Origin of the sequence: Planctobacterium marinum (assembly GCF_020687805.1) — a bacterium.
GTDB lineage: Bacteria > Pseudomonadota > Gammaproteobacteria > Enterobacterales > Alteromonadaceae > Planctobacterium > Planctobacterium marinum.
Genome location: NZ_JAJEWQ010000003.1, coordinates 82,262 through 139,932 on the forward strand (window position 1 = coordinate 82,262; position 57,671 = coordinate 139,932).

Here is a 57,671-nt window from a genome sequence, read left to right on the forward strand (position 1 = left end):
CTTATTGTCAGAGTTCACCAACGACAAAGTGTCTTGATGCATCATGACATCAATAAACTGTTCTCTAAAATAACCTAATCTCTCTGCAATATTTAAGAGAACAGAAGTGTCAGAAATATTTAAATTGTGCTTCAAGTGTGCAGTTTGAACAGCATCAAAATAGTCCCAGTGACCAATATGTCCACCAAAGATTTCCGCAGTTTTCGCCGCTAAAGCAGCATTAAGCCCACTTGGATAATTGAAGTTTGCATTTCGCATCCCTTCAATGTCAATTCTATTTGGATCTTCTGCGTTGAGCTGGCAATGTCGCCAGTGATTTAGTATTTCTTGTTTTGCCTGCGCCATTGAACCAAAACGCACAATCATTTCATCTTCACTTTTTTGTAATACAAAAGCACGATGAATCACTTTAACGTTGTACTTTTCACTTAGTTGTCGCAGTCTGGGCGAAAGTAGATAGCACCAGCCACATACGGCATCATGAAAAAACTCAATTGTTGTCACTTATTTTTCCTTTACAGCTTAAACCTCCCAGAAGTTTAATAACACGCAAAGCTCATTAATAATGACTAATTTAGAGTTGGAGCAATCAAGAAATTCATGGATTTTAGTCCGAATATGAAAGGTATTCTGAAAATTAAGATGGGGAGCTAGACAGCGCTCCCCAACACAGAAGTTTTAAACGCGGGTTACACCACTTTCCAGAGTTGAACACTTACTTTGCTCTGAATGCAAATATCGTTTGGTTAATAGATAAATGGATGGAGTTACAAACAAGCTAACTAATGACCCAATCGCCATTCCGGCGACTAAAACTATACCTATACTGTTTCTGGCCTCCGCACCAGCCCCGGTTACGAAAACCAATGGCAAATGACCAAAAACAGTCGCTACAGACGTCATTAATATTGGTCTGAAGCGCTCGCTTGCGGCAATAAGAGTTGTTTCCACTAAATTACTTTTATTCTGCCACGCCGCCTCGGCATACTCAGCCACCAAGATTCCATTTTTTGTAATTAAACCCGCCAATGTAAGCAATCCAATTTGAGAGTAAATATTGATAGAAGTAAAGTCGAACGCGGTAAAAAGCAAAGCGGCAAAAATTGACAAAGGTACTGTGCTTGCCAGTATTGCTGCTGGTATAGAAAACCCATTAAATTGCACACTTAAAACCAAGAAGACCAGGAACAAAGCCAAAGTGATTGTATAAAAAATAGATGTTTCACTTTGCTCAATTTGACGAGATTCACCTTTAAAATCAATTTGACTATTTAACGGAAGCACTTCATTCAATGCTCCAATAGCCTTTCTCAACGAAGATTCTTTGGTTTCTGTGGGTACTTTTAAGCCAAACAAGTGAATTGCATTTTTTTGTTGAAATCGACTAACTTCTCTATGACTTGTACGCATTTCAAAAGTAGCAAACTCTGACAATGGGATCCTTTTGCCTCGGACAGACTTAACATTTATTCCCATTAACCTATCCATGGTCATTGCATCACTTGTGCTAATACTGGGTATAACCTCATAACTCCGCCCCTGCATTGGAAACCGTGCAACACGGTACTCGGTGAAAAGTACAGATAACTCTGAATTTAGCAAATCTGCAGTTACCCCCAGTCGATTGGCTTCATCCCAATTAACGTTCAGATAAATTGAAGGCTTATCTTCTTTGATATTTGTGTCTACAAAAAAGAATGCCCCAGTCGCATTCATTGCGCCAACGGCTTTTTGAGCTATCGCATTAAGATCCTCAACATCTTCATTTAACTTAACCACCAGCTCAACATCAAAGTTTCCGGCCCCTGGCAATGGCGGATATAAAAACGGATAAGCAATAATTTGCTCATTGCCCAATAATGATTTACTAGCCTGTTCATATATTTCGAAAGCATTTAACTCTCTGTCGGACCAATCCAGCAGCTCCAACCCGCCAAACCCAGTAGTATTGGAAATAAGAGCCCAAACGTAGTCAACTCCATCTATTGAGAGCGGCCCCTCTACACTCGCCTTACTTTGCTTTAAGGTAAACTCAAGACTTGAATCGGGATATGATTCAAAAACAAGGCCAATGCCCCCCTGATCTTCTGTAGGTGCCAACTCTTGTTTGGCCATATTATATAGGGGATATATAAAAAACAGCGCCAAAATCACTACCAAGAGCGGAACAAGGGGCACATTTAGCACTCTGCGGAGTACTTTAATATATGTCCGGGTTAATCTCTCTTCAATTCGACCGGTAAAAAGTTGAAGTTTATTTGGTGTAGATTGAGCAACAAACCGGGTGCTCAAATAAGGGGTTAAAAACAGACACACAATACCTGAAGACAATAATAAAACAGACATTGTTATTGCAAACTCAAAAAACAATGCTCCAGAAATGCCGTCTATCAGAGAAATAGGGAAAAACACCACGGCCATAGTTAATGTCATGGACACGATCGGCTTCGTCAGCGTTTGAATACTGAGTTTAGCGGCCTCAAAAGGGGAAGTTCCTGAACGAACTTTTCGGTCGATAAATTCGACCATTACTATCGCATCATCAACAACTAATCCAATAGAAAGCACTATTGCCAATACCGTTAACAAATTGATGGAGAATCCACACAGACTGATGACAATCAGGGTAAGAGCGATTGAAAGTGGAATGGTTAAAACGGGAATGCTGACCGTTCTAAACTTTCCCAGAAAGACTAGTATGACTAAGGCCACAATAAAAACAGTTTCCAATAAAGTTTTCCCTACTTCAGATAGTGCTTCCCTCATATATCGAGTGGCATCATAGTTTAGAACCATTTTTGTCTGTTCAGGGAGCAACGTTCTGATATCTTCAATTTTCTCTTCTAAGCTATCTCCCAACTCAATTTCATTCACCCCAGGCGCAGGCCAAACACCAAGATAAAATGCATCATCTTTAGAAAAAAAGCCTTTTTGCATCGGTTTTTCTTGTCCAAAATCCAATGAAGCAAGTAAATTTAACGGCACAGATGTTCCATTATTCAAGTCAATTCGCATTTTGGAGAAATCTTCCAACGTGCGATTCAATGAATTGGAAGTGATGAAAATGTCCTTAATCGTGGTTTTAAAGTGGCCAATAGAAGCAATACTGTGATTCTTACTCAATTGAGAAACAACCTCTGAAGGTGTTATCCCAAAGTCATTAAGGGAATCAATATCAAAATATATCCGAATTGCAGGATATGAGGGAGCCTCCATAGATACTCGTTGCACACCAGGTATAGAAGCAAGTAGCGGCCTGACATTTTTATCCACTTCATCTGTTAAGTAACTGATCGAGTGAACATCTGAAGCGAAACTCACATAAAAAGTAGCCCAAGGGCGATCAGTTCTCTTTACCTGTACATTCGGAAATTCCGTATTTTTAGGCAAAACAGAACGAGCTGAGGTAAGTTTTGCATTTACATCGCCAATGACATCCTGCGCGGACACATTTAAATTTAGCCACAGGGTGATTTTACTCAAGTTATCCGAACTACGAGCATCGATATAGTCTACACCGTCTACTGAACTTAACTGTTGCTCCAAAGGTTTGGTAACAAAAGTATTAACGTCATCTGCATGAGCCCCACTTAAATAGGTCTCTATCTCAATAGAAACACTATTAATCAAAGGATATTGCTGTACTGGCAACGACTGAAACGCCATTACCGCGCCAGCAAGAATCAAAAGTATTACACTCAACACAAGGGTTCTGTGGGTTATGAAGGAAGTCATGAAATTCAGCATAGAGGAGCCCCCCAAAGTGCTTTAATGGCACCATCGTTGACTATCATTTGCCCCTGTTCGATACCTGCATAAACCATTACTGATTCGTCGTCATGATAGTTAAACTCAATCCGGCTAACTTCAAGGCACTCCTGGTTTTTGACAAAAACATAGGGCCCATTAGCATCGAAGAGTATTGCGTTTGCAGAAAGTTTAGCCGCCTGAATTTTTTTAATAGCAAGTGAAATTGTCGACTGCATACCCGGTACAAATAACTCCCTTTTCTCAGCTAAAAAGCGTACCGACTGCAAGCGATTTTCGCTGTCCACACCGGGAGATATATGAACGACTTCCAGGTTGATCGAATCATCATGATAGGTCGCTGTTAACAACTGGCCTACTTGTAAAAAGTTTGCATATCGTACCGGGATAAAAACATCCAAATACACAAACTCACTTCCATCATACAAAGTCAGCAGAGGTTCTCCGGCATTTACTACATCACCAACCTGCAGTTCATGTTTCGTAATAAAACCATCAAAAGGAGCGACAATTTCTGTCTTAGCCAATTCCTGTACAACAACCAATCTTTCGGAAAGTGCTATATCCAGGTCACTTTTTAATTTGTTAAGCTGAGAATCAGATACTCCACCTGCGTCCACTGACTTCTGAGCTCTATTCAGTTCTTTTTTTAAGAAAGCAATTTCATGCTCAACTTTATCCAATAAAGGTTTTACTTTATTGCGATTAATCTGAAACAAAACCTGCCCTTTTGAGACTTTCTCTCCAAAATGAAAACCTATCAGCTCAATTCTTCCACTTACTTCGCTTGAAACATCGACTTTTCTAACCGACTCAACTTGAAAATTAAAACTTGTCAATTGCTCAACACTGTTCATTTCAGCTATGACAGTATTGCCATAAGCCGTTTTAAGCTGTAAAAATCCGAAAACAATAAATAGCAATATTTTCTTAGTCACCACGGGCCTCCATATTGATACCTCTGAAATTCAGAGTTTTGTATTGTGTTGTATAAATCTTCGCAGTGGCGGATTCTATGGGCAGTTGTCACAAATGACATTTACATATGTAAATCTGAACGAAAATTTAAGTTGTTTTGAGAATAACTAAACAAAAAGTTGTAAGATGACGTACTTCAAAAAAAAGTAATGCACCTGGACAGGGAATTTTAGGAGTAACCTTAAATGCAGGTTGAATCTGCCCTTGAACTTTTGAAAACGTCTTTCGACAGTTACTCTCCAATCACCGAATCGACTTGGCGGCAACTAAAGACCGGGTGTCAACTCAGACACTTCAAGAAAAACGAAATGGTCTATCAAGCGGGAGTCATTCCCAACTCATTTGCTTTTGTCGCTTCTGGGCTAGTTAGATGCTACGTAACAAATGAAAAAGGTCAGGAATACAACAAAAACTTTTTTGATGAAGGAATGTATCCAGGTTCAATGGCAGCCCTGTTAACAAATACTCCATCCTATCTAACGTTTGAAACAATTGAAGACAGCTCGCTAATAGAGATAAATTTTAAAACGTTTAGGGAGTTACTTAATAAAAATCCAGATCTCATGTTATTCCAAATTGCATACCTGGAAAAAAACTGGCTATTAGCTAAAGATGCCCGTGAGATTGAAATAGTTCAGGAGCTGGCATCTGAGAGATATTTAAAATTCCAACACAACTTTCCCGGATTGGTAGATAGATTGCCTCAATACCACATTGCTTCCCATTTGGGTATTACACCCACCCAACTTAGCAGAATAAGAAAATCCCAAAATGCTGATAACCGGGAAAAGGGTTAGATAATAACATCGCCAATTCAAGCACTAAGCTTTATATTAGTTTAATAATCATTAAAACAAATGGAATACTCAAATGAGTTAGCCTTTCAGTTTATATTTGCAACGAGTTTCATTCACCAAGCGAAAACGAGAACTGCTTAACCGTTCGTGGGGTGCAAATAACGAACTAGATTTATCCAAAAGGTTAACAGCCAAGGTAAGTTTACATTCAGAATATGATTACTTTGGATAAAGGAAATCCCAAACCTTAAAACACAATAGCTTTTCTCCAAAAGTAATGGTTATTCAATATGGATATTCCCAATACCAAGCCTACTGAACGATCCACGTTGAAATAGTTTCCAGGAAGCCTCCAACAAACCTTTTTTCCAAAGTCCCATATTCAGAGCGCTCGCCCGTTTCAGCTTTCTGAAAATAATGATTGGCATCGTGAAAGGTTTTAAATTTATATTTGATGCCTGATTTTAAGAGCGCTCTTTCTAAAACATCCTTATTCTGTTCGATAGTAACCTGCAAGTCTTTTCCGCCAAACAAAGCTAGCACCGGGACTTCAAGTCTTTCGTAATCCCTGGCAGTATCATGATACAAAAATGATGTCAGCGAAGGTAAAGCATATACAATTTCAATCTCTTCTGTCTTTCTCTTTGCCATCGCCTTTATTTGTTCAATATCGCTCTCTTGGTGATTAGCTCCCAGCTTAAGAATACGTTCTGCACTATGATAAAATTTATCAAGCGCGTCCTCTAATTTCTGCCCTTGGGAAAGAGACCACATAAGATTATTATGGGCTGACACGTCTTCTTCCATGATAGCCCTGTCCAGAGAACGGCCTTTATACTCTTGTCGCACTTGATAAAGTACGATATCCACTAAAGGAACTGAAGGTGGCCCCATAAGAACAAGCTTGACCACCTCTTTGTTGTTAATCGCTACATTAGCGCCAACTATTGCACCTTGACTGTGACCAAGAAGAATAAACGTATCATAACCATACTTATCATGGTCTTTGAAAAACGCCATAATCCCCTCAACATCTTTCCGGTGATCATTCAGGGTACTGTTTACAAAATCACCGGTGCTTTTACCTTCCCCCCTATCATCAAATCTGAATGAAGGAATGCCGTTTTTCGCCAGATGCTCAGCAACAACTCCGAGTACTTTAAAATCATCTAAAGTTTCATCCCGATCTTGCGGTCCACTTCCAGACAACATAATAACTAAGTGGTTGGTTGCGCTTTTTTTAGGCTTTAATAAAGTTCCCCCGACCTGAATATCGTTCACTTCCAATACCAAATCAAACTCATCAAAGGTAGCCTGCTTTTCTGCCGCCACAAATGTCGCAAAAAGCACTCCGCTCGCAAAAATTAATATACTCAACGATTTTTTAAACATCACATACCTACCGTTTATAAAATTAATAACCTTGCGAGCTAGCCACAACTGGATAGTTCTCGAATTAGTTATAAAGCGTTGTAAATTAAACAGAGTAAACCTGCTGTTTAGCTAAAATACGACTCCAGAAGTATGTATAAACAGCTAAGCCAGCCACCAACTACTAAATTAATTTTTTGTATTTGATACTACCGTTCAAAATAATCAGGTCTCCATCGTTTGATAAATCAAATTTCAGGCTACGTCTTATCGGTCCAAGGGCTGCAACATACTTGCTTCCGGACAACTCAGTTTTGATTAGTGGGCCAGACAAATCCCCCCATCTAGCCCAAATCCCCCCTTTACCGTGATAAAGCTGCATTTCCGGCCAGCCTCCTTTGTCACCGGTTACGTAGGTGCCTAACCATTTGGAATCAAACTTTTTTGCTCGAACGAGACTTTTATTGCTTAGTAACGTTTTTTCTTCGCGAAGCACTATTTTGTCAAATTGTACGAGTTCTTCTGCTAGAACTTGTTGGGCCGAGGCTTTATTAAAATTGAGGTTGTACCAATAGTTTGCAGCAAGGTGTGGCAGAGCGAATCCCGTAGATTCATTAAAAAAGGCGACTATCCCCATACTTTTGTCAGGGATAAAGGAAGCATGAAAACTCATACCGCCATAGCCACCAAAACGAGTTAAGATTTTCCAATCTTGATATTCAGCGATATCCCATGCATAGCTGTATCCTTTCCTTAAATACGTGAAATATTGTTTGTTTTGCTCAACAGTTGCATTGTGTAGCTTTTCGAAAAACAAAGGACTATCTGAGAGTGTGTCACCTTGTGAAATATTGAACTCTATCCACTTTGCCATATCTTTGAGAGTAGAGATGACGCCACCAGAAGCGTGTAGAGTTCTATCAGACTTAAAAACGCCCTGCCTGAACAACTCCCCTTCAGAAGAGACCTCTATCATTGGAAGGATTGATTTGTTATTGAACCGTCTAGTTGAAAACGATGTATTCTCCATCTGAAGAGGCACAAAAATCCTTTGAATCATAAGGCTTTGCCAGCTGTTTTTGGTGGCACCTTCTATCGCTTGCGCAGCCAAAATTGGTCCAGTGTTGGAATATCTAAATTTTCCGGGACTCGCAACTAAAACAGTTTCATTTAAGGATTCCGACAAATCTTGCTGGCTTTCATAGCCTAAAAATGCAGTTTTAAATGTGTGTGCCACACTCGTGAAGCCGGCAGTATGATTGAGTAACTGCTTAACTGTTAATGCATCTTTTGAAATCTTTGGATTATATAACTGAGCATCTAAATACTTAGATAGAGGGGCATTTAAATCAATTTCTTTTGATTCTGATAGTATTTGCCCCAATGTCCCTGTAAACGCTTTAGTATGAGAAGAAATTAAAAAAGGTGTGTTGATATCCAGCCCGTTATCAACGTCACCATGGCGATTAAGAGTTGTGTAGTATTGCAGTCCTTGGTCTGTAACTACAGCGAAAAGAAAGTCACCTCTAAACTCATATTTTTTATAAACCTTTTGGATTTCAAGTGAAAATTTATTACTAATGCCCGTTGAATCCATTTGAGGCAGGTTTGCATGAACAGAACTGCACGTAATTATGATCCCCAGCCAAATCAAACTTCGTAACATCTCCCCCTCCTCCAATCCTATTTTTACACTTAAAATCTGATGCGTGTTAGAACAAACCATCTAGTTTGGAGAAAGACTAAAGTGAAGATAGTGAAAAAATAGTGAAAAAAACGCAGTTTTCAGGTCATGTTTTGGTTAGCACTTAATAAAGCTCAATGAATTTCACATATTATTCACGCTCTCCTATATAACCTTTGTTGTTATCAAGTGAACTCAGCTAATTTGAGCCCGAAGTAGCAATGAAGTACATCAAACTCCGTGATTTGCAGCGGCATGAAGAATAAACAAATGCTTTTGGCATTAATTTTCTTAGTAAAAGTGGCTTGCGCTGAGAGCTATTTGCAAATGAGCTTCGACAGTAACCTCAACACAAAGTCCGCCCCCAGAATCGAAATGCAATGGCATGGAATTCAGAATTTCGCAAAGAAATCTCATGAGCAAAATTTTGCAGTGAACTTCAACGCCTATCCAGACATTTACATTATTAGTATGAGTAAAAACCCCTTACCTTTTGAAGGTAAATTTGTCAGCATCGAGTTTGAAGCAAAAATCACAGGCTCGTTAACCAAATGGGCCAGACCAATCTGGTTACACGGTGCATTTGGAGTGCAAATTGCTAGGGATGGAATTACGTTTTTAATCTTTACTGACGAGCAAAGTGCAAATTGGAACTACTTCGCTCCGAGTAATGTACCGCTTGATAGCCAGTGGCATACTGTTAATTTGGAGTACGACGCAATACAAGGCACAACACAAATCAGAATTGACAATAAAATAGTTTTCGAAGAAAAAAATAATAATAAGTTTATATCTAAAGCACGGACTTCAAGATTACTTATTGGTTCAGATGGCTGGGGCAAAACTTTCCCTGGCCAAATTGACAACCTGAAAATTTTTACACGTTAAATTTTGCTCGATAGGTAGATACCCGCTTTCCGAAGTGTTCAGGCAGACAGCCGATATCAAGCAATTGTAAATAGGTGATATATGCAAATCAACAGAACAACCACTTCGCCAGAGTTATCAAGTACTTCAATTCAAAAAACTATTGACAATAATCACTCTAAGGCTGACTACGCAACAAAATCACTCCCCTCCTCTAATACTGTGGTTGATACTAAAGTAGAATTTAATATTGATATGCACAATATAACTCCAAACGAATATGACGCTCTTACTAAAGCAGGAATAACCGACTTGGCAACCCCTATAATTTTTCCGGGGGGAAGAATTCATCTGGATGGAAAGCAGGCAGAACTGGGAGATGTAAAAGCTGACTATATTGGCCAAATTAACAATTCAATAGAAGCGGCAAATTTTAGAGGTGACACAAGTAGCGTGAAATTTCTCCAAGAACGATTGGAAGTTGTAAAAGAGCTGCATGGGCAAACGGTTTTACTACCAAGCAAACCTTTTAAAAATATCGTCGCTTAATTGAGCATTCCGCCATCATTTATCACCTCGGCTGTTGCTACATGCAATAAGGAAATCTGTTAGTCATAGCAACACTCATTTTCACACCAATGTTCATTGCATTCATCACAAATCCCCCAATCAAGCACTCAGATAATGTACATTTTAATTACAGGCGTAGTGAACCTGTACACACTCACTGTGTGTCTCCCTGAAAGGTGGGTAACCACCTTTCACTTAAATCCCCATTTGCACACAGCCAGTTTTAAAGCCCCTCCAGAATCACTACAACAATAAAATGTCAAAAAAATTACAAAAAAAAGAATTATTATAACAATCCTGACTATAATACGCAGAGAAACGAACCAGCCATATTCGAGTATTGCTGAAAAGCGTAGTTTAAAATTTCAAATTCAAAAAAACATTATCAAACTGGAATAAAGTTAATAAAATTTAGGCTTTACCATATGTTACTTATGAAATTTCGCTTAATCGTTGTAACGCCATATAAATCCCTTTTTGTATTTTAATCTCATCACTACCAAATGAACTTGATAACATGTAGTCCAACTTTTCTTTATTTTCCTTAAGGTAGTTATGCTTCCTCCCAAAATCTATATCAACACCTAACCGTTCTCGTGCCTTTTCTCGAGGAAAACTCATTACTGCATGTTCATCCGCAGTAATTAACCCAGCGTCCTTTAGATCTTGCGCGAGGCTTATCATATGCTCCTCGGTCATAGCCTCCATATTATACTTTTGCGCAATGTCCCACTCTGATTTCGAAGCCATTTCAACGTTTTCGCTAAACTGAACTGTGTCAGTATTGGCTACTGCTATGTCATTATTTTTATCATAGCTGTTGATTTTTCTATTTGATTCTGAATCCAAGCTTAGAACACTTTCCACTTTAATATATGTTTTAATTTCCATTAAATATTACCAATAAAACAAACTGCGAATTTAAAGCAAAAAACATTCCACAACCCCTCTAAACTTTTAAAGAAACATTTCATTAAGTTTTCAGCACTGATTTAGGGCGAAGCAAAATTAAAATAGTCATTAAATGAATTTTAAGCGGCAACTAATTGCCGATCCGTTTTAACATCTTGAAAATCGTAGGGAAACATCCATGTTTCAGTCACATCTATAGATCAAGTGCTTTAGAAATGGAGTTTGCTAAGTGCCAGGGAGATACACTTTCTTTATGGGAAGAAACAAATATCATTAGCCCACTCTCAGGAAACCTCCAATACTCGGCTTTCCCAAAAAAACTCATACCATTGTGCCAAATTAAAGGTTCTTTATTGTCTCTAGGAACAACTGACCAACCATAGCCATAATAGAACCCTTCCTCATCTTCATTGACATAAGGCGTATACATTAATGACTGAGATTTATCTGAGAGCACCGAGTTGTTCATTAATGCCAAATGCCATAGAGTCATATCTCCGACGGTACTTAAAATCCCACCACCGCCAATTAAATTCCAAAATTCTCCATCGGTACTTTCCAGCATGGTCAATGGTGACGAGAAACCAGCATAAAGTCTTTTGACTTCTGGGATAGTTTTTCGAGACCAGTCAGGCTTCAAATATCCTGTAGAAAACATGCCTGCTGGCTTCAATAAGTTGTTATATAGATATTCCTCAAATGGCTGACCTGAAACTATCTCTACGACAAATGCCAACAATTGATACCCGATATTTGAGTAATGGTATCTGTCGCCGACGGGGTATGTAAGAGGCATGGTTAATACGTTTTTTATGAACGTGTCACGGTTTAGTTTTTCTTCATCTCTTCCAGAGTGACGCTTAAGTCCTGCGGTATGAGTTAACAAATGATGCAGTGTAATATCTGCTTTGTCTTCAGGTACGTTGGAAATATAGGTTGATATAGGCAAGGAAATATTCAACTTATTTTGTTCAGCTAATTTGACTATGGCTGCTGCTGTGAATTGTTTGGAGACTGACGCAATGTCTACAACAGTAGAAAGTGTATATTTTGCATGATTATCAATAGCGTAGCCTGCTCCCTTGCTATAAATAATCCCTTCATCGCTGGCAATTGCCACAACCCCCTCAAACCCTTCATCAATATGTGACTCAACCACTTCAGAAATGACTCTTTTATCAAAAAATGAATTTACAATTTTTTTCTTGTGTTGATATTTACTTGCATCAGCCACCACATATTGCGAGGACAGTGAAACAAACAGTAAAAGATAAATTCTCATTAGTTTTTTCATAATTTTTCCAATAGCTAAAAAATTGATAAAAATTTATGTTTTAAACACATAAAATACCTGAAGAAAAACATTGAGAAATGTGAAGAATGGTAGAGAAACACGTTAAATCAGGCCTGAGTGATCGATTTACAATTGGGGATGTTCAAATAGACAGTGTCAACAATACCCTCACTGTAAATGCCAATAAATGTAATGTAGAACCGCGCTTGATTCGAATTATTGTCAAGCTTGCACAGTGCAGTGGTAATATCGTTAAACGTTCAGAATTACTTGAAGAGATATCGCAGCAAGGTGTTGTAAGTGATGAATCATTAACTCAGGCGATATCTAAATTAAGGCAATTGTTAGGAGACAGCACCAAAACCCCCAGATTCATAAAAACGATTCCTCGCAATGGCTATATGCTACTTGTGCCGGCATTTCCCGTTAAACCTATGTTCCAAACACAATACGCCAATAAAGCTTCAGTTGGCGAATATAAACCTAAAATTCCCCCAATAAGTACCAATCAGTTTTTTTTCGCATTACTATTTATCATTGTCATAATCGTGATTTCTGTCTCTCTATGGCCAGAACAAACCACTTTTATTGAAAAAGGTGAAACAGAATTTATTGAAAAAGAGGATTGACAACTCGTAGATATTTTCAAAGTCGGTAAAATCACTCCATGCTTTACTGTATTAAACACCAGATACACTGTTTATTAGTCTTACAAATGGCAGAAAAAAGACGCTCACTTACCAGACACTGCAATAGCGTTAGCTCATTGAATCGGTAATATTTGCGGGAAAGAACTATGAGAAATTGCTGTCAAGGAGCACAACGATTGTCAATGAGATTTGTGGGACAACGGGTTAGGGTTTCCAATTTAATTAGATGTGTTCTATACATCTACGGATACCGATTTAAAATTAAAGGTAAACAGGTATCCGCAGATTAAATTCTAAAATAATAATTGTTTGCGCGAGTTGTCTTGAGTCTTGAGTCTTGAGTCTTGAGTCTTGAGTCTTGAGTCTTGAGTAGCAGATTTTATTTGCTCGTGTACTTCTTGATAATCTCATCGTAACGTCCAGAATTTCTTAAATCTGCGAGACCTTGGTTGAACTTATCCCTCATATCCCTATCATTAAAAACGACTTTCATATTATTTTTGGGGAAGATTTCGAAGATTTGTACTTCCTTGTCCGTATTGACCATCGTAACTTTATTTTTCATGGCGTTGAATATATTGATATCCATCACTATGGTATCAACGCGACCTGAAAACAGCATAGCAACGGGCACTGTTTGGTCGGTTTTTTCAGAGTACTTTTTATGGGATGACACCACTTTGTTGTACTCATTACCAAGATAACGAGCAGCATTTTGAAACGAGACAAGTGAATAATTTGACAATTTTGAGATATCGGTTATGTCATAATTTCGATCTTTCAATGCAATTGCTACATTTTGATAGGTTATATGGCTATCAGAAAAGAATAAGTTTGAATTTACCTCAGATTCAACAGCGGTCATTCCAGCATCGAGCTTTTTTTCCGCCACCGATTCATAAATTCTGGACGAAGGCAAAAATGAAACTTTGATGGTATGCCCCTGTAGCATCAAAGCTTCATTTACGATATCTACTTCCATTCCTGAGATAGGTTCAGATATTATATATGGTGGAATTGAAAATACCGCACCAATATCAAGCTCTTTACCAACTACGCGTCCATAAAATAGAACAATTCCAAAAATTAAAATTAGCACCTTCTTATGCATTGCAGCAACACTCCGTTCTAATTGAAAAACTTAAATGTATGATTAATTCAGCTACTTTTTTTTTGCCCGCAATAAAGAAGAAAAACAATTCCACTAAGAATAAACAAAGCACTAGGTATAAGAGAAGGCATAAAGGTTTCTCCCAACAATGCTGTAGCTATGGGTACTGCAAAGGCTGCGCTTACAGCGCCGATCAAGCTCAAAAAAACAGGTCCACCAACTTTTTGAAGAACAAATAATAGTGTCGATTGCCCTGCAAAAATCATGGACTGAATAATGATTAACCCGAATGTATGTGACGTTAACTCTACTTTTAAAGTTAATCCTGGAATTATTTGAGCTGAACAAAATAACAGAATAGCTGACGCCAATAACATACCGGGCGCTAAGTCTTCTGGAGCAGCTCCCTTTGGCCAGTCAAGACTTCTGTATATGTTTCCTGCAGCTAACAGAACCGGACCCAGAAGCGTAATTATAATCCAGACCTGTGCCGTATTGCCTTCCTGCCATTTTCCAACTACGAGTACCAAGGCCCCAACTAAAGCCAATCCAACGCCTGCTGCTCTCCCAATATTGAACTTTTCCATTTTAAAAGTTAGGGCCGCAACATAGGTTAGCAATGGAGGCATAGCCAACAACAAAGAAACAACGCTGACCCCGATATGAGGTATTGCTTTAAAAAAAATCAAATTTGCAGCCGCAATTGAGAAGAATCCAGAAACAAAAAAATATCTAATAGCAGGGATCCCTAAAGGAATTGTTTTCCCACTCAGGACAGACTTAATAACTAATAAAATGGCCGCTCCTGCTATAGACCAGGTTAAGAATGCAACTGTATCGATTCCCCCTTGCGCCGCATACTTTGCCAGATTTGTTGATAAAGCAAGCAGCCCTCCACAACCTAACAAAGATAGCAATGCTAAAAATGTAGAGCTAATTCTAAACCTCTTCCCTAAACTGGATGTTGCTTCCATAACTAAAATCCCGATAAATATGTACTAGCACCATTCTATTGGCGTGATAGTGATGAATAAAGATGCTATATTGAAACGCATTGTTTCCAATTTAGACCCAATCAATGAATTACTTAGGTATCAACGATATTGCTGTGTTTATTGCTGTTGTAGAAAACGGTTCGTTTACCGCTGCAGCCAGATATTTAAATACAACTAAGTCGCTGACCAGTAAATATGTAACTCGTCTTGAAGATCACCTTGGTGCAAAGCTTTTTTTAAGAACCACAAGAAAAATGAAGCTCACGGAAGCTGGCAAGCTATATTATGAGAATGTCAGGAAAGGCTTCAATGAGTTAGCACAAGCTGAAGAAGCCGTATCATTTTTACACGATAAACCAAGGGGGAAGCTAAGGGTAAATTGCCCACTTTCGTTTGGAGTCACTCATATTGCGCCACTAATGGGGGCGTTTCTTGAACGATACCCGGAAGTATTACTAGACCTAACGTTCGATGACAAAAAACTGGATATTGTGGATGAAGGATACGATGTAACAATTAGAGTATCCAAAACCCTTGACGGACGTTTTGTGGCACGAGCCATCGCTCCCTGTAACCATGCAATAGTGGCTAGTTCGGGTTATCTAAAAGCATTTGGTACACCAAAAGAACCAAGCGACCTATTAAACCACCGTTGCATTGCATATCAATACCAAGAGGATTTTGCAGAATGGTTTTTTAAACATAATGGCTCAATTAACGAAAAGATAAAAATTGACGCCTATATGACTTCAAATAATAGTATGGCAATAAGAGAAGCTGCGCTGAATGGGGTAGGAATAGCAAAAATACCTACCTTTTTGATCGGAGATGATATTAGATGCGAAAAGCTGATTCATTTATTTTCCGATTACAGATTTGCCCCATATACGATAAATATACTTTACAGTGACAGAAAACACCTTGCTCCGAAAGTAAGAGCCTTTACCGAATTTCTATTAGAGAGGATTGGCTCCCCCCCCCCTGGGATAAGGGCCTCTTCTGTTAGTTTACTGGCAAACAATTGTAGAACCTCTTTAAGGTCCTGTTATACATCTAAGAAGCCTGAGCTTGCCCTCACACTTATTGGATTACCATCTGGATCAATACACCTGACGATATTCCCCCAGTCATTGTTAATTAATGTTGCTTCATTATCGTATGTAAGGATTTTCCTGTAAGTGCCTTCTAAATTTTTTACGTTGAAGCGCAAAATGGTTGGGTTTTGAGCAACCGATTTTTCTGAATCAGAAGCCATACCTTGATTTTCCAACATCAGATATGCGCCTCCAAACTCCAAACATGTTAATTTGAAGTTGCCCTCAGTTTTAGAAAACATTTCTTTTAGACCGAATAGAGACTTGTAAAAGTGGACGCATTCATCAAAATTGCAAACGTTTAGTATGATGCCACACCTATCTATGTTCATATAGTTTCCGAGCTAAACCTTTATATTAGCGAATTACTATTCTTTCATTATTGATTTTCTGAACGCCATAGGGTTTGGGCAAGTTTACAGTTAAAACTTGCTTTAACCTTTCACTGTAGTCCTTAAGATTATTTTCACCCAAGGTGGCAGCAATATTCATAGCAGCACGCACTAATCTATACAATTGCTCTGTATCAATTTCAAAGTGCACCGCAAAGTATTCAGAATCAGCTACCTGATTCTCGACCTTATTACTTATTAAAGCCAAGTATCGTTCCAAAGTATGATCTCGTCTGGTCAAAAAGAACAGAAAATATGGCCATACTTTAGACAAAGAAATGAATAAAGATTTTAAATCACTACTCATCGTTAACTCATCAACGGTAATATCGCAGTCGAAGACATCAAATGAAATATTTTCTTGGTATTTTCTACTGCGATTTCGACAGTCAGTCAAAACAGATAACTCATCGAAGAGCTGAGATTCCAAGCGCTTGACGTTCTTCAGGCTTCCAACAAAGAACCGCTTAGCGTCAGAATCTCGTGCTTCTTTCTCGCGATTAACAGACATATTAAGAATCAGACCGTAAATTGATTAATCATTTTTTTCAACGTTTTAGAGCTATCATCCAGCATTTCAGACTTACTCAACATTTCCTCTAATTTCTCAATACTGTGAGTTCCTGTCATTAGTATTTTATTCACGTTGTCACTCAACGATTCTGACACTTCACTTTGCTCTGACACCGCTGACTCTATTTGTGCAGCCATATTATTAATCTTATTAGAAGAGACCTGAATGTTAGAAATACTTACCCCAGATGAAGCTGCGTATTCCACGGAGGCTTTACATTTCTCCTGGCAAACTTCAATAGATTGCACTGTTTCCCTTGTCCCACTTTGTAGAGATTCAATTGTTTTTTGAATTTCTGAAGTACTGCTCTTCGTCCGACTAGCCAAAGCCCTTACTTCATCTGCAACTACTGCAAACCCTCGCCCCTGCTCTCCAGCTCTTGCAGCTTCAATTGCAGCGTTCAATGCAAGAAGATTTGTTTGCTCGGCTATGCCAACAATAACGTCTAAAACGGAATGAATGTTTTCTACTTCTTTTTCCAGCATCGAGATTGAGCTTGCAGCGGTATCCAGCTGTTCCGTTAACGAATTGATGGAATCAATCGACCTGTTAACAACATTCGTTACTTCCTTTGTATCAGAGTTAACAACATCTGTAGCTTCTACTGTTTCCTTAACGTGCAATACTATTTCCCTAGCAGATTGAGACATCTCTGTAATTGCTGCCGCCACCATATCTATTTCTGAAACTTGGCTTGTTAAATAATCATTACTTGATGTAGCGTCATCTTTAAACTGCCCAGCAATTATCGCACTCTCTTCCACAGCTCGGTTTAACTCTTGTACCAGACACTGAATAGTCTCAACAAAAACATTAAACTCCTGGGAAAGCTCACCGATTTCATCATTTGAAACAACATCCAACCTTCGGGTGAGATCACCTTCTCCGCTAGAGATATTTTTAAATGCCAAGACCGTCTTATTAAGTGGTTTACTTACAAACTTTGTAAAAATGATTTGAAAAACAATTATTAAAACAGCCAATAACAAAATATCCTTAATCAACTCAGAGTAAAATAAACTCTGCAACTCTGTATTGATATCGCTTTCGTCCGTAAAAATAATGGCTTTCCCAACCGGCTCCTTCTGAGTGTCTTGGCCGAAAGAAAGCTCAACCTCTAATGAGTTATCGGTTTCAACACCCTCAGATTTTGCCAATATGCTCCCATCATTTCCATAAATTATGATTTTTGAAACTGAGTCTAACTTTTCTTCAGCTGCCAAGACCAAATCAATTTGGCTATTTTCATAATTCCAAATCAAACCGGGCAAATTTATATTCAATCTATCTGAAAGCTGCTCCAGTTCATCATCATGATTTTGAAATAACTGTGCTTTTTCAGTTGAATAACTCCAAACACCTTGTCCTGCTATCAATAATGTAAGAACCGCACCGATAGATATTACACACTTTAAATAAATAGAATTGATAAAATTCAAAGGTAACTCCATCTCTTACACATCAATTAACGTATTTATTTAAAATTGACTGATACTCTCCACTTTCACGAATAATTTTAAGACCGTTGTTAAAATCATTCATTATAGTTTCATCATTAAAGGCAACGGTCATATTTACTTTTGGAAACAGCTCATGAATAACGTATTTTTGATTAGTATTGACCCGACTCTCCGACTTTATTAAGCTCCTGAATATATTAATATCCAAAACAATCACATCCGTTTTACCCGAAAACAACATTGCAATCTGGACATCTTGGTTCGCTTTTTCACTATAACTTTTAGCTTTTTTGATAACAGAAGAATAATCATCGCCCAGATATTTTGTTGCATTTTGAAATGCGATAATCGAGTAATTTTCTAAATCATCTACCCCCTGAATTGGAAAGCTATTACGTTCAAGAGATACAGCAACATTTTGGTATGCAACATGAGAATTTGAGAAATACAAGTCGGAATGTTCGCTTGAAGGAACAACAGTCATTGCAGCATCAACTTTTCCTGCCTTAACTGCATCATACACTCGCTTCAAAGGATATAACTCGATATTAGTGTTGTGTCCTGATTTTTCTAATGCATTTTTAACAATCTCAACTTCCATTCCCGATGCCCCACCATCAGATATATATGGAGGGATAGCTAAACTAGCAGCCAGATTAATTTCTTTAGAGAAGGCCGAAGCACACAAAAAACTGATTGAAACAAAAAATAAAATAGTCTTCATATTAAAACATCCAAATTAACAAGATTTACATACGCCAAACAGCAAGAAATTGAGCTTCTCGTTCGCTCTTGTTCCCGCCTAACTTGTTTTTCCAATATTGGAACTCAAACCCAATAAAAAACTGATCAGGCTTATTGTATAGCGCGTGACCAACGTCCCATCGAAGCTGTGGTTGAATTAGCAGCCAGTCATGAGCTCTGACCTTGGAATCTCCGTCTACAAGTACGTCCCTTCCAGTGATATATTCAATATGCCCTTCTAAGCTGAACTTCTGATTCCCTAAGGTAAACGGGTACCCCCAACTAACGTCAAAATACGCACTATTTTCCTCCTTTGGTGCTCCACCTTTTAAAGATCCCGCGCTGTGATCTATATAACCACCGGCATCTGTATTTAAAAAACTAAATCCAGGCACATCCCATGAAAGTCTTATACCAGGTAAGAACTTTTTAACCTTTGCTCTACCTGCAATATTAACGCCTAGAAACATTCCAACATCTGAAAGAGGTCCGTTTCCATAATCTATATCGAAGATTTTATTACTACTGAAATTGAAGTAAGATTCATGATAGAAGTCATCATCATTGAAACCATCATTATTATCATCATCGATATAATCTACCATGATAAAACTGTCACCATACTCCCAGCCACTTACATGCTGATAGGTAATAATAGTTGTAGATGATGAAGCAAATGAGTCTGAAAAAGGATTATTTAACTCCCCATGAGTAATATGTATTTCGTTGACACTCCATTCTGACGCATGAATATTTATTGAAGAAATCAACCCCAAATAAAAACAGGCTATAAAAAACCGTTTAAACATTTCCACCTCTATTACAAAAATTAAAATAATATTTCACAAATGAGGCTACAATTAAAAACGTGAATTTTATGTGAACAAATATAACTTTATTTATTTTAAGACTTTATAACTACCGAACCAAATTTACCAAAATTATCTATATACTTATGTGCAGCAATTAAATCCTCATAAGGGAAAATGGAATCAACTTGAGGATCATAAGTACCACTACAGATATATTCAGCAATACATTCCAAGTCTTCTTTGTAATAACCAGCCACCCTAGATATGATTTTTTTATCAGAGAAAATTTCCGTTATGTACTTAAAAATCATTGTTGAAAAACCGAAAGAAGTAGTCACCAAATACCCTTTTGACTTCAATGCTTTAATAAGCCCAAAGTTAATCCGTCTCCCACCACAATCAATAATCACATCTAAGGTATCACTACCTAAGTTTCTTAGGTCATTTTCGGGCATAGATAACACATTAGGAAATTGACTTTTAAACGAGCTTTCATGGCCAGTTCGAATGCCGGCAATGACATCATGTTCCATTGCATTGAGTATTTGAAATACCGCATTTCCAACGCTTCCCTGTGCGTTTGTAACAAGGATTTTTGAGCGATTTTCTAGTTTTGGTAATAAATTAATGAAAAAGAGAGCGTTTATTCCCCCAAAACTTCCGGCACAGGCTGTTTCAGGTGAAACTCCTATTGGTATTTTTGCCATTAAGCAATTTGCATCCACGTATAGATACTGTGAATTAGTACTAAAGTCGTTATCGCGAAGACCAAATACCCAATCTCCTTGATTGTACTTTTTTACCTTATGACCCACGGAAATAATTCGTCCAGAAAAGTCTACACCCGTCCTGGTAATTTTTTTTGGATAGAAAAGGCCATTAAACAAACGAACAATTAACTTTTTGCCTTTTCTTAGTGCAATGTCAGCTGAATTTACCCCACTGTATTCGATTTTAATCAGTATTTCTGTATCTTTTAGTGGATGATGCTGATAGGTGTTTAACGCCAGTCTCTGGGCTCTACCATACTTTTTAAGCGTCCAGCCAGTATATTGATTGTTCATTATTGTTCCTTGTCCCTTTATATTTACTGTCGCTACACAAATCCCACAAAGACATCGGTTTGCTGTATAAATAGCCTTGACCACTTGTGAAACCGAGGTCAATTAGTTTTCTGGATTGCTCAAAAGTCTCAACACCTTCAACAATCACATCTATTTTCAAAGAAACACAAATCAATGCAATCAAGCTAAAAATGTTTAACGATTTATTCGATGTTAAAATCTTCGAAGTTAACATCCTGTCAACTTTGATTTGATCAATTGGTAAATGAGACAAGGCGGATAAACATGAGTATCCCTGAGTGAAATCATCCAATGAAATTTTGAATCCATGACTTCTTAATCGGTTGAGATTGTTAATTAATGTAGCATCAACACGGATTGGTTCTAACTCACTTATTTCTATTATTATTTTATCTGTAGGGACATTGTATTTATGACAGCTATCAATCAATCGATTTATCAAAACGCCAGACATAAGAGACTCAGACATGAAGTTCATACTGACTTCAATAGGACCAAACTTTAAGACCAGGGATGCATACTCACTTAAAACACTATCAATCAGATAATTGTCGAACTTTTCTTTAAAAGGAGAGTTTTGCACCAAAGGAATAAATGACATTGGGCTATACGAGGTCTCACCATCATTCCAACGGGCAAGGGCTTCAACAGATAATACTTTTTGGCTATGTAGATCAACTATTGGTTGGTAGTGAAATGTTATATGCCGCATGAAAATCGCTTTGGGAATTGAGTTCATTATATGCAACTCAGCTTCAAGATTTTCTAAATCGTCAATATTGGTAAACTCAACCCGTTCGCTCGTCAACAAGTGAACAAGACTACGTTGACAGGCTGCTATAGCCTGAAAAGCGTATATTTCCTCCTTACTTTTTGTCTGATATACAGAAAAAAGCACTGATGTACCTTCAAGATTTTGCTCTACAAGTAACCTAAGTTCTTTGATAGAAGAATTAAGTTTTGACTTAGCATATTCATTTTGCGGCAAAATCAAGACCAGGTCGCCCTGGTGGAGCTGAAATAATTGAACATAATTAAATAAGGTAGATATAAACTTTTTAAGTTCCTCAAGTGGCGCAAATTTGCCCGGACTGACGATTAGATACTCATATCTCAATAGCCCATCTAACCGCAAATACAAACAAATTTGATCAGCCTTGATCGAAAAATTGGGACCAGGGTTTATGTCCAGGTAATTGTTTAAAACTGTCATTATTAGAAGCCTTGAACGCTTATTCGCATAAATGCAGTTTTAAACTAAATTATGTGAAGGCTTAGTGAAAATTAGTCAAAAAAAACACAAATAGTTGTTCCTCGTCCTTCTTCACCAAAAGAAATTCTCATTCTAAAATGGTAGGTCTCACACAACTTCTTAACAATTGACAAACCGACTCCAAAGCCTTTGCTTCTGGAGCCTTTGATAAAAGGTTCGGATACGGAATCACGCATATCTTCAGGAATACCAACACCAGTATCTCGAACTATAAACATATTGTTCTTGAATAGAATTTCAACTTTTCCTTTATGAGTGTATTGAAAGGCGTTACTGATTAAGTTTGAAATTAAAATGCTGAAAGCGCCCGACTGTATGGCGACACGCGCAGTTGGCGGAGCATCAACTTCGACATCTACCGATTTTCCGTCAAGTAAATGAGCATGCTGAATCACACATTCTTCAATCACTGCAACGACATTTAAGACTTGCTTTTCCGAAGGCGAATAATCCTCTCTGGCCAACAACAATAGTGTTTTTATTGTATTTTCCGTTTCGAAATTCGCGTTCCCAATCCTTTCAACTTTACTTAGTACAGCGGGCGTAAGGTCATAATTTTCCTGAAGGTCCGAAACAAGGTTTTTGATAATTGCGATTGAAGTTCTTAGTTCATGACTGACATCTCGTGTAAACTGTTGCTCTCTCTCTATTAACTGCTTAATTTTTAAGACTTTCCTCTCAAATATTCGGGCTAAAACGCCAATCTCATCATTGGGATATTCTTTAGAAAAGCCATCAGGAATGTTTTTTATATCATGATTGCCGAGTGTTTTTGATAATCGATTAATTGGGCTCAATGTATAAACCAAGAGTACCAAGCAAGCAAGGGATAACAAAACAACAATACTTACCGCTAGGTAAACTATTCTGGATATGCTGGCTTGCTGACCATTAACCTCTTGTCCCGGTAGAGACAATACGTCAATGACCAGAACTTTACCGTCTCCTGTCGTGTGGCCCCAAAAATGATGCTGATCGGCAAGGTATTTAAACCATTTACCATCATTGTATGGACTCTGATGCATGCGCACATCAGGGAGTTTATCCATCTCTGTTAAAAAAATTCCATTGCCAAACACTGCTGATTCAGTCTTATAATTCTGAAGTGCAAGGTGAGCAACCAAAAGCCATTTTTCTGTTATCATCTGCTCTTCATAGCGGATTATCAATAGACTCAGAGCAGTTGCTAAAGTCAGAATTACGGCGAAGCAAAGCAACAGTATTTTTTTGATTCTGTTACCTATAATTAATTTCTTCATTTAGTCAATATTTTGAAAGGTAACCCCTACCCCATGCACCGTCTTTAATAGTGGAGTAGTAAAAGGCTTATCAAGTGCAAGTCTTAGTTGATACAGGTGGGACCGGAGAACATCAGATTCAGTTAAACTGTCCCCCCAGAGCTTTTGGATTAATTCACTTTTCGACACAACCCTTGGGTATTCTTCCACGATTATCCTCATTATTTGAAACCCCATTTTGGAAAGCTTAATTTCAACTCCATCCCTGAATACCTGATGAGTTCTCCTGTCAAAAGTGATCGGGCCAATAGTAATCTTTACATCTCTTTTCAATCCATTTCTTCTGGCCAGGGCTGCAACTCTAACCTCAAGTTCAGGAAGAACAAATGGCTTGGTGAGATAATCGTCTGCACCACAATTAAAACCATATACAATGTCATCGACTGAATCCAATGCCGTTAACATTAAAATTGGTAACGTTACGTCGTGCTCACGCCGAATTACCTGGCATAACTCAAGTCCGCTCATGCCAGGCAACATAAGGTCTAATATAACAATGTCATATTTATTTTGATTTAGTAAATTGAGTGCCAACTTAGCTGTCGGGGCATAGTCGACCAGTGCTCCTTTTTTCTCAAAGAAATCAACAACTGTTGTCGCAAGCTCAGTATTATCCTCGACCAAAAGAATGAGATTTTTCAAAGATTCCCTCGCAAACATTGATTTCATAACTACCAATTATATGAAAGGATGTGAAAAAAACGTGAAAAAGCAAGTTATTTAGGGCATGTCAGACTGCGCTCTCTCTATTTTAGCTTAAGCGGACTAACCAAAAGTTGGTAAATGGGGGGTATTGTTAAAACAAGTGTAATTAAAAAAACTGCAAGAAAGCTCACCATCAAAGAAAAAAGCACGTTATAAAAATCAAAACCTCGACTATACCTGTCACAAAGTTCTATGACCGCTATCACGCTGGGGACCAGAGCAACGACAGCACCAATTAGGAGCGGACTAGCCAACCTGCCGAACAATTTCGCAAATAGCGTTAGGTTTTCAGCACCATTTATCCTGCTTACCATTACTTGGTTTTTCTGTTCATTAGAGCTGGATATAGAAACCGTAAGTAGGCTGGAAGCAGCAACGAATAAAACTATCAAACCGACTAACAATAATGTCCAAGTCAATTTTCTTGCTTCCGATAGACTTCGCTCCACCAAATTGCCAACACTACTGTAACTTAGGCTCAAGTTTTTATTGTTTGAAAGTAAAAAAGCAGCCCGCTCCAATACTTTTTTATCACCTTTAATTATTTTAATCGGAAGTAGTTGATTACTCTTAAACTCGATCACCAATGGTTTTCGATGAGACATTAAATTGTGATAAACAAAGTCAGGGACTACGCCTACTATTTGATGGCGCTCAGTTGCCCCCATTTCATCGCTAGAAAGAAGAATCTGTCCTATGGCTTCGTCAGCGTTTCTAAATCCTAACAATTTGCGAGCACTGCTATTTAGGACAACAGCATCTTTGTCCTTACGACAATCAAAGCCTTTGACATTGATGCTCAAAATAAACTCACAGTTTACTTCCAAATAATTGATCACCTGCTTGGATTGATTCGAGATAATACTGATCTTGTCTAAAAGACTGTAAATCCGCGAGTGTTCCCAATCCTCTAGCGGACCAGATGAAGCAGCAAGTATCTTTGCGGTCCCTGCCCCCTCCGCATTGTTAATATCCTCAGGCAAATCAACACCAGAGGTGTAAACGACAATATCCTCATCAGATAAAAAGTCTAAATCGCTGCCTAAGATCATATCGGAATACATGTAAGTGGATACGTAAAGCAAAGAAAAGCAAAAGGTGTATTGCAACATTGCCAACGTTCTGGGCCACGCATGCCAAATCTTTCTAAAACCGGAAGTATCAGCAGTAATGCTTAGCATTTCACTATTTTTCATCACTAGCCACCAAACCATTGACGACATTAATGCTGGAATCACTAATATAAACAACAGCAAGAGTAAGAATGCTTCAAGCGTATACACAGACAAAATGTTATTGAGATTGTTTTGCGCATCAAAAAACGAATCATCAGTCGCAAACATGATCAGAGAAAAGGCCAATACTATCGACGGCACAATTTGCACTATAAAATGCATATAAACTTCTTTAAAGCCACAACCCAAAGTGGCCCCAAGAGTTTTTCTAAGAAGAAACTCAGTATGAATTTTTGGAAGTTCCGAGACAAATAAAAGAACGTTATTTAGGCTAGCTAACAGGATGATCGCTAAAGCGCCACCAAGGAGTATCCAAAACTCAACAGTGTCACCCATCTCTTTTAAATCACCAATTGTTCCGGCTTGTTGTCTCGCTTTAAGATAGATATCCTGAACATCCATTAAAGAAAATTCAACAACACCAATCAATTCTTGTGAAGTCACTGACAGTCTTTGCTCTAAGGTTTTTAAAACAGGGTTTCCCGAATTTGTAAGCCAACTATTAATTTCATTTTCGAGCTTATTGGGTGAAGCTTCATTTACCAACTTAAAATATGTGAAAAGGTTTACGTTTATCCAAGAGTTAAGGGTCTGATCATTCGGATGAAAATCAGAGTATTTAAGTCTAACAATGAGACTCCTATCCAAATGGCTACCAAATAGTTCTGGTTTCAAAACACCTGTAACTTTATACGAACGATTTTCGTTGGCTAAACAGCATATTTTAATGTGTTTTCCAATTATGTTGGTGGTATTGAAGTACTTTTTTGCAAACTCGTAACTTACAATAACACTGTCAAAATCCGCCAATGGTTCATCTTCACTTTGTGCCAAAAATACCAGCTCAAATACATCAGTAAAAGTATCATCTACAACTAAAGCTTTAGATTTCACCTCAGTCATAGCCCCTTTATCCAGAACTACATCAAATTGAAAAAAGCGAGTTGCTGCTTTTATAGAATCAGGAAAGTTATGTTTAAGTTCATGAGCAAGGTTTCCAGCAGTACGCACCGTATTTATGGGCTTCTGCCCCGGGAATACGTAAGTTGTATGAAGTCTATATATGTCTTCAACGTTTTGAAACTTATCGACCAAAAACCAATTAAGGGCTTGGAATAGCAGTATCAGACTTAAGAATATTGAAGCGCAATAACCAATCACACTTACAAATGATGAAAGCTTAAGTTCATTTATCCTTTTAAAAGTTCGAAGCATAAATCACATATTTACTCAAACAACGAAACCTTGATTAATTTGGTCAGACACGATACGTCCATCTATTAATGTTATTGCCCTACAAGCACTTTCCGCCATTTTAGTATTGTGTGTAGAAAAGAGGATTGTCATGCCTAAAGCATTTAACTCTTTAAAGCACAACATTAACTCTTGACCGTGTAAAGAATCCAAATGCTCACCGGGATTGTCAGCCAATAGTACATCCGGTCCAGAGACGATAGCTTGGGCCAGAGAGACCCTTTGACATTCATACAGGGATAAGTTTTCTGGATATTCATTTGCCTTATGTGACAGGTCAAGAAGTTGTAGTGCATTCAAAACTGCTTCTTCAATGTTTTCCAATTCATTATTCCTATATTCAACTCCAAGCTTTACATTTTCCCGCACATTAAAATACTCCACGAGCTTGAGTTGAGGATATAAATATCCGAATGTTTTGCATCTAACTTTTCGGGCCTCTGCTTTTCCAAGCAAATTTGTTTCAAGCCCTGAGATATGTAGCTTTCCACTATCGGGTTTTTCCAGCATCCCTATTATATTCATCAAAGAAGACTTCCCCGATCCGGGAGGACCAATCAAAGCAACAAAATCACCTCGAAATAAACTGAGAGTTATGTCTCTTAAAGCATCTACTTGATTAAATGAACTACCGTAGCGTTTTTCTATTTTCTCTAAAGATACTAGCTTTTTGTTATTCATAGAGCCTCGCCATTTTTTGATTGAAGAACACTTACTTTGAGCATTGTCTAAATCAATTTTTTACTCAAACTTGCCACCCGAGTCCCTAAATATCTAGCTGTATTGTGATCAACTGGATTAATACAATTTGAATTAATTTGAGCTGCAACCCCTAACTGGCATCCAAGCCTATTTAACATTTTCCCCTCTTTCCCAATAGGAGTATCTAAACCGACCCACAACATTCCATGCTGACTAGATAAAGTTACCAAATACTGAAGTGTGCTTGTTTGATCTCCATTCGGCGCAATTCCAGAAGTAAAACCAGCTGCGAGCTTCCCTGCCCAGATTTGGTCATACCAAAAATCGCTGGTAGCATCGGCAAATGCTTTAAATTGAGCTGCAACATTCCCCATGTAAGTCGGTGTTCCAAATATAATAGCCTGACATCCATACAAAGTATTGAATAAGACTTGATCTGAAAATCGACCACCAACAATACTTTCCGCGTTTATTCTGTAGTTGAAGACTTCGGTCCCATCAACAGATAAAGCCCCCTTTGAAATTGAGGCAGCAATTTCGCATGTATTGCCGCTACCACTAAAGTAAACTACTGCTATCTTTACCACTAAATATATTCTCCATATAAAGTATTATCACCTGAACAAACGGGCTCACTTTGCGTAAAAGCTCTTTTGTAATCATTGTTAATGCGTCATATTGCTAACTCTCAGCTTCAAATACACAAGCCATTACTGTGCTCACCATTTGCAATTTACCCATCGCATTGTGAATAAAAGGTGAAATAACAACCCGCTTTCAAATTTTTACTCATGAAATAAATCGAATTTAAACCATCATTTAATTCATTTTAATTACTAGAACACATTCTCTAACCTCAACATAAACCAGTGAGGGCTAGCATGAATACTGTAGAGTTTTTCCAAGACGCAACTTGTGGTTGGTGCTATTTATTGTCGCCACGAATTCGAAGAGTCAGCAAAAAATTTAATGTAAAAGTAATCCACAGTTCACATGTGTCGATGGAATATTGCGGAAGATTCCAGAGCACTCCTGAAACCATACAAGAAGAGAAACAGGTTAACTTGCAAAGATGGGAGTACTTTCAATGGCAAGCGGAAGACCCTTCTAGATTTAACATTGAAGGAATGCGCAAGACTCAATTTAAATACCCTTCAGGTTACAACGCGAGTCTAGCTGCAATAGCTGTCGAGTTTTTGTGCGGTAGCACTATTCGTTGGAGGTATTTCGATGAAGTTCAAATAGCTCACTTTCAGAATAACCAAAACATTTCCAGTTTCACTGTATTAACGGCTATCGCTGAACAGTTTGGGATCAATAAAACACAATTCCAAACATGTATTAATTCAACCAGGGTTCGAGAACAAATATTTTACGAATCCAATAGAAAAATCAAACCTAAAGTGAGCTCGTTACCAGCAATTCTAATAAATGAAGAATTGCTGTTAACGAAAGCACTTTCTCAGCTTCAGCTAACCAAACTATTTCAAAATATAAATAGTGAAAATAGAGAAGAGAAAAATGCATATGTTTAAAAACCTGATAATTTCAAAATTTATTGCGGCAAGCATTGTTGCAAGTGCATCAACTATTGCGGCTCCATTCCCTGAACAAAAAATAGGTGAAAGTCCATGGGGCGCTGATGATGAGTTAGGCCGTTTAAACTACATGAATCCAGAATATCAAACGTCATTAATGATTAGAGCTGACTGGTCAAAAATTTACGATCTGTCTGTCGAATACTTTATTGGTATGCCAAGTTGGCAAGCTGTTGGGGATCCTCAATACCAAATATGGATGACACACACTCCTAAAGGCTCTGTTGTTGATAATGTGTTGAACGTCGGAGAAAAAGTAAACTCGCATGTTAGCTACACTGGTAGTGCTATTTCTATGTACACACATACAGGTACTCATATAGATGCGCTGAATCACTTTGGACTGGATGGAAAAATATATAACAACTTTTCCGCAGAAAAGCATTTAGGTGACAAGGGATGGCACAAAACAGGGGCTGAGACTATCCCTCCTATTGTTGCACGAGGAGTACTCATTGATATCCCGAAAGCGAAGAATCTGGAAATGTTGGAGGATAACTATCGGGTTACCAAAGAAGATATTCAATCAGCCTTGCAAAAACAAGGTGTAAAGCTTGCTCAAGGAGATGTGGTACTTATTAGAACTGGACGAATGAAAATATACGAAGATTCGCAAAAGTACATGAACAACTCTCCTGGCCTTGGGATGGAAGCAAGTATCTACTTAGCAAATCAAGGCGCAATGATTGTTGGTTCAGACAACCTAAGTTTTGAATCATTTCCGTCAGAGGTAGATGGGAATTATGTGCCAGTTCATACCTTCTTACTCGCCCAAAATGGCATTCCAATAATCGAGCTAGCAAATCTAGAAACCCTCTCCACTGATGAAGTCTACGAGTTTGCGTTTATTGGAAGTTCATTGAAATTGAGAGGTGCAGACGCTGCACCACTAAGACCAATTGCAATTCCGCTGAAAAACTAAGAGGAAAACAGAATGAGTATTATTGAAGATTTAGAATGGCGTTACGCCGTAAGAGAATTTAGTGATGAAGTAATTCCACAGGAAGATATTGATGAGTTGGTTGAAGCTGTCAGGCTTACCCCATCATCTTATGGGTTACAACCGTATAAATTACTTGTAATAAAGGATCAAAGTATAAAATCAAAACTACTTGCATTCTCAATGGGACAAACCAAAGCAAGAGATTGTTCACATCTTTTCGTTTTCGCATCCCAAATGAATATCAATGATGAATATATTGATACTCATTTCCAGCTAACCGAAAAGATTAGGCAATTACAGGAAGGGACTACTAATGGATTTAAGCAGCATGTAAAAGATGCCATTTTAGGTATGAGTGAAAATGACAGAAAGCATTGGGCTGACCAACAGGCTTTCATAGCATTAGGTAACCTACTTACGGTGGCAGCTACCAAGAGAATTGACGCTTGTCCAATGGGAGGGTTTGAAGCAGAAGGGTATGACAAAATACTAAACTTGAAAGAAAAAGGGTTAAGAAGTGTGGTCATTTGTACGTTAGGGTATCGCTCTAATGCAGACACTTCAGCACTTTCTCCTAAAGTAAGAGAGCCACTTAACTCCTTTTGTATTACTAACTAAAATTGCTCTCCATACGGGGCTCTGAGATTTCATCAAAACTCATTGATAACTCAGGGCCCAGTCATATGGATGGTTCGCTTTTTTATATTCATACTCCGATTCCAGGAACGATTTCTATTTTTCTACCAGATTACTAAGCCCAGTTACTCAATAACTTTATTTCAAGTATTACTTTTCAATTACCCCTGAGGGCTGTGAGCCGTTTTTAACAACTTGGTATAAACCGGAACCATCGACATTGATAATATGGATATCATATAAACCTTCAACGTTATCAGAGACAAAAGCTATTTTCGAGCTGTCAGGAGACCATACTGGATCCCAGTCAGACAATTCATTATTGGTCAGACGTCTTTCATTTGTCCCATCAATATCCATTACATAAATTTCTCTATTGCCATCTCTGTCTGACATAAAAGCAACTTGTTTTCCATCAGGGGAAACCTCTGGATGCCAATCCTCAGCATCATTATTTGTCAGTGTTATGATATTGCTACCATCACGATTTGCTATGCTTATTTCACTTGCTCCGGTCTTAGAGTGAAAAACTATTCTCCCATCAGGCATGAAAGACGCGCCTCCCCCGCTCAGTCCCTTAATTTGTTTTTGCTCACTTCCATCGGCGTTCATAATCCAAATCTCTTCGTGAGTATTTCCATCTTGCCTAACTCTGTTTCTCGAAAACAGAATATGTTGGCCGTCTGGCGACCACGAAGGGGCTGCATCCCTTACGTTTTTATCGTTAGTAAGCCTAACAACACTACTACCATCAATATTGGCCGAATGAATAGACCAGGTTTTGTAGCCATCATACTTTCCATAGAACGCAAATTTGTCTCCATCTGGCGAAACGACTGGGTAACCATCTGCCAATGTGTAACTGGCTAATTTGGTTCTCTTTTTTCCAGCAGTATCAATAGAATAAATCTCACGACCTTTTCCTTCAAAAGAAGAGTAAATAAGGGCGTTAGAATCAGTCTCTGATGCTTGGGCCTTGGAGAAAAATAAAAACGAAAAAGCTACTAACCCCAAATAGCTACAGCCAAAGTGGTCAAATTTGAAATTATTGTTCATTTTAGTCCTTATGAAACCAGCATTAGTTTTGACTGCTAAGAAATCGCAACTGTTGCCTTTAGAATAGGCAACGAGTTTAAAATGCTCGAACACAAAAAATCTCTGCTACTTGACCTGAAAAACATGCTCTTGGTCTGAATTCGGGATACTTGCAGAAAAGTAGAGGAAATGTGCCATCAACACATTGCTAGCAGTGCGAACCTGCGTTAACCAATTGATTTCCTCAGAAAAAGAAGAAGATTTCGGAGAAAAGTCATTTTTTATCAAATAGCTCCCCCCCTAGATACCTGCTCATAAAAATTAAAGTTCAGTATGCCAACGTAATTAATGAGCTGTATCTACTGATTATCAATAGCGGACGTTAGGTTTTCAATAGCATTGCCTCCATGAGCAGATGTATCGGCTTTTTAATGTTGTGAATTTAGAAAATAATCAATGTGAATTTAAAATAATATTGGCAATATTTTTATATTCGGACTAGAGTAAAAAAAGTATCGGATAGTAAACCATGGAGTAGGTATGAAGATCGCCAATATTATCACGCTGATAAATCAAGTCGAAAAGTCAAAGTTCATCAACAGTATTGATAAGTTATGCGGTGATGCCGTAGCCGAGGACAAGGCACTTGCAAAACGTGTAGCGGCCATTGATGGCCAAATTAAAAATGCTTCTAGCAGCGAAATCACCCAGTTGTTTAATGTGGTTTCGCCTTATTTTGAGGTCAGCATTCGAGAAAATCTTGCCATGCTTGGCGCTCAGGCAACACTGTTAATCAATATATTAAGTCGAGATGGTAATTGCATCAGCCGTATTTCCTGGATTGAAAGCCTCTATGCAAAAGAGTGGAAATTAATTGATTCTCGCGCAAAAGAGTTGCTCAAGTTCATCAAGGAGAGCACCGATGAGGAAAGTTTTTCTGAAAAGAATTCTCTTGAAATTTATTTAGCTTGTCTTACTGAAGCATATCAAAACGACAATCGAATTAACCGCGAAGCAAAAATAACGGATGATGAACGTGGCATTCTCAATATATTAGCAGACAAGTTGCATATTCCTGCTGACGACCAGGCTGCATTGGAACACACAGTTGATTCTATTCCTAAAAATAACGTTTCGGATGCGCTGAATGCGCTGCGCGAGATAGGGTTAGTTTTTATCAGCCGTAAACAGCAAATGGTTTATATACCTGATGAGGTTGTCGCAATCCTCAATCGAATTCAGGGTAAAGAGTTGGCTGAAAAGCACTTATTGAGGATTTTGCGCACGTTCACAGATGCGGAGTTATCCACTATTTTGAAGAACCATAATCGCAGAATACGTGGTGTTGAACGGGCTGAAAAAATAAATTCAATAATCCATATGGGGCTTAAAGTAAGCGATATCTTACTTAGCGTTATGTTTGCCCCGGAATCTTCACTCAATGAACGCAAAGAGAGATTAAAAAACTTAATCTCTGATTTAGATCTCAATCTAGATAAGTTGGGAACCACGGCAGAAGAACGCGCACAATTAATTATTGATGCTTTGAATAGTTCCGCAGAGACAGAATTTAACGCACTGTCAGCAACTGGCTTCAAAGAGATGTTTTCGAGCCTGGAGCAGCACTTCCCAACGCTACCTAAAGTGTTGCGAGCTGAGTTTGAATTAGAGGAACAAGATCACTTAGATATCGATAAGCTTCGTTCACTTTCCATCACACCGCATGACATTTTATACATGCTGTCTAACGACGAAGTAAAAATTGTTGCAGAGAGTATGGGGACAAGTAAGCGGGGAAATGTTCGATTAAATATACTCAACAGCTTCGCAGATGCCACCGATAAACTGGTAGATAACTTCGTTTTGTTGGCTAAACGGGATTTGGCAGCCCTAAAAGAAAAGAATATTGAGATTGCCGAAGCAGACATTGGTGTTAAGTTTGAAGAAGTCACGAAGGCCATATTTGAACAACTTAAACTAGATGTAGATGAAGACTTAAGAAAGAGTATTAATACCGCAAAGGACAAGACAGATATCATCCTGTCGTTATCAGAAGACGACATTATTATTTGCGAAGCCAAAACTTGCAAAAATGGTGATTTCGCTAAGTATTCTGCCACTTCCCGACAAGTCAAAGCCTATGCAACTCGCTGCGAAAACCAAGGTAAACGAGTGGCTCAGGTACTAATCGTAGCACCTTCATTTTCAGATGACTTTGTCGAATCTGCTGAAATGGATACCGAAGTAAATATTTCTCTGCTAGAGGCAGAGGGGCTCGTCGCCATTCTCAATGCTTTTAAAGCCAGACGAAATCCCAAGTTTTCACCAAAACTGTTCACCAAAGGTGGGCTTTTGAAAGCAAACTTGATAGCGAAGAACATTTAGTAACCGTGAATTCAAGTCCGGAAGCAAAAAACTTCCATGGTATTCAATTTTAAGGTATTTACCGCTGGGCTGTGCTCAAATTTCTTTATTTAATAAAGATTATAGGTGCAAGCATTTAAAAGACTTTGGGTTGCGTAAAGAGCTAATAGGAACAGTGCAACTGCAGAGAATTAAGAGAAAAAAGCCTCCTGATATTCTTGGTTCCTCTATCGAGTATGTTGGGGGGCTCAAGTATGCGTGGAATATAGGAACAAGATAGTTGCTAGCAAGCCGCATTTGATGGGTATGCTTCCTTATGTTTTTAAAATCCAAAATTGCCGTAAACCTCCGCTTTCTTATACCTTCTGCTCGTCGGCAGCATATAGATACCGTTAACCGGACATCTGGTTTTATAAGAATTGAAATCTAGATCTTTACCGAAATGCGCGGACGATACAACTGCAATTCGATTCTTCTTCGTACCTTTTTAAGTTCAACCGATAGGCGTAACGCACTTGTTCAACTGTATTGCGGGCCTCTCAAAGGTCAAACCCCATTTTCGTCCTGTTCGCTGTGATGCCAGCTCGGCTAATAAGAAAGCGTGAATACAAAACGAGTATTACTCCCTTTGTGTATTTAACTCTTGTATGAAGACTGCGCCTGAGTTTTCACCATTAGTATCATGATGTGGAGTAGCGACAACTACTCTGTTTCCAGATAAACCTAGATTCCATCCAAATTTATCATCTGGCATCCCTCCTGATGCTACGAATTTAGATACATAGCGCCATCCAGCTTCATCATTTTCGAAAATATAAACTGCACCGGAATCAGGGCCATTCTCGTCGTTATTCATAGCGCTGATAATTGCTATATCTTCGCTCAAAGCTACTCCACGTCCAAATCTATCATCAGCTTTCCCATCAGGCGAAACTAACTTCACTTGCTCCACCCAAACACCTTTCTTTCGAGTAAAAACATATGCCGAACCCGCATCGACGCCTAGTTCCTCAGTGTCATCGCGCCTTGCGGAAATTAATGCTGTATCTTTCGATAAAGCTACCCGTACACCAAAAATATCTTCCTTGCCACCGTCGGAGGCCATTAGCTTGGCTTCTTGTTTCCATTGAGTGTTGTCGAAAGTGAAAACATAAACGGCTCCGGCATCTTCTGCTCGTTCGTCATCCAAGTCAGCACCGACAAGAATCGTATGACCATCAATAGCCACACTGATACCGAACAAATCTCCAGTTTTGCCATGACTCGCTACAAGTTTGGTTTGGTAATGCCATTCGTCATTCAAACGTTTGAACACATACGCCGCTCCGGAATCCTCACCGGAGGCATCATGTCGAGGAGCACCAATCACAAGAAACCGCTCATTTAATGCGATAGTTTGACCAAACGCATCGCCAGAAGAAGTGTCAGAGGCTGTGAGGATTTGCCTTTGTTCCCACTTATTCATTTCACGCTCAAAGGTAACAACAGCGCCAGAATCTTTGCCTTTTTCATCTCTACGCATCATGCCTAATACCGCAATATTATTATTCAACGCAACAATACCGCCAAGCGTATCTCCTTCGAAAAACGGTTCTACGACCAGCTTGGCCTGTTCAGACCAGCCTTCGTCATTCATCACGTAGACATAAGCTGCCCCGGCATCTATAACACCATCTATATCTGCTCGATGCGCACCAACAAGCAGTGTATTTCCATAAATTGCAGCAGAGTAACCAAAATTATCCATTGATTTACCATCGCCTGCTAGAACAATAGCCTGATTAGCAAGACTATCGCCAGAAACAAACAAAAATGAGAGGAGCGTTAGCAGATATCGCGTTTTTGAGTAGATCGTTTTTATTAACATGGGCTGTTCCGGTGACAAGATGTTGTAATGGCAATAGAGTTTAAGTAGATGTTCGCATTTACAGATAATTATTTAAGCTTTCCCGTTATGTCGTAATAATGCGTCACAATCATTCGGTCAGCGGTGATAAATCCCCAGCTCCATTTATCGGAAAAACCCTCCAAAGGCTCTAAAGCCAGAATTTCATCAAGAAAAAGTCCATCAGCGATTAGCTTCGCAACAATCTCATGTGTGTCAACTAACATAGAGATAGTTGCTTTTAAGTCATCAATTGTTGCTGTTGGGCCGTGGCCGGCGATCACTCGCGTGTCTTTATTGGCAACCTCAATTATGCTCTTAATTCCTGCAATGTACCCTTCTACTGATCCTCCATTATCAATATCAATAAATGGAAACCGTTGGGTATAAACGAGATCTCCAGCATGAATTACGTTTGCTTCCCTAAAAACAACAAACAAATCGCTATTAGTATGGGCATTATGGGTGTGATACAGGTCAATACTTTGTCCATTAATGTGTATCGATGTATCTTCTGTAACATCGATGGTCGGCAAGTATTGATGAGTAAAAGAAGGCGCTGTGCGACCTAGCTGTTTGATAGCTTTAGGATTTTCGATGTAACGACGAACATTAGGGTGAGCCATAATAATTGCCCCACGGCTCTTAAAATATGCGTTGCCTCGAACATGGTCTCGATGAAAGTGTGTATTTAAAACAAGGTCTACATCACGACTATCCGACAACCGCTTTTGTGCTTTATCGATGCTTTCAACCAAATTCTCCATCTGTGTATCCACCATAAAAACACCGTCTTCGCCAATCAACACTGCAACGTTACCAGCTTGGTCTGTTCGAAGTTCAAAGATCCCACTTCCAAGGTCAATGATTTTCACATCAAGGCTATGGCTTTCACCACTGATATGTCCGTTGGCGTAGCCACTCAAAACAGCAAGAGCTAAAAATATGATGATGCAACGCGTGCTAATCATGAAGTCACCTTAATTTGAAATGCCTGAAAAAATTTAAGGTAAAGATTATGAATCTATGGTGGAAAAGTATAATTCTTTAATGGCATACCATTCATTCAAAAACATGATGAATCGACTTTACTTTGGATGAGATTCATTTATTTTTGAAATTAGTAAACTTATTGACGCGGACTAATAAAAGTGCGAACGCAAGAACTGAAACTGCTGGTGATTTTCGATGCCATTATGATTGAAAAGTCGGTTACTTGCGCTGCCAGGCGACTGTCGATGACTCAACCAGCAGTCTCCAACGCGGTGGCAAGGATGCGGGTGCTATGGAAAGATGAATTATTCATTCCAGATGGTCGACGGATCCAGCCAACGACATATGCAAATACCCTCTGGGAGAACGTACGCGACTCCTTGCGTAACATTGATGAGGTAATGGCACCGAACAGATTTGAGCCACATACCGCCAATCGAACATTTAGAATAGCTTTGCCTGATATTGCAGTAGATGCGCTATGGCCAGATTTAAGGAAGCTATTTGAAAAAGAGGCTAAGGGACTAAATCTACATGCAGTTCCATATACAATTGGCTGTACAAAACCTATTTTGGATGCAGCTGAGGTGGATCTGGTTATAGGACAAAGTAATCGCTCCTTAGAAAACATTTGTACGGACCATCTTTTTGACACAAGTTATGTCTGTGTCATGCGTAAAAATCATCCCCTGACAAAAGGACGATTAACCCCTCGAGGGTTTGCGTCCGCAGAACATCTGCTCGTGTCCCTATCAGGTGACCCAAGCAGTCCGACAGACCAAGCATTAGAGCAATTGGGACTTAGGCGACGGGTAGCGTGTACAGTTACTAGCTTTTCATCTGCTGTTCCGATTATACGAGAGTCTAATCTAGTTGCTATTCTTCCCACGGATCTTATGCACGCTCATTTAGCTCATGATGAGCTAACAATTGTTTACCCACCACTAAACATCCCTCACTCGTCGATCTCGATGCTGTGGCACAAGCGTCAAAGCAACGATAAGGGATTGATCTGGCTCAGAGAGCATATCAGAAGAATAATCATCGAGCGAAGAACCCTACAGATTGAAAAAGTGAAGAAGTTTATTGACTCACAGGCAGTGACGACACAGTGTCGTCCCACTTGAGATTTGTCCAGGCTTACGTTACTTACGCAAAGCCATTCATCTGTACGTAATCCGAATCCAATTATTAGTTCATTAGACGTTAAGAGATACGATCAAAGTATCGATCTTACTGGTTCCGAGCAGCCAAATTATAAAATACTGGCACGCAAATGATCGACTACCTTAAAAATCAGGTACTTCATGTTTTGCATCTGACAGCCCATGGTTTCTGCGAAAGCCCCCCCCAACATTACATAAAAGTAATCTCACTTCTTAATTGAGCTAATCGGGCAAATCTAAATCCACCTCTGTTACTTCAAAGTGTCTCAGAAGATGCCTCAGTACCACAAAGGTAAGCCAGATTATGCCGCTAACAAATGATTTTGATATTGGTTCTGATGCTTAATTGAGGCCCGCTTTAAAGCAGGCTTTCCAATGTTAAATACTCGTTTCTTAGTGTCACAGTTGTGGATATTACAACTCTATTTTTTGATTTTAAAACAACCCCAAGAAGGCCAAAAACGCCTACAGTAAGGGAGTGTTGAAGAAATTGTGGCATAACTATGGAAAAAAGAGACTGTTGTTGGGCAATAATAAAACCCAAAAAATAGAATAAACAAGTCACTGTCAGGTTTTCTTTTAGCGTTGTTGACGGGTGGGCTTGTATTGTCTGATGCCGGTTGTTTGAAATAGATGCTTGCCGAGTGGTTAGCGTACTTACATCTTAGTTGATGCTTGTATTAAAAAGCAGAGGAAATACAGCTTAAAAGTGTGGCTATAACACCGCCATCAGTAAGGGTTTAAAATTAACCGAAAATAAAAAAGATAAATAAAAACAAAAATCTACGAATAAACACAAAAACCACAACTGTGCCACAAGAAAGCTTTGTGTGGCTGTTGAGGTACTTTTAGCAGATTGAAAATCAGTAATTTCCTGTGTGTGCTGAAAGTGTGGCATAAGTGTGGAAAAAATGGAGAACAAAAATTCGCACAAGAAATAATACCAAATCCCTATAGACCATTAAAAATATGGGTTACAGGCAAATTAAAGAAAAACATAAATGTGGCATAAGTCTGGAAAAAACGGCCTTTTTGGGGTTTGTGGGGTACAGGCCATGTGTGAATGTGAAGGACATAGTTAAGAATAATATGAATAGGCACCACAACTATGCCATTGTCTGAGTTTGGAAGAGCAGGTTTCAAAGAGATGTTCTGTCAAAATAAGACGTTCATCTAACCACAACTGGGACAATGAAAAGACGGTGAAATGGGGGTTGTAGCGTATTGAGTATTGTTTTGTGGCACAGTTGTGGTGTGTTAACTGTTGTGGAAAATCTACCTATAACGGACGTAAAACTTGGCACAGTTGTGGATATCGGATGATTTTAACAGTTGTTCCAGCAGGAGTTGTGTATTGTTCATAAAAATATTGCCAATGATAATCGGCTTCGGCCCTTTTCTATTAAGTAAAGGCAGAGGGTATATACCCCGGTTAAAAGAGCGAGATAAAACACTGATTTCCTGGTTACAGCCGATACTGGCCATGTGGCGATATGAAAGAAGTAATGGCATGACCGAAGGATTTCACAATAAAATGGAAATGTTATCCCGCAGAGCCTATGGCTTTAGAAACTTTGAAAATTACAGGCTAAGAGTAATGACTCATTGTGGATGGGATGGAATAATTAACAGAGTAAGATGATTACCGATCCCCCGTTAAGTGGGTACATCCAGATCCACGAGTTGAATGCTGATCCCCCGTTTATGGGGTAGAGCCCAAAAACGGATATGTTCCCGATTTCGGATGTGATGCACCGGTGATGTACAGATTTAAAAATTCGTACTCTACCGATTTTTTGAGAATTGAAAATTTAGTTATTTATTTGATTTTAAAGGGGAAATTTGGTCGGTGTGAGAGGATTTGAACCTCCGACCCCTGACACCCCATGACAGTGCGCTACCAAGCTGCGCCACACACCGACCGAAGGCCGCACATATTACTCAAAAATTTTTGAATTGCAAACACTAATGCCCATTGTTGCTTTCGACTGCTGAAACAATCATCAAATCAGTTGCTGGAAGTGATCTTCTGGCCTGTTCGTTCAGTAAAACGGTATAAAAGTTGAGGGGCACTGATGTTTGGTTTATTTAAATCTGATCCTGTGAAAAAGCTGCGTAAGCAATACGACGACAAGCTGGAGAGTGCCATGTTGGCGCAACGGCGTGGCGATATAAAAAGCTATTCGCTGCTGACTGCTGAGGCAGAAAGCCTGTGGCAACAAATCGAAAAACTCAAAGGCTCGCATTAAGGGCGTGCAGTTTACGGCTGTAGCGCCGTGCAAAACCTTCACTGTCAGCGGTTTCTCTGGCTTTGTTGAGGTAGCGCCTGACTGATTCCTCATCCTCTTGCTCTGCTGCTACTCTGGCTAATCCAAACCAGGCGTAGTGATTATTTTGTTGCAGCCTGAGGCTTGCGTAAAAAGCGCTTTCAGCTTGTTCGTACTCACCGTTTACCAGATAACGGTTACCCATGCGCACATGGTAATTGGGGTTTTTGTTGCGCACCCTCGTCAGGCGCTGACTTATCTGGTCAGCATCTTCGGTATTGTCTATCTTGCGGTATAAGCCTGCCAAATTTTCCCATGCGGTGTAATTGTCGGGGCGCAATTCTGTCGCCACTTTAAAGGCATACACGGCTTCAGAGTTGGCGTTCTTGCGGCTTAGCAGTAACGCCAGATTATTCCAGGCTGAGGAGTCTCGGGGATACAACAACAGTGCCTGTCGAAAGTTTGCCCAGGCTTTGTTGTAGTCTTCTTCGATGAGTGCTTTAGCTCCGAGATTGGAATAAAAATATGATTTGATAGCGGTCTGGCTGAGTTGTTTTGTTTTAACCCGCCCTTCGCGGGATTCCGGAAAAAAATCCACTGTGTAGGTCAGCTTTCTGGATGGCAGACCGGGTACCTGTGAAAACCGGGGTTTGCGGGCAATCAGTAAATTGACATGACCATTGGCTAAATCAAACTCTCCTGCCTGATTCCATGATTCGTCTTCAAACACTTCCTGAAAACTCACTTCCAACCCGGCCTCCTCGGCCATGGCGTAGGCCAAAATAGTTAAACTTAAACAGTTTGCCGTGCCATTGTCGAAGGTTTCCTGGGCCACAGTATTGGCACCATAAACATAATCCAGTGCCAGTTGTGAGGGTGAAAACAGGTCATTGATTAAAGTTAAGGCTTTGTCATCGGTAGTTTCCGCTAATGCGGCACGTTCCCGCACGTACGCTTTAGCGTCGTTATTTAGCCAGAATATCTGGGCATCAGGCACGATGTCTGTTGCCTCAAAACCGGGAAAGTAATGATCGTATCTCTGCGGCTGAAAGTTAACCTGCACCGGTTTAATGGCAGCACAGGCAGATAACAAAAGCAGTAAAACAAAGGTACAGGCAAACCGAATAGTTTGCCCAATATTCGAGTTTGGGACGCTAGGATTCACCCTTTTCATCATCGCTGATGCGGCTGGCGATAGCACCGTCCTGGCCTTTATATTTTGCGTCCAGACGGGCATTGTAAGGACGCTCGGCGTAATCGGATAATACTTCGAAACTCAATGCACCGATTTTCATTTTAGGGCGCAGCGCCAGGGGCAATTTACCGCTGTTAAAAAATTCCAGTACGATATTGCCTGACCAGCCCGGATCAATGCGATGCGCGGTAACGTGCACCATCAAACCCAGTCGCGCCAGCGATGAGCGACCATCTAACCAACCTACGATATTGGCGGGCAAGGTTACTGATTCATAGGTAACCGCCAGCGCCAGTTCTCCCGGGTGTAAAAAGAACGCTTTGCCGTCTTCCAGCTCTATTTCATCGCTCATCACCGCTTCTAGTTGTGCGGCTACTTCGGCTTTGGGGCCACTGAGATCGATATAGGGCGCCTGATGATCCTCAAACACCCGAAACTTGTTGCCCAAGCGAATGTCTACCGTCACACCACTCACCATGTTATCTGTGGGAGCCGGGGAAATTTTGATGGAACCCTCATTCAGGTGTTTGATTATGTCCTTGTCGCAAAGCCTCATTCGCTTGAGATCTCTTATTTCAGTGGATTGTTGGGGCAATGATCAAATGCCAATGGCGCTGCGTCAACTGATTTTTGTTACCGGTTTTGTTTGAGCAGAGTAACTTCGCCGGATTTACCTGAAATCAACCCATATTCTGTGATGAAATCAGCGGCTTTTTTCTGTAAACTCTCGCCCTCTTTATCCAGTAACAATTTCAGGTAATCATGACCACAGAAACTCGTAAAATTCTGGTAACCAGTGCTTTGCCCTATGCCAATGGTTCGATTCACCTTGGCCACTTGCTTGAGCACATCCAGACAGACATCTGGACGCGATTCCAAAAACTGCGTGGCCACGAGTGCTACAGCGTGTGCGCTGACGATGCCCACGGTACTCCTGTCATGTTAAAAGCGGCAGAGCTTGGTATTACCCCAGAAGAAATGGTGCGCCGCACCCAGGCCGAGCACCAACAAGACCTGGCGGACTTTTTAGTGTCCTACGACAACTACCACAACACGCACTCTGAAGAAAACAAAGAGCTGTGTGAAATGGTGTATTTACGCGCCAAAGAACGCGGCTTTATCAAGCGACGCACCATCAGTCAGTTGTTCGATCCCGAAAAACAAATGTTCCTACCGGACCGTTTTGTCAAAGGTACCTGCCCGCAATGTAACGCCGAAGACCAAAATGGCGACAGCTGCGATAGCTGTGGTGCAACCTACAGCCCTACCGAATTAAAGAATCCAAAATCTGTGGTATCCGGTGCTGAGCCAGTATTAAAAGACTCAGAGCACTACTTCTTCGACTTACCGCAGTTCCAGGACATGCTACATGACTGGCTGAAAGGCTCATCCGTGCAGGCGGAAATTGCTAACAAACTGCAGGAGTGGTTTGAGCAAGGCTTACAACAGTGGGATATCAGCCGTGATGCTCCTTACTTTGGCTTTGAAATTCCCGGTGCACCCAACAAGTTTTTCTACGTTTGGGTAGATGCGCCTGTGGGTTATATGGCCAGCTTCAAGAACTTCTGTGCCGGTAACAATCTGGATTTCGACAGTTTCTGGAATAAAGATTCCGACGCCGAGCTGTATCACTTCATCGGTAAAGATATCACCTACTTCCACTGTTTGTTCTGGCCAGCCATGTTAGAAGCAGCAGAATTGCGCAAACCTACCGGCGTTAATGTGCACGGTTTTGTGACGGTGAACGGTGCCAAAATGTCAAAATCGAAAGGTACTTTCATCAAGGCGCGCACTTATCTTGATCACCTGGAGCCGGAATATCTGCGTTATTACTTTGCCTCTAAGTTGAATGATGGTGTTACTGACATCGATCTCAACTTTGAAGACTTTGTACAAAAGAACAATGCCGATCTGGTGGGCAAAGTGGTAAACATCGCAAGTCGTTGTGCCGGTTTTATCAGCAAGAAGTTTGACGGCAAGTTGGCCGAAATATCAACTGATGATGCCCTGATTAAAGAATTCCAGGCCGCATCGGAAGGTATCGCGCAATCATTTGAGTCTCGTCAGTACAACCGTGCTATTCGCGACATCATGGCACTGGCCGATAAGGCAAACCAATACATTGATGCGCAGGCCCCCTGGGTGACCATTAAAGATCCGGAGCTTCAGGAGCAAACCCATCAGGTATGTTCGTTAGGTATTAATCTGTTCCGTATTCTGATGACCTGGCTGAAGCCGGTATTGCCAGTGTTGGCAGAAAAAACCGAGCAGTTCCTGAATACCGAACTTACATGGCAAGGTATTGAAGCACCACTGTTAGGCCATGAAATCAATAAATTTAAAGCATTGATGCAACGTATCGATGCTGAAAAGGTAGAGAAGATGGTAGAAGCATCGAAAGAAGATTTACAGGCGAAAACCACGCTGGATCCCAACAGCCCGTTAGCTAAAGATCCGATAGCTGAAACTATCGAATTTGCCGATTTCGCGAAAGTGGATTTACGCGTCGCGCGCATTGCTAAAGCCGAACACGTCGAAGGTGCTGACAAGCTGTTGCGCTTTGAACTGGACCTGGGTGGCGAAACACGCCAGGTGTTTGCCGGTATCAAGAGTGCTTACCAGCCAGAAGATCTGGTAGGTAAAATGACGGTGATGGTGGCCAACCTGGCGCCACGCAAGATGCGCTTTGGTATGTCAGAAGGTATGGTATTAGCCGCAGGACCTGGCGGCAAAGACTTGTGGATAATGGAACCTCATGAAGGCGCTCAGCCCGGCATGAAGGTAAAATAACTCAATTTTATAACGACAAAGGCCAGCAATTCGCTGGTCTTTTTGTTTTCTGAGTTTAAAAACAGTGAATAAACAAAAACCTCTAGCTTTGCGCCAGTTTAGGTAGCTTGCCGGATAGGCCCATCGCCTGACGGATAATGTCAGACTTTAATGGTGTGATTTCATTTACCAGTGACATACCCGCACCTCGCAACAGCTTTTTAACTGGCAGATCATCCGAAAACAGGCGTTTAAATGCTTCCATAGTGGCAGTCATTTTTGCCGCTTCGGCCTTACGCCAGCGCTCAGTGGGACGAAGCTGACGCACAGCGGCAAAGTCTTTATCTACCGTCACCAGCTCATTTATCCGTTCAGCTAATGCCGCTGCATCCAAAATGCCCAGATTAGCACCTTGCCCAGCCAAAGGATGAATAGTATGCGCAGCATCACCAATTACCATGGCACCATCGGTCAGCCATTGCCGGGCGTAGCGCATTTTAAGCGGAAAAGATTTACGTTCAGAGACAAGTTTTACCGGGCCCGCCTGCATATCGAAGGTCGCGGCCAACAATTTAGCAAAGGCCTGCTCTTCCATCGCCAGTAACTCTGTTGCTTTATCGCTATCCTGCGACCATACAATAGAGCACTGATTATCCTGCCACAATGGCAACAGAGCCAATGGACCACTGGGCGTAAATACCTGGCGGGCGGCATTATTATGGGGTAGTTCAGTTTCTATGGTGGCCACAATGGCGGTTTGCTCGTAGTCCCACCAGGTTTGCGCAAAGTTCGCGGCTTTGCATACCAATGAGTTGGCACCATCGGCACCCACTACCAAACGGCTGGTCAGCAATGTCCCATTTTGCAGTTGCACCACCTGGGTACTGTCGCTCAGTGATATTTTATCGATGGCACTTTCAAACAGTAGTTCAATATTTGCCACTTGTTGCGCCGCAGTAACAAGCGCAGACGTCAGGTGGCGATTCTCAATAATGTGCCCCAAGTCATCACTGTACACCTGCTGAGCCGAAAAGCCGATTTTGGCAAAGCTATCCTGCTCCCAAACCGTCATTTCGGTGTAAGGCCTGATTCGCTGAATATCAAGGTGTTGCCACACGTACAGTCGTTCAAAAATCCTTTGACTGGCTTTGCTGATGGCGCTGACCCTCAGATCCGCCTCACCTTCTGATTTGCCGGGTATTGGCGCAGCATCCACTACCGCAATATTCAGCCCGGATGAAGCCATGGCCAGTGCGCATGTCAGTCCGACAATACCCGCTCCAACAATAACGATATCTTTTTGTTTTACCATTATTCTGTTCCGCTTTGTTGTCCCATGGCTACCCGGGCAAAATTATCTTTTAAAACGCTGAAATTATTCATAAGCAATAATCCTGCATTGCGGCCAGCGGTCAGTAAAGGGTTATTATTTGAAAACAGATGCACCAGAGAGTCCGTCAACTGGATAGTTTGTTGCTGGTCCTTTTTACGCGCCTGCTTTAATGCCGATAATAACCGAAAGCTCCCTGCATCTTCGTTGTTATTCTTACATCGGCTAACATGGGCAGCCAACTGCCAGGCATCTCTCAAAGCGAGATTAAAGCCCTGCCCGGCAATGGGATGCAAAGTTTGAGAGGCGTTGCCGACACAGACAACCCGATGGCAGACAGCATCATCCGTAGTGATTAGCTTAAGCGGATAGGCCTGGCGTTTTCCGGTTTTCACCAGTTTACCTAATCGACAGCCAAACTGAGTTTGCAAAGCGCTGAGAAAATCGTCATCTGACATTGCCATAACCCGTTCAACATCTGCAGAATCAACCGACCAGACAACGCCACTGCGCTGTTCTGTCATGGGCAAAAAAGCCAGAGGGCCAGCCGCGGTGAAGCGCTCAAAGGCGGTATTATCAGGGGAATTTTCGGTAACGACATTGGTAATAATGGCATGTTGCTGATACTCGTTAACATGGGTGTCCATGTTAAACCATTGCCTGCTTTGTGAGGTACTGCCTTCGGCCAGCACCAATAATTTGGTTTCCAGCGAGTGTCCGCCGTCGGTTTCGATTTGCACCTGGTTGCGATGGGTGTCAGCTTTAATAATTCTGTCGGGTTGCAGGCGCAGAAAATCAATATAGGGTGATTGCGCCAGTTGTGATTCGGCCGCATTGAGTAAAATGGCCCCTAACTGCTGGGCTTCCATTACGATCCCCAGTTCCTGCTCCTGATAAGACTGATGATCCAGCACCACCTGACCCGCTGCGCCGCGATCGCTCACATGAATACGATGAATCGCTGTGCCGCTTTTCTTTATCACATCGGCAATGTTCATTTGCTGAAAATAGCGCAGTGACTGTTGCGATAGCGCCAGGGCGCGGGCATCAAAACCCGGATGTGGGTTTATCTTGTTGCTATCAAAGCTATCAATCAGGGCCACTTTGAGTTTGTCCCCCTGGGGGGCAACAGGTAATTGCGCCAGAAGCGCTAAGACAACACTCCAGCCGGTAGCACCACCGCCAGAAATAATAAGGTCAAACTGTTGCTTTGCCACCTGAGAATCTCTCTGTATTTCGGTGCGCTTTAGCGCGACATAAACTGCTCAATTTCATCCACAGTACGGGGTAATCCATAAGTTAACAGCTCATAACCCGTCTCAGTGAGCAGCACGTTGTCTTCAATGCGAACGCCAATACCTCGCCAACGCGCTTCCACATTGGCATCCGGCGCTACATATATGCCCGGCTCTACCGTTAAAACCATACCCGGCACAAAAGCACGCTCGGCACCATTTACCTTGTAGTTGCCCACATCGTGCACGTCCAGCCCTAACCAGTGACCTAAGCCATGCATATAAAACTGCCGGTGATTCATAGCAGCAATGTTCTCAGCGACATCGCCGGTCAACAAACCAAAACGAATTAATCCTTGCGTAATCACTTCGATAACCGCATCAGACGCAGCTTTCAAGGTGTTGCCCGGTTTAATGCTATCCAACGCCACTTGTTGCGCATTCAGTACCAGATTGTACAGTTGCTCCTGTTCGTAACTGAAACGGCCACCGACCGGAAAAGTGCGGGTAATATCTGCGGCATAACCACAAAATTCAGCACCGGCATCAATCAGCACTAACTCGCCTTCTTCCAGCACATCGGCATTTTCGGTGTAATGCAAAATACAGGCGTTATCACCGGCCCCCACTATGGTGTTATAGGCGGGTTGTCTTGCGCCCTGCATGGCAAACTCGTGATGAATTTCTGCTTCCAGTTGATACTCCATTGCACCCGGCACACAAAAGCGCATCGCGCGTTTATGAGCAGCCACGGAAATTTTGGCTGCCTGACGCATAATGGTGAGTTCCGCCGGAGATTTAAACAGGCGCATTTCATCCATCAATGGTTTGGGCTCTACCACTGACATCGGCGCCTGTTTTGATTGTTTCGGCGCTTTGCGCAGTGCCTCCACAGCGCCTAACACCATATTCTCCAGCTCGGCGTCATCACCCAGGGAAAAATACAATTGTTCACTACCATCCAGCACATCTAACAAGGCTTCGGGTAAATCGGCGATATCATAACTCTCAGCAATACCCAGCTTTTCCGCAGCGGCACCCACGCCCACTCTGCGCCCTTGCCAAATCTCCGCCTGCTTATCAGTGGGGCGACAAAAGATTAAATCCTGATACTCACCACCCAGATTACTCAAAATCAAACAGGCATCCGGCTCGGTGAATCCAGTGAAATAGTAAAAATAACTGTTTTGTCGAAACAGAAATTCGGTATCGTTGCTGCGGGTAACTTCAGTGGCAGAAGGCAATACAAACACCGAGTTGTCGGGCAATTGCGCCACCAGCTTTTGTCGGCGGGCCTGATATTCGCGGATACTGATCATATTAAAATTTAATGGATGGTTCTGAAGGAAGACAAATCGGTTTCGCCGGTTTTACCCAACTCACCAAAACACAGCATGGCGGATATACGTACATATTCTTCCACTTCAAACAGAGCCTGTTCTGAATCTTCCGATTCCGGCATGTCGCTGTCCATACGGACGATTTCAGCAAAATCCGTCAGCGCTTCCTTCACTTCTGCCGACAAGCTGTGCTGACCGTCCTGCTGCACGCCAAAGCCCAGCAGAAACCCCTGTACCCAGGATATCAGGCTTTGCGCTCGCTCGATAATGGGAGCAACATCTTCCGGAAGCAGTAACTGAAAGGAAAATTCCCCATCCAGCAGTTGCTCACAGGAAGTTTCGAAAACCTGATAAATCAGGGTTTCAACCTCGGAGGGAAACTTCTCACCGGTATTAATAAAATCTGACAGGCTGTTGATCCAGTCCTGATTGTCCAGGCTCATGCCACCGGACAACATACCGCATAAAATGCCGTGCAATTCTGACGGATCGCTGGCCACTTTATTGGCCAATAAATCATTGGCTATTTGTTCAAAACTTAACTCTTTGTCTTGCAAAACAATTCCACCTTGTTATTTGCGCATATCCTACCATATAAGAAAGAGTTGTAACTATCCGGGCTGACAAACTCGTATACAAAATCACGGCTTGCAAAGATAAAGGGCTTAATCCACAATCAGGATCTTATCCAGCAAGAAAAACGTGGTTTGTTTTTAAGATAAAACGCAATGGCAGTAGCGAAAACTCAGTTTATTACATTATTTGGCCGACAATACAAAGTGCGTTGCCCGTCGGGCGAAGAGAGCGTGCTCAAACAAACTGAGGATATGTTGAATCAGCAATTGTTGAACACCAAAAAAGGGTCTGGCCTCACCAACCGTGAAGACATCATTATGATGACCGCGCTGAACCTTTGCCGCACCATTATCGAACAACAGAGCAACGACAAAGTAGCTAACGAACAACTGGCCCAAAGCCAGGCTTCGGCCATGGTTAATGCTAAAGACGCTTCCGTGAAAGCAAACCGGGCACCGGGTTCAGCCATTGCCGATGCTGCCAGCAAAGCAGCGCAATTAATGAAAGAAAAACGCACCTAGTTACAATTGCTTGCGTGAAAACTGCGCAAACGAACCCTTACCCCTTTGTAAAACTGTTCATTTCCTTTTAAACTAAAAGCTCCTGAGATGTTTGTTAGTTCAGTTATGTCCCGAGCCGATGCTAACATCCAAGGAAGTTGGTTGCGTTGCTATTGAGCAAGCCTGGCTAGTACCATGAAGCCTACGGTGACGATAAGACTTCCGCCCTGAACTGAACGGTTCTGGGTACCCCTGAACGACGACATTTTTGGGAATGAAAAAGAGCGGATTTATCCGCTCTTTTGCTTTTTCAGGGCCCGGTTAAACCTCGAACAACAAAAATTCCACATTATCAGTTTTTGCCCTGGCAACAAGTTCAGTTTCGGCACTGATTTTCAAACCATCACCCGCTTGCAACGCCTGACTCTGATTAATACTCACCTCGCCTTTCACCATATGAATATAAGCTTCAGGTGTTTTAACTAATGGATAAGACAAATCCTCCCCTTCGGACAACCTGACTCTGTGCAACCAGGCATTCTGTTTGATATTCAGGCTGCCATCTGCACCGTCCGGGGAAAATATTAGCTGCGCCTTCTCGGTTTGAACAAAGGCTTTTTGCTGGTAACCGGGTTCTGTCTCAGTGACATTTGGCATTATCCAAATTTGCAGAAAGTTTAATGCCTGGGTTTTAGAAGGATTAAACTCACTATGGGTAATGCCTTTTCCAGCGGACATTAGCTGAAAATCCCCCGCCGGCACCTGATATTCATTGCCCTCTGAATCTTTGTGGGCAATTGCGCCGTCGATCACATAACTCAGTATTTCCATATTGCGATGCGGATGCGTACCAAAGCCTTGTCCGGGCTGCACGTAATCTTCATTAATCACCCGCAAGCTGCCGTGATTAGTATGGTTAGGATCGTGATAACTGCCAAAAGAAAAACTGTGATAGCTTTCCAGCCAACCGAAATTAGCCCCGCCTCGTTCGTGTGAAGGTCGATATTGCATCATAATAAAGTTCCTGATTCGTGATTTGATGGGAACATTATCAATTCCATTAAAATGAAAATAAATCACATTAATTTGACCTAACCGTTCCAATAATTAGAATGTTAGAATTAAACACTCACAACACTTGACCAACTGGTCAGGATTTATGCTAAATTCGGCAAATTGTCATAGTTGAACGTCTCGAAATGTTCTACAGTAAGTACTTAAACTTAGGAAAATAATTAAATTGTATGGCGATTATTAATTTTGGCTCCATCAACATCGATCACGTGTATCAGGTGGAGCATTTTGTGCAACCCGGTGAAACACTCGCCTCCAGAAGTTATCAAAAATTGTTAGGCGGTAAAGGAGCAAATCAGTCTATCGCTTTAGCTAAGGCGGGGGCTGACGTTAAACACGTGGGTCTGATTGAAGAAAGTGATTTTGCCATGAAGCAAACACTGATCAAGGCCGGGGTAGATTGCAAATACGTTCGAGGTACCGAAACACCCACCGGTCATGCCATTATTCAGGTGGCCGACTCTGGCGAGAACTCCATCATTCTGTTTGCCGGTGCCAATCACGAATTGTCCGATGAATTGATCAAACAGGCGCTGAGTAATAGTGAGGCAGGCGACTGGGTTTTAATCCAGAACGAGACCAATGCCATTGCCGATATTATTGAAAGTGCCCATGAAAAAAATCTGAAGGTGGCCTTTAATCCCGCGCCAATGACCGAGTCAGTGAAGAGTTTGCCGTTACACAAGCTGAGGCTGTTGATTGTCAACGAAGTCGAAGCGGAAGCATTAACCGGCAGCAGCGAACTGGAAGCGATGGAAGCCTGGTTTAAGCAACATCTCCCGGATACTGAAGTGATTATCACGCTGGGATCAAAAGGCGCCAAACTGGTATCAGCTAGTAGTAGCGCTTTTGCTGAAGCCTTTAAGGTTAAGGCCGTTGACACCACAGCCGCAGGCGACACCTTTATCGGTTTCTTTTTAGCCGCTTACATGCAGGAAAATGAAGCGGAGCAATGTATTCGCAGAGCCTGTGCAGCATCAGCAGTGGCCGTTACCCGAGTCGGAGCGGCACAATCTATTCCTACCCTTGAAGAAGTCGAAGCATTTTTGGCTGAGCAAGCGTAACGAACCACTTTTATTGAGGAATTACCATGGCAGAAAAAATTATCATTGATACCGATCCGGGTATCGACGACGCAATGGCCATCTTTTTCGCTTTCCAGTCTCCTGATCTGGATGTTTTGGGTTTAACATCAGTATTTGGTAATGTACCGGTTAAAATGGCCGCCAGAAATGCAGTAACCCTGTGCGATATCGCCGGAAAAGATATTCCGGTGTGTGAAGGCATGGGCTTGCCCTGGGTTGGTCCCGAATCAGGCTACGCGCACTTTGTGCATGGCGACGATGGCTTCGGCAACATTCATCCAAAGCTTTCAGACAAGCCACTGGATCCCAGAAGTTCAGCACAGTTTATTATCGATACCGCAAAACAATATCCTGGCGAAGTTACCTTGGTCGCTATTGGACCATTAACCAATCTGGCCTTGGTATTAAAAATGGAACCGGAAATCACCAAACTGTTAAAAGGCGTAGTGATCATGGGCGGTGCGGCACAGGTACCAGGCAATGTGACGCCGGTGGCCGAAGCCAATATCTGGAACGACCCCCATGCGGCTGATATCGTATTCGCAGCAGACTGGCCATTAACTATGATAGGTCTGGATGTCACCTACGCCGTATCTTACAACCAGGCGTATCTGGCCAAACTGGGCGAAGTAAACCCAACGCTGGGTGGCTTCGTACATCAGGCAGCGCAGTTTTATGCCAAGTTCTATTCAGAAGTCTTCCAAAGCAGCGACGAAGAAGTCTGTTACTTCCATGATGCCATGGCGCTGGCCTACGTGATTGATCCTACGTTGTTCGAAATGAAACAAGGGCGATTCAGAGTGGCTACCGATGCACTGTGCTACGGACAAACCACCTTTGCCCCACTGGATAAAATGATGTCGCCTGAATGGGAGAGTGCGCCGGTTATGCAGGCCGCCCTCAAGGTAGATGAAGAACGCATTAAGAAATTATTTATGGACACTTACGCCCTGTAACTCTGCGTTGCAAACACAATGATAAGCAGCTTTCGGGCTGCTTTTTTATTACCCGAAACGCCGCACTCCCTCGTTAACAACAGGTTAAACCGAAGATTTTTGCGATAATTCTCAGCTTGCCACAAAGCCTATTGAGTCTGCTGGCTCATCCTGTTTTCCGATGAGGAATTAAAAGGGTTTGACGGTCGATAAAGATTATCGACACTGCCATGCCAATCAGGACCAATACCCGCTGTTAAAAACTACTTCTTATAGCCGCATTGAGCACAGGGGCCTTGAAAAGCGTTGAATTCCTGCAACGCATAACTCATTTTGTCGGGAATTTTATTACATTTAGGGCATGGCTTTATTTGCAGGGATAGCAATTTCCCTAAAATACCAAAACTCATACATACCAACAGCGTCATCACCGCGAGCAATTTCAGGAAATCATGTATTTCAGGAATAAACAACAACGCCGCACAAACAATAACAATTACAACGACAAACTTCATTGCTCAATCTCACCATCAATATTAACAGCCCGGAAGATTAATATTTTACACAATGTTGTTGCCCGATTAAAAAGTTTCACAGGGTATTTGCTATAAAACCAAACTTCACAAATTCGATTTATTAGAATTTTTAAAGCTATTTATTGCGATTTTATTTTTATTTAAACGAACTATTATTATCCCTGTCGCAACGATAAACCTAAATTCTGAGGAGAATGACATGAAAACTGGAATCTTAACGTTTAATCAAAACGGTGCTTTGGCTGCTTCAATCGACCTGGTTGGCAGAGTGTTAATCGCTACCATTTTTTTACTGGCAGGGATGAACAAACTGAGTGCTTATGAAGGCACGGCGGGCTGGATGGATGCGATGGGTGTCCCCGGTGGTTTATTGCCACTGGTAATATTTGCTGAGATTGCCGGCGCACTGGCAATCATCATTGGTTTTCAGACGCGGTTAGCCGCGCTGGGATTAGCAGTGTTTTCCATCGCATCAGCGTTGATCTTTCACAACAATATTGCTGACCAGGCGGAGTTTCTGAACTTCTTTAAAAATCTGGCCATCGCCGGTGGTTTTTTGGTGCTAACCATCAATGGCGCGAAACGCTACAGTGTGGATGCCAAACTGAATAAATAGGGGTAAACATCCAAATCCAGTATCCCCCGAAGAAACAGCCGCCATTGTGCGGCTTCTTTTTTTGAGGTTAATTTGTTATAACCACGCCACAGTACAGCAACCCGCTAATGCAACGTGGTATTAACAGCAACCAATCAGGACAGAGCCAGCCTGAGAAAAACGCTGCGCCAGGCCAGGCGCGCATTGACAGCAGACCAGCAACAGCAGGCCAGCCTGGCACTGTTGAACAAGGTGCGCGACGCAGAACTATTACCGCAATCAGGTCATTGTGCATTTTACCTCAGCAATGACGGAGAGCTAAATCCCACGCCCCTGATTCAGCATTGTTGGAAAATCGGGCTCTCTACCTCCTTACCCGTACTTCACCCCTTCACCAGGGGCCATCTGCTGTTTTTGCGCTATCAGCATAACAGTGCAATGCAACACAACAAATATGGCATCGCTGAGCCCAAATGCGAGGTAACAAATGTTGTGCCGCTGCTTCAGCACAAGGTAATTTTCACCCCTTTAGTTGGCTTTGATTTAAATGGCAATCGCCTGGGTATGGGTGGCGGATATTATGATCGCACGCTGGCCTCACTAAAAAGTGCAACCGGTATCAGGCTCATAGGCCTGGCACACGATTGTCAGCAGGTTGACGCACTGCCCTTTCAGAATTGGGATATTCCACTGCATATGATTGTCACACCAAACAGAATTATAAAATGCTGAAACAGCACTGTGCTGTCATTTGAATCCAGGTATAATTTACGCAATCCAAATCACAAGTAGCAGAAATCATGACCCAGGACCAAAAAAAACGCGAAGCGGCCGCAGCCGCCCTTTCTTATGTTCAACCTGACAGCATCATAGGTGTAGGCACAGGCTCTACCGTTAATTATTTTATTGACGGCCTGGCGGATATTAAAAACGACATTCAGGCGGCGGTTTCCAGTTCAGAAGAGAGCACAAAGCGCCTTAAAGCGCTGGGGATTGAGGTTGTTGACCTGAACAGTGTGGGTAATATTGAAATTTACGTGGATGGTGCCGACGAAATCACCGAACACAAACACATGATCAAAGGTGGTGGTGCCGCCCTCACCCGCGAAAAAATCGTTGCCGCAGTGGCCGATCAATTCATTTGTATCATTGATGACAGTAAACAGGTGCCTATGCTAGGCAAGTTCCCTTTACCAGTGGAAGTGATCCCAATGGCGCGCTCCTATGTGGCCCGGGAACTGTTAAAACTGGGTGGCGATCCTGTGTATCGGGAAGGCGTGATCACGGATAACGGCAATGTGATTTTAGATGTTCATAACCTTAAAATCCTCGATCCGGTGGAACTGGAAAAACAAATTAATGGCATCGTGGGCGTTGTCACCAATGGCCTGTTTGCAAAGCGCGGTGCCAATGTAGTTTTGGTAGGCACGGAGCAAGGCGTAGTCACTATAAAATAAATGGATTGGACGCTAAATAAACGCTTGCAGTTCGCACACAATTTGCTATTGTTGCGCAACCCATTTAGACGTCCAGACTTCTATCTTCCCGATAGTGGATTTACGGACCCATTCAGGCCTTGCCTGTTTCCCAGATTTTCAAGTTTCAAGGTATTGTGATCATGAGTAAAGTTTCGCTTCCCAAAGATAAGATTAAGATCCTGTTGTTAGAAGGTGTGCACCAAAGTGCCCTTGAAACCCTGAAAAATCAGGGCTACAGCAACATCGAGTACCTGAAAACTTCCCTGCCGGAAGCTGAGCTGATTGAGAAAGTGGCCGATGTACATTTTATTGGTATCCGCTCCAGAACTCAGCTCACCGAAGACGTTGTGGCTGCCGCTTCAAAATTAGTGGCGGTAGGCTGTTTCTGCATCGGTACTAATCAGGTGGACTTAAACGCGACGCAAATTCGCGGTATTCCGGTGTTTAATGCGCCCTTCTCCAATACCCGCTCGGTCGCGGAATTGGTATTAGGTGAAATCATCCTCCTGCTCCGCGGCATTCCGGCTAAAAATGCGCTGGCCCATCAGGGCGGTTGGGACAAAAGTGCCGTGGGCTCCTATGAGGCCAGAGGTAAAACCCTGGGTATTATTGGCTATGGTCACATAGGCACCCAGCTTTCCATTCTGGCTGAGCATTTGGGAATGAACGTCCGCTTTTACGACATCGAGGATAAGCTGGTACTGGGCAATGCAGTACAGGTGGCCTCGCTGACTGAACTGCTTAAAACCTCTGATGTGGTTTCTTTACATGTGCCGGAAACACCGCAAACCAAGAATATGATTGGCGCGGCTGAGCTGGAAGTAATGAAACAGGGAGCCATCCTTATCAATGCTTCACGCGGCACAGTGGTGGATATCGACGCCCTGGCAGACGCGATGAAAACCAAAAAGTTAGGCGGCGCAGCCATCGATGTATTCCCGATTGAGCCTAAATCTAACAATGAAGAATTTGTATCGCCTCTAAGAGAGTTTGAGAACGTGATCCTGACTCCGCACGTGGGCGGCAGCACTCAGGAAGCTCAGGAAAACATCGGAAAAGAAGTTGCCGGCAAGATTGCCAAATACAGCGACAACGGCTCCACCCTTTCTGCGGTTAACTTCCCTGAAGTTTCTCTGCCTGAACATATTGGTCGTTCAAGGTTGTTGCACATTCACAAAAATGCACCAGGCGTGCTGACGCAAATCAACCAGGCATTCACGCAACTGGGTGTGAACATCGCTGCACAGTATCTGCAAACCAACGAAAACATCGGTTATGTGGTTATTGATGTGGAGACTGACCACGCTGAAGATGCTTTCCAGGCGTTGCAGTCTATCGAAGGCACCATCAAAACCCGCATTCTGCACTAAAAAAACGGGAGGCACTTGCCTCCCGTTTTGATTCTGTTATTCGTTAGCATTACTTAATCGAAAATTATCGAGCGTCGACCAGAGATGACTATTCTGTGTTGTAAATGCAGCTCTACCGCTCTCAACAGCGTTTCGGTTTCAATTGATTTCCCCATATTCACCAGTTCATCTGCCGTCTGACGATGCGTGATGGGTTTTACGTTTTGCATAATAATTGGGCCTTCATCCAGCTCTTCGGTCACATAGTGTGCTGTCGCCCCGATAAACTTTACACCGTATTCTCTTGCCTGATGATACGGCCTGGCTCCCACAAACGCGGGTAACATGGAATGATGAATATTGATCATTCTGCCGGTCCATCTGGACAACACATTAGGCGGTATAATTTGCATATATTTAGCCAGTACCACCACATCAATATTGTGTTCGTCGAATAAAGCCAGCGCCTTTTCTCCCTGTGCTACGCGGGTTTCCGGTGTAATGGGCAGATGATAGAAAGGCAAATCAAAACGTTTGGCATCCACTTCCATATCGGTGCGGTTACTGAGTACCAGGGTGGCTTCAGCGTTCCATTCGTGAGACAGTATTTTAGCCAACATGCCATAAAAACAAGGCAATTGCTTAGTTACCATAATGGCCATTTTCAGTGGTTTATCCAAAATTCGCAGATCCAGCTCCAGATGAAAGCGACCATCCAGCTCCTGTCTTAACGCAGCAATAATGTCTTCTTTAGCAATAAGAAACGCATCTAACTCCCATTCCATTCTGGCAAAAAACATACGCGGCACCGCTTCAACATCCACGTATTGATCAAAATCGGTGATATTGCCTTTATTATTGTAAACGAACTGAGTCAGAGCAGCGGCGACTCCTTCCTGTAGTGGCCCTGATACCACTAATATTGCACGTATTGCCATTCTCTTAGCTTTGTGATTTCTGTGAACCTGTTCACTACTGATTACCTTGATTATCACAGCATAATAGCCAGACAGGCTTTCTGAAAGTAGTTTCAGAAAAAAGCACGAGTTATACACACAATCGACCTTTACCTAATCGATTTATGGTTAAAATCCGCGTCGCGCAGCAACCTGATAACGTGTACCATTCAGTTAACTCACTTTTGGATGCAGAGATAATTAAT

53 protein-coding genes, 1 tRNA gene and 1 other RNA gene (1 of these 55 cut by a window edge) are annotated in these 57,671 nt (G+C 41.4%); 22 read left to right on the forward strand and 33 right to left on the reverse strand.

What is annotated here, in order from left to right:
* The 3 genes from LJ740_RS10100 to LJ740_RS10110 all read right to left on the reverse strand — a co-directional run.
* Positions 1-504: DsbA family oxidoreductase (locus tag LJ740_RS10100; RefSeq protein ID WP_229528976.1), on the reverse strand; the 504-nt coding region annotated here is incomplete at its 3' end.
* A 174-nt stretch (positions 505-678) separates the two neighbouring features.
* Entirely contained in the window at positions 679-3,747 is a 3,069-nt protein-coding gene (locus LJ740_RS10105; RefSeq protein WP_229528977.1) for an efflux RND transporter permease subunit, read from the reverse strand.
* Positions 3,741-4,706 carry an efflux RND transporter periplasmic adaptor subunit gene (locus LJ740_RS10110; RefSeq protein WP_229528978.1) on the reverse strand — a complete coding sequence of 322 codons (966 nt, stop codon included), beginning with the start codon at positions 4,704-4,706 and terminating at the stop codon, positions 3,741-3,743. The genes LJ740_RS10105 and LJ740_RS10110 overlap by 7 nt, the downstream gene beginning before the upstream one ends.
* Before the next feature lie 225 nt (positions 4,707-4,931).
* Between LJ740_RS10110 and LJ740_RS10115 the strand changes: the two genes are divergently transcribed.
* Positions 4,932-5,543 (forward strand): Crp/Fnr family transcriptional regulator, encoded by a 612-nt coding sequence (locus tag LJ740_RS10115; protein ID WP_229528979.1) that lies wholly within the window; start codon positions 4,932-4,934, stop codon positions 5,541-5,543.
* A 78-nt stretch (positions 5,544-5,621) separates the two neighbouring features.
* Here the strand turns inward: LJ740_RS10115 and LJ740_RS10120 are convergent, their stop codons facing one another.
* The 3 genes from LJ740_RS10120 to LJ740_RS10130 all read right to left on the reverse strand — a co-directional run bounded on the left by LJ740_RS10120 (position 5,622) and on the right by LJ740_RS10130 (position 8,580).
* On the reverse strand, positions 5,622-5,738 hold the full coding sequence (locus LJ740_RS10120) for a DUF6058 family natural product biosynthesis protein (protein ID WP_324255608.1): 117 nt from the start codon (positions 5,736-5,738) through the stop codon (positions 5,622-5,624).
* A 117-nt stretch (positions 5,739-5,855) separates the two neighbouring features.
* On the reverse strand, positions 5,856-6,935 hold the full coding sequence (locus LJ740_RS10125) for an alpha/beta hydrolase family protein (protein ID WP_229528980.1): 1,080 nt from the start codon (positions 6,933-6,935) through the stop codon (positions 5,856-5,858).
* Between the two features lie 163 nt (positions 6,936-7,098).
* The gene (locus LJ740_RS10130; RefSeq protein WP_229528981.1) at positions 7,099-8,580 is read right to left on the reverse strand and encodes a serine hydrolase domain-containing protein; all 1,482 of its coding nucleotides are present in this window, start codon (positions 8,578-8,580) and stop codon (positions 7,099-7,101) included.
* A gap of 273 nt (positions 8,581-8,853) precedes the next feature.
* On the opposite strand from LJ740_RS10130, the gene LJ740_RS10135 reads away from it, so the two are divergent.
* Entirely contained in the window at positions 8,854-9,486 is a 633-nt protein-coding gene (locus tag LJ740_RS10135; RefSeq protein WP_229528982.1) for a LamG domain-containing protein, read from the forward strand.
* Positions 9,487-9,567: 81 nt separating this feature from the next.
* Complete coding sequence (locus tag LJ740_RS10140) at positions 9,568-10,014, forward strand: hypothetical protein (RefSeq protein WP_229528983.1); 447 nt, start codon at positions 9,568-9,570, stop codon at positions 10,012-10,014.
* Positions 10,015-10,467: 453 nt separating this feature from the next.
* Here LJ740_RS10140 and LJ740_RS10145 read toward each other — a convergent pair whose 3' ends face one another.
* Together LJ740_RS10145 and LJ740_RS10150 are read right to left on the reverse strand one after the other, a co-directional pair.
* Positions 10,468-10,926 (reverse strand): hypothetical protein, encoded by a 459-nt coding sequence (locus LJ740_RS10145; RefSeq protein WP_229528984.1) that lies wholly within the window; start codon positions 10,924-10,926, stop codon positions 10,468-10,470.
* A gap of 214 nt (positions 10,927-11,140) precedes the next feature.
* A complete protein-coding gene (locus tag LJ740_RS10150) occupies positions 11,141-12,241 on the reverse strand; it encodes a serine hydrolase domain-containing protein (protein ID WP_229528985.1) in 1,101 nt (366 codons plus the stop codon).
* Between the two features lie 86 nt (positions 12,242-12,327).
* On the opposite strand from LJ740_RS10150, the gene LJ740_RS10155 reads away from it, so the two are divergent.
* A complete protein-coding gene (locus tag LJ740_RS10155; protein ID WP_229528986.1) occupies positions 12,328-12,870 on the forward strand; it encodes a winged helix-turn-helix domain-containing protein in 543 nt (180 codons plus the stop codon).
* A 400-nt stretch (positions 12,871-13,270) separates the two neighbouring features.
* Here the strand turns inward: LJ740_RS10155 and LJ740_RS10160 are convergent, their stop codons facing one another.
* Positions 13,271-14,002, reverse strand: coding sequence for a substrate-binding periplasmic protein (locus tag LJ740_RS10160; protein WP_229528987.1), 732 nt, complete (start codon positions 14,000-14,002; stop codon positions 13,271-13,273).
* Between the two features lie 47 nt (positions 14,003-14,049).
* Positions 14,050-14,976 (reverse strand): DMT family transporter, encoded by a 927-nt coding sequence (locus LJ740_RS10165; RefSeq protein WP_229528988.1) that lies wholly within the window; start codon positions 14,974-14,976, stop codon positions 14,050-14,052.
* Positions 14,977-15,080: 104 nt separating this feature from the next.
* Between LJ740_RS10165 and LJ740_RS10170 the strand changes: the two genes are divergently transcribed.
* A complete protein-coding gene (locus LJ740_RS10170) occupies positions 15,081-16,175 on the forward strand; it encodes a LysR family transcriptional regulator (RefSeq protein WP_229528989.1) in 1,095 nt (364 codons plus the stop codon).
* Positions 16,176-16,448: 273 nt separating this feature from the next.
* Here the strand turns inward: LJ740_RS10170 and LJ740_RS10175 are convergent, their stop codons facing one another.
* The 11 genes from LJ740_RS10175 to LJ740_RS10225 all read right to left on the reverse strand — a co-directional run bounded on the left by LJ740_RS10175 (position 16,449) and on the right by LJ740_RS10225 (position 28,212).
* Positions 16,449-16,994: a hypothetical protein gene (locus LJ740_RS10175; protein ID WP_229528990.1), complete on the reverse strand. Its 546-nt coding sequence runs from the start codon at positions 16,992-16,994 to the stop codon at positions 16,449-16,451.
* 8 nt (positions 16,995-17,002) lie between these two features.
* Positions 17,003-18,496 (reverse strand): methyl-accepting chemotaxis protein, encoded by a 1,494-nt coding sequence (locus tag LJ740_RS10180; protein WP_229528991.1) that lies wholly within the window; start codon positions 18,494-18,496, stop codon positions 17,003-17,005.
* A gap of 22 nt (positions 18,497-18,518) precedes the next feature.
* On the reverse strand, positions 18,519-19,241 hold the full coding sequence (locus LJ740_RS10185; RefSeq protein ID WP_229528992.1) for a substrate-binding periplasmic protein: 723 nt from the start codon (positions 19,239-19,241) through the stop codon (positions 18,519-18,521).
* A gap of 25 nt (positions 19,242-19,266) precedes the next feature.
* The gene (locus LJ740_RS10190; RefSeq protein WP_229528993.1) at positions 19,267-20,070 is read right to left on the reverse strand and encodes a nucleoside-binding protein; all 804 of its coding nucleotides are present in this window, start codon (positions 20,068-20,070) and stop codon (positions 19,267-19,269) included.
* Between the two features lie 95 nt (positions 20,071-20,165).
* Positions 20,166-21,137, reverse strand: a complete 972-nt coding sequence (locus LJ740_RS10195; RefSeq protein WP_229528994.1) for an alcohol dehydrogenase catalytic domain-containing protein — start codon at positions 21,135-21,137, stop codon at positions 20,166-20,168.
* A complete protein-coding gene (locus LJ740_RS10200) occupies positions 21,106-22,371 on the reverse strand; it encodes an EAL domain-containing protein (RefSeq protein WP_229528995.1) in 1,266 nt (421 codons plus the stop codon). The genes LJ740_RS10195 and LJ740_RS10200 overlap by 32 nt, the downstream gene beginning before the upstream one ends.
* Positions 22,372-22,442: 71 nt before the next feature.
* Positions 22,443-23,690, reverse strand: a complete 1,248-nt coding sequence (locus LJ740_RS10205) for a sensor histidine kinase (protein ID WP_229528996.1) — start codon at positions 23,688-23,690, stop codon at positions 22,443-22,445.
* Complete coding sequence (locus LJ740_RS10210; RefSeq protein WP_229528997.1) at positions 23,691-24,371, reverse strand: response regulator transcription factor; 681 nt, start codon at positions 24,369-24,371, stop codon at positions 23,691-23,693. It lies immediately after the preceding gene.
* A 104-nt stretch (positions 24,372-24,475) separates the two neighbouring features.
* Positions 24,476-26,884, reverse strand: coding sequence for an ABC transporter permease (locus tag LJ740_RS10215; protein ID WP_229528998.1), 2,409 nt, complete (start codon positions 26,882-26,884; stop codon positions 24,476-24,478).
* Between the two features lie 15 nt (positions 26,885-26,899).
* Positions 26,900-27,604 (reverse strand): ABC transporter ATP-binding protein, encoded by a 705-nt coding sequence (locus LJ740_RS10220; RefSeq protein ID WP_229528999.1) that lies wholly within the window; start codon positions 27,602-27,604, stop codon positions 26,900-26,902.
* 47 nt (positions 27,605-27,651) lie between these two features.
* A complete protein-coding gene (locus tag LJ740_RS10225) occupies positions 27,652-28,212 on the reverse strand; it encodes a flavodoxin family protein (RefSeq protein WP_229529000.1) in 561 nt (186 codons plus the stop codon).
* A gap of 294 nt (positions 28,213-28,506) precedes the next feature.
* Between LJ740_RS10225 and LJ740_RS10230 the strand changes: the two genes are divergently transcribed.
* The 3 genes from LJ740_RS10230 to LJ740_RS10240 are packed head-to-tail and all read left to right on the forward strand — an operon-like array spanning position 28,507 to position 30,784.
* Positions 28,507-29,160: a DsbA family oxidoreductase gene (locus LJ740_RS10230; protein ID WP_229529001.1), complete on the forward strand. Its 654-nt coding sequence runs from the start codon at positions 28,507-28,509 to the stop codon at positions 29,158-29,160.
* Positions 29,147-30,145, forward strand: a complete 999-nt coding sequence (locus LJ740_RS10235; RefSeq protein ID WP_229529002.1) for a cyclase family protein — start codon at positions 29,147-29,149, stop codon at positions 30,143-30,145. Before LJ740_RS10230 ends, LJ740_RS10235 begins: the two co-directional genes overlap by 14 nt.
* 12 nt (positions 30,146-30,157) lie before the next feature.
* Positions 30,158-30,784 carry an NAD(P)H-dependent oxidoreductase gene (locus LJ740_RS10240; protein ID WP_229529003.1) on the forward strand — a complete coding sequence of 209 codons (627 nt, stop codon included), beginning with the start codon at positions 30,158-30,160 and terminating at the stop codon, positions 30,782-30,784.
* Between the two features lie 168 nt (positions 30,785-30,952).
* Here LJ740_RS10240 and LJ740_RS10245 read toward each other — a convergent pair whose 3' ends face one another.
* Entirely contained in the window at positions 30,953-31,951 is a 999-nt protein-coding gene (locus LJ740_RS10245) for a TolB family protein (RefSeq protein WP_229529004.1), read from the reverse strand.
* 426 nt (positions 31,952-32,377) lie between these two features.
* On the opposite strand from LJ740_RS10245, the gene LJ740_RS10250 reads away from it, so the two are divergent.
* Positions 32,378-34,222: a hypothetical protein gene (locus LJ740_RS10250; RefSeq protein WP_229529005.1), complete on the forward strand. Its 1,845-nt coding sequence runs from the start codon at positions 32,378-32,380 to the stop codon at positions 34,220-34,222.
* A 598-nt stretch (positions 34,223-34,820) separates the two neighbouring features.
* Here the strand turns inward: LJ740_RS10250 and LJ740_RS10255 are convergent.
* Together LJ740_RS10255 and LJ740_RS10260 are read right to left on the reverse strand one after the other, a co-directional pair.
* The gene (locus tag LJ740_RS10255) at positions 34,821-36,068 is read right to left on the reverse strand and encodes an FG-GAP repeat protein (RefSeq protein ID WP_229529006.1); all 1,248 of its coding nucleotides are present in this window, start codon (positions 36,066-36,068) and stop codon (positions 34,821-34,823) included.
* Positions 36,069-36,136: 68 nt separating this feature from the next.
* Entirely contained in the window at positions 36,137-37,057 is a 921-nt protein-coding gene (locus tag LJ740_RS10260) for an MBL fold metallo-hydrolase (protein ID WP_229529007.1), read from the reverse strand.
* Positions 37,058-37,237: 180 nt separating this feature from the next.
* Here LJ740_RS10260 and LJ740_RS10265 point away from each other — a divergent pair, with 180 nt between their 5' ends.
* A complete protein-coding gene (locus LJ740_RS10265; RefSeq protein ID WP_229529008.1) occupies positions 37,238-38,206 on the forward strand; it encodes a LysR family transcriptional regulator in 969 nt (322 codons plus the stop codon).
* A 1,414-nt stretch (positions 38,207-39,620) separates the two neighbouring features.
* Positions 39,621-39,887, forward strand: a complete 267-nt coding sequence (locus LJ740_RS10270; protein WP_267498256.1) for a transposase — start codon at positions 39,621-39,623, stop codon at positions 39,885-39,887.
* A 201-nt stretch (positions 39,888-40,088) separates the two neighbouring features.
* Here LJ740_RS10270 and LJ740_RS10275 read toward each other — a convergent pair.
* A tRNA-Pro gene (locus LJ740_RS10275) sits at positions 40,089-40,165 on the reverse strand.
* A 155-nt stretch (positions 40,166-40,320) separates the two neighbouring features.
* Here LJ740_RS10275 and LJ740_RS10280 point away from each other — a divergent pair.
* Positions 40,321-40,494, forward strand: coding sequence for a DUF6435 family protein (locus tag LJ740_RS10280; protein WP_229529009.1), 174 nt, complete (start codon positions 40,321-40,323; stop codon positions 40,492-40,494).
* Here LJ740_RS10280 and LJ740_RS10285 read toward each other — a convergent pair.
* Both LJ740_RS10285 and dcd read right to left on the reverse strand, forming a co-directional pair.
* A complete protein-coding gene (locus tag LJ740_RS10285; RefSeq protein WP_229529010.1) occupies positions 40,478-41,677 on the reverse strand; it encodes a tetratricopeptide repeat protein in 1,200 nt (399 codons plus the stop codon). The genes LJ740_RS10280 and LJ740_RS10285 overlap by 17 nt on opposite strands.
* Entirely contained in the window at positions 41,667-42,263 is a 597-nt protein-coding gene (gene dcd, locus LJ740_RS10290) for a dCTP deaminase (protein WP_229529011.1), read from the reverse strand. Before dcd ends, LJ740_RS10285 begins: the two co-directional genes overlap by 11 nt.
* Positions 42,264-42,469: 206 nt before the next feature.
* On the opposite strand from dcd, the gene metG reads away from it, so the two are divergent.
* Positions 42,470-44,497: a methionine--tRNA ligase gene (gene metG / locus LJ740_RS10295; protein ID WP_229529012.1), complete on the forward strand. Its 2,028-nt coding sequence runs from the start codon at positions 42,470-42,472 to the stop codon at positions 44,495-44,497.
* A gap of 82 nt (positions 44,498-44,579) precedes the next feature.
* On the opposite strand, the gene LJ740_RS10300 is transcribed toward metG, so the two are convergent.
* Genes LJ740_RS10300 through LJ740_RS10315 form a run of 4 tightly spaced genes read right to left on the reverse strand, consistent with a single transcriptional unit; the run spans position 44,580 to position 48,938 of the window.
* Positions 44,580-45,788 carry an FAD-dependent oxidoreductase gene (locus LJ740_RS10300; protein WP_229529013.1) on the reverse strand — a complete coding sequence of 403 codons (1,209 nt, stop codon included), beginning with the start codon at positions 45,786-45,788 and terminating at the stop codon, positions 44,580-44,582.
* Entirely contained in the window at positions 45,788-47,023 is a 1,236-nt protein-coding gene (ubiH, locus tag LJ740_RS10305) for a 2-octaprenyl-6-methoxyphenyl hydroxylase (RefSeq protein WP_229529014.1), read from the reverse strand. The genes LJ740_RS10300 and ubiH overlap by 1 nt, the downstream gene beginning before the upstream one ends.
* A gap of 29 nt (positions 47,024-47,052) precedes the next feature.
* Positions 47,053-48,360, reverse strand: a complete 1,308-nt coding sequence (gene pepP, locus LJ740_RS10310) for a Xaa-Pro aminopeptidase (RefSeq protein ID WP_229529015.1) — start codon at positions 48,358-48,360, stop codon at positions 47,053-47,055.
* 8 nt (positions 48,361-48,368) lie between these two features.
* The gene (locus LJ740_RS10315) at positions 48,369-48,938 is read right to left on the reverse strand and encodes a UPF0149 family protein (protein ID WP_229529016.1); all 570 of its coding nucleotides are present in this window, start codon (positions 48,936-48,938) and stop codon (positions 48,369-48,371) included.
* Between the two features lie 171 nt (positions 48,939-49,109).
* On the opposite strand from LJ740_RS10315, the gene LJ740_RS10320 reads away from it, so the two are divergent.
* Positions 49,110-49,478, forward strand: coding sequence for a cell division protein ZapA (locus LJ740_RS10320; protein WP_229529017.1), 369 nt, complete (start codon positions 49,110-49,112; stop codon positions 49,476-49,478).
* 76 nt (positions 49,479-49,554) lie between these two features.
* Positions 49,555-49,736, forward strand: a non-coding RNA gene (ssrS, locus tag LJ740_RS10325) — 6S RNA.
* A 42-nt stretch (positions 49,737-49,778) separates the two neighbouring features.
* Here the strand turns inward: ssrS and LJ740_RS10330 are convergent.
* A complete protein-coding gene (locus tag LJ740_RS10330) occupies positions 49,779-50,471 on the reverse strand; it encodes a pirin family protein (protein ID WP_229529018.1) in 693 nt (230 codons plus the stop codon).
* A 230-nt stretch (positions 50,472-50,701) separates the two neighbouring features.
* Between LJ740_RS10330 and LJ740_RS10335 the strand changes: the two genes are divergently transcribed.
* The 6 genes from LJ740_RS10335 (at position 50,702) to serA (ending at position 56,530) form a co-directional block, all read left to right on the forward strand.
* Positions 50,702-51,595: a ribokinase gene (locus tag LJ740_RS10335; RefSeq protein ID WP_229529019.1), complete on the forward strand. Its 894-nt coding sequence runs from the start codon at positions 50,702-50,704 to the stop codon at positions 51,593-51,595.
* A gap of 26 nt (positions 51,596-51,621) precedes the next feature.
* Complete coding sequence (locus LJ740_RS10340; protein WP_229529020.1) at positions 51,622-52,572, forward strand: nucleoside hydrolase; 951 nt, start codon at positions 51,622-51,624, stop codon at positions 52,570-52,572.
* A gap of 714 nt (positions 52,573-53,286) precedes the next feature.
* The gene (locus LJ740_RS10345; RefSeq protein WP_229529021.1) at positions 53,287-53,703 is read left to right on the forward strand and encodes a DoxX family protein; all 417 of its coding nucleotides are present in this window, start codon (positions 53,287-53,289) and stop codon (positions 53,701-53,703) included.
* 114 nt (positions 53,704-53,817) lie between these two features.
* The gene (locus LJ740_RS10350) at positions 53,818-54,414 is read left to right on the forward strand and encodes a 5-formyltetrahydrofolate cyclo-ligase (RefSeq protein ID WP_229529022.1); all 597 of its coding nucleotides are present in this window, start codon (positions 53,818-53,820) and stop codon (positions 54,412-54,414) included.
* 68 nt (positions 54,415-54,482) lie between these two features.
* Positions 54,483-55,139 carry a ribose-5-phosphate isomerase RpiA gene (gene rpiA / locus LJ740_RS10355; RefSeq protein ID WP_229529023.1) on the forward strand — a complete coding sequence of 219 codons (657 nt, stop codon included), beginning with the start codon at positions 54,483-54,485 and terminating at the stop codon, positions 55,137-55,139.
* A 161-nt stretch (positions 55,140-55,300) separates the two neighbouring features.
* Positions 55,301-56,530, forward strand: coding sequence for a phosphoglycerate dehydrogenase (serA, locus tag LJ740_RS10360; protein WP_229529024.1), 1,230 nt, complete (start codon positions 55,301-55,303; stop codon positions 56,528-56,530).
* Positions 56,531-56,583: 53 nt separating this feature from the next.
* Here serA and purU read toward each other — a convergent pair whose 3' ends face one another.
* A complete protein-coding gene (purU, locus tag LJ740_RS10365; RefSeq protein ID WP_229529025.1) occupies positions 56,584-57,447 on the reverse strand; it encodes a formyltetrahydrofolate deformylase in 864 nt (287 codons plus the stop codon).
* A 222-nt stretch (positions 57,448-57,669) separates the two neighbouring features.
* Between purU and LJ740_RS10370 the strand changes: the two genes are divergently transcribed.
* Positions 57,670-57,671 carry a 2-nt sliver of an oxidoreductase gene (locus LJ740_RS10370; protein ID WP_229529026.1) on the forward strand. Its footprint extends 1,054 nt past the window's final position, so just 2 of its 1,056 coding nucleotides fall inside the window; only part of the start codon is in view: it crosses the right edge, with 2 bases visible at positions 57,670-57,671; its stop codon lies off the right edge, out of view.

Coding starts and splice junctions, on each gene's coding strand:
- LJ740_RS10330 (WP_229529018.1), bottom strand. CDS start 50,471: ATGATGCAATATCGACCTTCACACGAACGAGGCGGGGCTAATTTCGGT.
- LJ740_RS10270 (WP_267498256.1), top strand. CDS start 39,621: ATGATAATCGGCTTCGGCCCTTTTCTATTAAGTAAAGGCAGAGGGTAT.
- LJ740_RS10150 (WP_229528985.1), bottom strand. CDS start 12,241: ATGAAAAAACTAATGAGAATTTATCTTTTACTGTTTGTTTCACTGTCC.
- LJ740_RS10145 (WP_229528984.1), bottom strand. CDS start 10,926: ATGGAAATTAAAACATATATTAAAGTGGAAAGTGTTCTAAGCTTGGAT.
- LJ740_RS10160 (WP_229528987.1), bottom strand. CDS start 14,002: ATGCATAAGAAGGTGCTAATTTTAATTTTTGGAATTGTTCTATTTTAT.
- LJ740_RS10280 (WP_229529009.1), top strand. CDS start 40,321: ATGTTTGGTTTATTTAAATCTGATCCTGTGAAAAAGCTGCGTAAGCAA.
- LJ740_RS10200 (WP_229528995.1), bottom strand. CDS start 22,371: ATGACAGTTTTAAACAATTACCTGGACATAAACCCTGGTCCCAATTTT.
- metG (WP_229529012.1), top strand. CDS start 42,470: ATGACCACAGAAACTCGTAAAATTCTGGTAACCAGTGCTTTGCCCTAT.
- LJ740_RS10115 (WP_229528979.1), top strand. CDS start 4,932: ATGCAGGTTGAATCTGCCCTTGAACTTTTGAAAACGTCTTTCGACAGT.
- LJ740_RS10320 (WP_229529017.1), top strand. CDS start 49,110: ATGGCAGTAGCGAAAACTCAGTTTATTACATTATTTGGCCGACAATAC.
- LJ740_RS10300 (WP_229529013.1), bottom strand. CDS start 45,788: ATGGTAAAACAAAAAGATATCGTTATTGTTGGAGCGGGTATTGTCGGA.
- LJ740_RS10255 (WP_229529006.1), bottom strand. CDS start 36,068: ATGTTAATAAAAACGATCTACTCAAAAACGCGATATCTGCTAACGCTC.
- LJ740_RS10240 (WP_229529003.1), top strand. CDS start 30,158: ATGAGTATTATTGAAGATTTAGAATGGCGTTACGCCGTAAGAGAATTT.
- LJ740_RS10135 (WP_229528982.1), top strand. CDS start 8,854: ATGAAGAATAAACAAATGCTTTTGGCATTAATTTTCTTAGTAAAAGTG.
- LJ740_RS10130 (WP_229528981.1), bottom strand. CDS start 8,580: ATGTTACGAAGTTTGATTTGGCTGGGGATCATAATTACGTGCAGTTCT.
- LJ740_RS10195 (WP_229528994.1), bottom strand. CDS start 21,137: ATGAACAATCAATATACTGGCTGGACGCTTAAAAAGTATGGTAGAGCC.
- LJ740_RS10345 (WP_229529021.1), top strand. CDS start 53,287: ATGAAAACTGGAATCTTAACGTTTAATCAAAACGGTGCTTTGGCTGCT.
- dcd (WP_229529011.1), bottom strand. CDS start 42,263: ATGAGGCTTTGCGACAAGGACATAATCAAACACCTGAATGAGGGTTCC.
- serA (WP_229529024.1), top strand. CDS start 55,301: ATGAGTAAAGTTTCGCTTCCCAAAGATAAGATTAAGATCCTGTTGTTA.
- LJ740_RS10335 (WP_229529019.1), top strand. CDS start 50,702: ATGGCGATTATTAATTTTGGCTCCATCAACATCGATCACGTGTATCAG.
- LJ740_RS10235 (WP_229529002.1), top strand. CDS start 29,147: ATGCATATGTTTAAAAACCTGATAATTTCAAAATTTATTGCGGCAAGC.
- LJ740_RS10165 (WP_229528988.1), bottom strand. CDS start 14,976: ATGGAAGCAACATCCAGTTTAGGGAAGAGGTTTAGAATTAGCTCTACA.
- LJ740_RS10170 (WP_229528989.1), top strand. CDS start 15,081: ATGAATTACTTAGGTATCAACGATATTGCTGTGTTTATTGCTGTTGTA.
- LJ740_RS10260 (WP_229529007.1), bottom strand. CDS start 37,057: ATGATTAGCACGCGTTGCATCATCATATTTTTAGCTCTTGCTGTTTTG.
- LJ740_RS10175 (WP_229528990.1), bottom strand. CDS start 16,994: ATGTCTGTTAATCGCGAGAAAGAAGCACGAGATTCTGACGCTAAGCGG.
- LJ740_RS10185 (WP_229528992.1), bottom strand. CDS start 19,241: ATGAAGACTATTTTATTTTTTGTTTCAATCAGTTTTTTGTGTGCTTCG.
- LJ740_RS10250 (WP_229529005.1), top strand. CDS start 32,378: ATGAAGATCGCCAATATTATCACGCTGATAAATCAAGTCGAAAAGTCA.
- LJ740_RS10140 (WP_229528983.1), top strand. CDS start 9,568: ATGCAAATCAACAGAACAACCACTTCGCCAGAGTTATCAAGTACTTCA.
- LJ740_RS10190 (WP_229528993.1), bottom strand. CDS start 20,070: ATGTTTAAACGGTTTTTTATAGCCTGTTTTTATTTGGGGTTGATTTCT.
- LJ740_RS10105 (WP_229528977.1), bottom strand. CDS start 3,747: ATGCTGAATTTCATGACTTCCTTCATAACCCACAGAACCCTTGTGTTG.
- LJ740_RS10215 (WP_229528998.1), bottom strand. CDS start 26,884: ATGCTTCGAACTTTTAAAAGGATAAATGAACTTAAGCTTTCATCATTT.
- LJ740_RS10155 (WP_229528986.1), top strand. CDS start 12,328: ATGGTAGAGAAACACGTTAAATCAGGCCTGAGTGATCGATTTACAATT.
- LJ740_RS10125 (WP_229528980.1), bottom strand. CDS start 6,935: ATGTTTAAAAAATCGTTGAGTATATTAATTTTTGCGAGCGGAGTGCTT.
- LJ740_RS10220 (WP_229528999.1), bottom strand. CDS start 27,604: ATGAATAACAAAAAGCTAGTATCTTTAGAGAAAATAGAAAAACGCTAC.
- LJ740_RS10340 (WP_229529020.1), top strand. CDS start 51,622: ATGGCAGAAAAAATTATCATTGATACCGATCCGGGTATCGACGACGCA.
- rpiA (WP_229529023.1), top strand. CDS start 54,483: ATGACCCAGGACCAAAAAAAACGCGAAGCGGCCGCAGCCGCCCTTTCT.
- LJ740_RS10230 (WP_229529001.1), top strand. CDS start 28,507: ATGAATACTGTAGAGTTTTTCCAAGACGCAACTTGTGGTTGGTGCTAT.
- purU (WP_229529025.1), bottom strand. CDS start 57,447: ATGGCAATACGTGCAATATTAGTGGTATCAGGGCCACTACAGGAAGGA.
- LJ740_RS10205 (WP_229528996.1), bottom strand. CDS start 23,690: ATGAAGAAATTAATTATAGGTAACAGAATCAAAAAAATACTGTTGCTT.
- pepP (WP_229529015.1), bottom strand. CDS start 48,360: ATGATCAGTATCCGCGAATATCAGGCCCGCCGACAAAAGCTGGTGGCG.